The organism is Flavobacterium sp., from assembly GCF_044373165.1.
GTDB lineage: Bacteria > Bacteroidota > Bacteroidia > Flavobacteriales > Flavobacteriaceae > Flavobacterium.
This window is the reverse complement of record NZ_JBILQL010000009.1, coordinates 1-49,808: the sequence shown is the minus strand read 5'-3', so window position 1 is coordinate 49,808 and position 49,808 is coordinate 1. Positions and strand designations below refer to the sequence as shown.

General features: G+C 37.7%; 40 protein-coding genes, 1 pseudogene and 2 riboswitches. Of the genes and pseudogenes, 6 read left to right on the top strand and 35 right to left on the bottom strand.

Going from position 1 to position 49,808, the window contains the following annotated elements:
• Positions 1 to 288, top strand: a pseudogene (locus ACIQ32_RS02720) (cryptochrome/photolyase family protein); the annotation flags it as partial.
• On the opposite strand, the gene ACIQ32_RS02715 reads toward ACIQ32_RS02720, so the two are convergent.
• The 13 genes from ACIQ32_RS02715 to ACIQ32_RS02655 form a co-directional block, all read right to left on the bottom strand.
• Entirely contained in the window at positions 285 to 2,672 is a 2,388-nt protein-coding gene (locus tag ACIQ32_RS02715; protein ID WP_396194131.1) for a penicillin acylase family protein, read from the bottom strand. The pseudogene ACIQ32_RS02720 and the gene ACIQ32_RS02715 sit on opposite strands and share 4 nt — an antisense overlap.
• Before the next feature lie 132 nt (positions 2,673 to 2,804).
• The gene (locus ACIQ32_RS02710; RefSeq protein ID WP_396194130.1) at positions 2,805 to 3,893 is read right to left on the bottom strand and encodes an agmatinase family protein; all 1,089 of its coding nucleotides are present in this window, start codon (positions 3,891 to 3,893) and stop codon (positions 2,805 to 2,807) included.
• Positions 3,894 to 3,930: 37 nt separating this feature from the next.
• A complete protein-coding gene (gene kynU, locus ACIQ32_RS02705; protein WP_396194129.1) occupies positions 3,931 to 5,214 on the bottom strand; it encodes a kynureninase in 1,284 nt (427 codons plus the stop codon).
• Positions 5,215 to 5,451: 237 nt separating this feature from the next.
• Positions 5,452 to 6,501 carry a tRNA preQ1(34) S-adenosylmethionine ribosyltransferase-isomerase QueA gene (queA, locus tag ACIQ32_RS02700; RefSeq protein WP_396194128.1) on the bottom strand — a complete coding sequence of 350 codons (1,050 nt, stop codon included), beginning with the start codon at positions 6,499 to 6,501 and terminating at the stop codon, positions 5,452 to 5,454.
• A gap of 157 nt (positions 6,502 to 6,658) precedes the next feature.
• Positions 6,659 to 7,915 (bottom strand): 3-phosphoshikimate 1-carboxyvinyltransferase, encoded by a 1,257-nt coding sequence (gene aroA / locus ACIQ32_RS02695; protein WP_396194126.1) that lies wholly within the window; start codon positions 7,913 to 7,915, stop codon positions 6,659 to 6,661.
• On the bottom strand, positions 7,915 to 8,241 hold the full coding sequence (locus ACIQ32_RS02690) for a DMT family transporter (protein WP_396194125.1): 327 nt from the start codon (positions 8,239 to 8,241) through the stop codon (positions 7,915 to 7,917). Before ACIQ32_RS02690 ends, aroA begins: the two co-directional genes overlap by 1 nt.
• A 1-nt stretch (position 8,242) precedes the next feature.
• The gene (locus tag ACIQ32_RS02685) at positions 8,243 to 8,569 is read right to left on the bottom strand and encodes a nucleotide pyrophosphohydrolase (protein WP_396194124.1); all 327 of its coding nucleotides are present in this window, start codon (positions 8,567 to 8,569) and stop codon (positions 8,243 to 8,245) included.
• A complete protein-coding gene (dtd, locus tag ACIQ32_RS02680) occupies positions 8,570 to 9,022 on the bottom strand; it encodes a D-aminoacyl-tRNA deacylase (protein ID WP_396194122.1) in 453 nt (150 codons plus the stop codon).
• 42 nt (positions 9,023 to 9,064) lie between these two features.
• Positions 9,065 to 10,042 (bottom strand): ribosome small subunit-dependent GTPase A, encoded by a 978-nt coding sequence (gene rsgA / locus ACIQ32_RS02675; RefSeq protein WP_396194121.1) that lies wholly within the window; start codon positions 10,040 to 10,042, stop codon positions 9,065 to 9,067.
• Between the two features lie 88 nt (positions 10,043 to 10,130).
• Positions 10,131 to 11,786, bottom strand: a complete 1,656-nt coding sequence (locus tag ACIQ32_RS02670) for a hypothetical protein (RefSeq protein ID WP_396194119.1) — start codon at positions 11,784 to 11,786, stop codon at positions 10,131 to 10,133.
• Positions 11,787 to 11,888: 102 nt separating this feature from the next.
• Positions 11,889 to 12,971, bottom strand: a complete 1,083-nt coding sequence (locus ACIQ32_RS02665) for a chorismate mutase (RefSeq protein ID WP_396194118.1) — start codon at positions 12,969 to 12,971, stop codon at positions 11,889 to 11,891.
• A gap of 93 nt (positions 12,972 to 13,064) precedes the next feature.
• On the bottom strand, positions 13,065 to 14,213 hold the full coding sequence (locus tag ACIQ32_RS02660; protein ID WP_396194116.1) for a pyridoxal phosphate-dependent aminotransferase: 1,149 nt from the start codon (positions 14,211 to 14,213) through the stop codon (positions 13,065 to 13,067).
• Entirely contained in the window at positions 14,210 to 15,037 is an 828-nt protein-coding gene (locus ACIQ32_RS02655) for a prephenate dehydratase (protein ID WP_396194115.1), read from the bottom strand. Before ACIQ32_RS02655 ends, ACIQ32_RS02660 begins: the two co-directional genes overlap by 4 nt.
• Positions 15,038 to 15,337: 300 nt before the next feature.
• Here ACIQ32_RS02655 and gldA point away from each other — a divergent pair, with 300 nt between their 5' ends.
• The gene (gldA, locus tag ACIQ32_RS02650) at positions 15,338 to 16,243 is read left to right on the top strand and encodes a gliding motility-associated ABC transporter ATP-binding subunit GldA (protein WP_396194114.1); all 906 of its coding nucleotides are present in this window, start codon (positions 15,338 to 15,340) and stop codon (positions 16,241 to 16,243) included.
• Positions 16,244 to 16,632: 389 nt separating this feature from the next.
• Here gldA and ACIQ32_RS02645 read toward each other — a convergent pair whose 3' ends face one another.
• From ACIQ32_RS02645 to ACIQ32_RS02555, 19 genes are all read right to left on the bottom strand, one after another.
• Entirely contained in the window at positions 16,633 to 17,382 is a 750-nt protein-coding gene (locus tag ACIQ32_RS02645) for a head GIN domain-containing protein (RefSeq protein ID WP_396194113.1), read from the bottom strand.
• 9 nt (positions 17,383 to 17,391) lie between these two features.
• Positions 17,392 to 18,480, bottom strand: a complete 1,089-nt coding sequence (locus ACIQ32_RS02640) for an acyloxyacyl hydrolase (protein WP_396194112.1) — start codon at positions 18,478 to 18,480, stop codon at positions 17,392 to 17,394.
• A 239-nt stretch (positions 18,481 to 18,719) separates the two neighbouring features.
• On the bottom strand, positions 18,720 to 19,676 hold the full coding sequence (gene metF / locus ACIQ32_RS02635) for a methylenetetrahydrofolate reductase [NAD(P)H] (RefSeq protein WP_396194110.1): 957 nt from the start codon (positions 19,674 to 19,676) through the stop codon (positions 18,720 to 18,722).
• Positions 19,677 to 19,756: 80 nt separating this feature from the next.
• Positions 19,757 to 22,432 (bottom strand): methionine synthase, encoded by a 2,676-nt coding sequence (gene metH / locus ACIQ32_RS02630; RefSeq protein WP_396194109.1) that lies wholly within the window; start codon positions 22,430 to 22,432, stop codon positions 19,757 to 19,759.
• Positions 22,432 to 23,418, bottom strand: coding sequence for a homocysteine S-methyltransferase family protein (locus ACIQ32_RS02625; RefSeq protein WP_396194108.1), 987 nt, complete (start codon positions 23,416 to 23,418; stop codon positions 22,432 to 22,434). The genes metH and ACIQ32_RS02625 overlap by 1 nt, the downstream gene beginning before the upstream one ends.
• Before the next feature lie 185 nt (positions 23,419 to 23,603).
• Positions 23,604 to 23,712: riboswitch (SAM riboswitch) on the bottom strand.
• Positions 23,713 to 23,779: 67 nt separating this feature from the next.
• Positions 23,780 to 24,955 carry a trans-sulfuration enzyme family protein gene (locus ACIQ32_RS02620; protein WP_396194107.1) on the bottom strand — a complete coding sequence of 392 codons (1,176 nt, stop codon included), beginning with the start codon at positions 24,953 to 24,955 and terminating at the stop codon, positions 23,780 to 23,782.
• On the bottom strand, positions 24,952 to 25,377 hold the full coding sequence (locus ACIQ32_RS02615) for an OsmC family protein (protein ID WP_396194106.1): 426 nt from the start codon (positions 25,375 to 25,377) through the stop codon (positions 24,952 to 24,954). The genes ACIQ32_RS02620 and ACIQ32_RS02615 overlap by 4 nt, the downstream gene beginning before the upstream one ends.
• An 8-nt stretch (positions 25,378 to 25,385) precedes the next feature.
• Entirely contained in the window at positions 25,386 to 28,772 is a 3,387-nt protein-coding gene (gene thrA, locus ACIQ32_RS02610) for a bifunctional aspartate kinase/homoserine dehydrogenase I (RefSeq protein WP_396194105.1), read from the bottom strand.
• Positions 28,773 to 28,845: 73 nt separating this feature from the next.
• Positions 28,846 to 28,949, bottom strand: a riboswitch (SAM riboswitch).
• Between the two features lie 169 nt (positions 28,950 to 29,118).
• Entirely contained in the window at positions 29,119 to 30,576 is a 1,458-nt protein-coding gene (locus tag ACIQ32_RS02605) for a TSUP family transporter (RefSeq protein WP_396194104.1), read from the bottom strand.
• A gap of 3 nt (positions 30,577 to 30,579) precedes the next feature.
• Positions 30,580 to 31,317: a DUF2490 domain-containing protein gene (locus ACIQ32_RS02600; protein WP_396194103.1), complete on the bottom strand. Its 738-nt coding sequence runs from the start codon at positions 31,315 to 31,317 to the stop codon at positions 30,580 to 30,582.
• A 5-nt stretch (positions 31,318 to 31,322) separates the two neighbouring features.
• Positions 31,323 to 32,966, bottom strand: a complete 1,644-nt coding sequence (locus tag ACIQ32_RS02595) for an NADPH-dependent assimilatory sulfite reductase hemoprotein subunit (RefSeq protein WP_396194102.1) — start codon at positions 32,964 to 32,966, stop codon at positions 31,323 to 31,325.
• Between the two features lie 24 nt (positions 32,967 to 32,990).
• Complete coding sequence (locus ACIQ32_RS02590) at positions 32,991 to 34,643, bottom strand: sulfite reductase flavoprotein subunit alpha (protein ID WP_396194101.1); 1,653 nt, start codon at positions 34,641 to 34,643, stop codon at positions 32,991 to 32,993.
• On the bottom strand, positions 34,633 to 35,451 hold the full coding sequence (cobA, locus tag ACIQ32_RS02585; RefSeq protein WP_396194100.1) for a uroporphyrinogen-III C-methyltransferase: 819 nt from the start codon (positions 35,449 to 35,451) through the stop codon (positions 34,633 to 34,635). The genes ACIQ32_RS02590 and cobA overlap by 11 nt, the downstream gene beginning before the upstream one ends.
• Before the next feature lie 49 nt (positions 35,452 to 35,500).
• Positions 35,501 to 36,412: a cysteine synthase A gene (cysK, locus tag ACIQ32_RS02580; RefSeq protein ID WP_396194099.1), complete on the bottom strand. Its 912-nt coding sequence runs from the start codon at positions 36,410 to 36,412 to the stop codon at positions 35,501 to 35,503.
• An 18-nt stretch (positions 36,413 to 36,430) separates the two neighbouring features.
• On the bottom strand, positions 36,431 to 37,255 hold the full coding sequence (epsC, locus tag ACIQ32_RS02575) for a serine O-acetyltransferase EpsC (protein WP_396194098.1): 825 nt from the start codon (positions 37,253 to 37,255) through the stop codon (positions 36,431 to 36,433).
• A 4-nt stretch (positions 37,256 to 37,259) separates the two neighbouring features.
• On the bottom strand, positions 37,260 to 38,498 hold the full coding sequence (locus tag ACIQ32_RS02570; RefSeq protein ID WP_396194097.1) for a sulfate adenylyltransferase subunit 1: 1,239 nt from the start codon (positions 38,496 to 38,498) through the stop codon (positions 37,260 to 37,262).
• A 24-nt stretch (positions 38,499 to 38,522) separates the two neighbouring features.
• Positions 38,523 to 39,428, bottom strand: a complete 906-nt coding sequence (gene cysD / locus ACIQ32_RS02565; protein ID WP_396194133.1) for a sulfate adenylyltransferase subunit CysD — start codon at positions 39,426 to 39,428, stop codon at positions 38,523 to 38,525.
• A 25-nt stretch (positions 39,429 to 39,453) separates the two neighbouring features.
• Complete coding sequence (locus ACIQ32_RS02560; protein WP_396194096.1) at positions 39,454 to 40,149, bottom strand: phosphoadenylyl-sulfate reductase; 696 nt, start codon at positions 40,147 to 40,149, stop codon at positions 39,454 to 39,456.
• A 62-nt stretch (positions 40,150 to 40,211) separates the two neighbouring features.
• Positions 40,212 to 41,504, bottom strand: coding sequence for an O-acetylhomoserine aminocarboxypropyltransferase/cysteine synthase family protein (locus ACIQ32_RS02555; protein ID WP_396194095.1), 1,293 nt, complete (start codon positions 41,502 to 41,504; stop codon positions 40,212 to 40,214).
• Between the two features lie 73 nt (positions 41,505 to 41,577).
• On the opposite strand from ACIQ32_RS02555, the gene ACIQ32_RS02550 reads away from it, so the two are divergent.
• Positions 41,578 to 41,880: a hypothetical protein gene (locus ACIQ32_RS02550; protein ID WP_396194094.1), complete on the top strand. Its 303-nt coding sequence runs from the start codon at positions 41,578 to 41,580 to the stop codon at positions 41,878 to 41,880.
• A 332-nt stretch (positions 41,881 to 42,212) separates the two neighbouring features.
• On the top strand, positions 42,213 to 43,463 hold the full coding sequence (gene metK, locus ACIQ32_RS02545; RefSeq protein ID WP_396194093.1) for a methionine adenosyltransferase: 1,251 nt from the start codon (positions 42,213 to 42,215) through the stop codon (positions 43,461 to 43,463).
• A gap of 138 nt (positions 43,464 to 43,601) precedes the next feature.
• Here the strand turns inward: metK and ACIQ32_RS02540 are convergent, their stop codons facing one another.
• Positions 43,602 to 46,328 carry a carboxypeptidase-like regulatory domain-containing protein gene (locus ACIQ32_RS02540; RefSeq protein ID WP_396194092.1) on the bottom strand — a complete coding sequence of 909 codons (2,727 nt, stop codon included), beginning with the start codon at positions 46,326 to 46,328 and terminating at the stop codon, positions 43,602 to 43,604.
• A gap of 23 nt (positions 46,329 to 46,351) precedes the next feature.
• Complete coding sequence (locus ACIQ32_RS02535) at positions 46,352 to 47,245, bottom strand: GLPGLI family protein (protein WP_396194091.1); 894 nt, start codon at positions 47,243 to 47,245, stop codon at positions 46,352 to 46,354.
• A 130-nt stretch (positions 47,246 to 47,375) separates the two neighbouring features.
• Between ACIQ32_RS02535 and ACIQ32_RS02530 the strand changes: the two genes are divergently transcribed.
• Together ACIQ32_RS02530 and ACIQ32_RS02525 are read left to right on the top strand one after the other, a co-directional pair.
• Complete coding sequence (locus ACIQ32_RS02530; RefSeq protein ID WP_396194090.1) at positions 47,376 to 48,170, top strand: hypothetical protein; 795 nt, start codon at positions 47,376 to 47,378, stop codon at positions 48,168 to 48,170.
• Positions 48,170 to 48,784 (top strand): deoxynucleoside kinase, encoded by a 615-nt coding sequence (locus tag ACIQ32_RS02525; RefSeq protein WP_396194089.1) that lies wholly within the window; start codon positions 48,170 to 48,172, stop codon positions 48,782 to 48,784. Before ACIQ32_RS02530 ends, ACIQ32_RS02525 begins: the two co-directional genes overlap by 1 nt.
• A 122-nt stretch (positions 48,785 to 48,906) precedes the next feature.
• Here the strand turns inward: ACIQ32_RS02525 and ACIQ32_RS02520 are convergent.
• The coding region (locus tag ACIQ32_RS02520; protein WP_396194088.1) for a glycoside hydrolase family 2 protein at positions 48,907 to 49,808 on the bottom strand (902 nt) is incomplete at its 5' end.

The following is a 49,808-nucleotide window of genomic DNA, read 5'->3' as shown; positions in this document are numbered from 1 at the left end:
GATGGCGGTATTTTGGCCACAAAACCTTACGTTTCCTCCGGTAGTTACATCCAAAAAATGAGCAATTACTGTGAGTCGTGTCATTACAAGGTAAAAGACAAGTTTGGCGATAATGCCTGTCCCTTCAACAGTTTGTATTGGCACTTTTTAGACGATAAAAAAGCGCATTTCCAAAACAACCAACGCATGGCGATGATGTTGAGTTTGTTGCAAAAAATGAAGCCCGAAGAGTTATTCCAACACAAACAACGCGCGGCTCAAATCATCGAAAATCCCGATGCATTTTAGTTTTGAGGTTGAAATACTACTTTAGTTGAAGTTGATTCAATTTCTTTTTTATTGAGCTTCATCTTTCTGAATTTGCCGTTGATAAACAGTTCCGATTGGTCGCTGTAATGTTTACTCATCGGATTGCCGGATTGCCCGGTTGGCAATACACTAATGCTGTTTTCGATATCGGAAAAATCGATGATACGACGGGTTGACGGTCCGCCTTTTACCGGAAGTATCGCATCGTCGGTATAAATAAACAACTGGTTATTGATGACTTCATTAGTGCCGGAAATTGGAAACGGACCTACATTAAAAAAGCCGCTGAACAATTTGACCTTGCCAATCGGATGTTGGAAAGTGACTTGGTGCACTTTGCTCCATTGCCATTGAGAAACATCGCTGCCTAATTGACTTTCCAAAGAAGCCACAGCTTGTTTGAACGATTGGGTAAGTATTTCTGATTGGGTTTCTTTTTTGTCTTTGGTATTGATGTTGTCCCACCAAGGCGAAGCAGGATTGGCCGTTTGGTTTTCAATCATTTGTTTGACTATGTGCGTACTGAGTAACAACTTAAAGTTTTCTTCTCCGAACTCGTCTTCCAAAGTGGTTTTCAAATAATGATAAAACCATTTGTTGTAAATGGTTGGCGCAATGTCATTTAAGTCGTGACTGGCTTTCCAAGATTGTAAAACTGTCAGTGCTTCTTTTTCATTGGCTTTCAAATCTTTTATATTCAATGGTTTGGTCATATTACTTACTATAGTTTCAGCGGTTGCCGAAGTATTATCGACTATCATTTTCGACACGTCTTCTTTCGCCCAATCATTTTTAGCTTTCAACAAACCGTCGATTCTGACTGCTCGGTCTTTAGGCAAATAATAACCGGGATACAAATAGCCGTTGATGGGCGTAGGTTGGTTGTTGGAACTGTACACATAATGCCACGGCGGATTAATCGCTTGCGGATTTTGAGCAAACGGTAACCATTCTTTCTGGTCGTCAATACCATTGGCACCGTTCATAATAAAATTCGCATTGACACTTTTGGGCAATTTATAGAGTTTTCCTGAAGTAATCCAAGCGATATTATCTTTAGCATCGCCGTACATAATATTCAAACCCGGAGCATGAATCAATTCGATGCTCTTCTGAAACCCTTCCAAGTTCTTAGCATGGGACAAAGCATAAACAGCCTCTAAAATTCGGTTTTTTTGTTGGGTATAAATCCAATGCATCGCTACGGAATTCTCTGTATTCAGTCCGTCTAACAAACCGGTAATGATAGGTCCGTGTTGGCTTGTTTTTACATTGAGCTTCACCTCAGCGCTGTCTTTGACTTTGATTGTTTTTTGTTGGTAGGTATAATTTTTAAACCCTTCCGGCGTTTTGTATTGTTTTGGGTTATTAGGATTTTCTTCTTCAGCAAAGAAATCCACATCGTCGTTTTCAAACATGGTTAAACCATAAGCATAGTCTCGATTATGACCCAAAAGCGGAAACGGTGCTCCGGCGATATAATAACCATAAATTTCATAATCGGGACAAACGATATGGGCTTCGTACCAAGTTCCGGGTTGGGCGTACATGATGTGCGGGTCGTTGGCCAAAATTACTTTGCCGTTTTTGGTTTTTTCGGCACCAATTACCCAACTGTTACTGCCGATAAAAGCCGGAACCGGAGATCTTTCCAACAAAGCGGCAACCGATTTGGAAATTTCACTGTAACCTTTATATTTACCTTGATAGGACTGCAATTGTTGCGTTCCCAATTCGCCGTTGATTCCAAAATCTTTTAAATAATCCACACCGAAACGGTCGCGGATATCGGTCATCAAAGGATCGGTTTTTTGCGCCATGGCAAAGCTGAACGACATGAAACCGAAAATATTGTACACGTCTTTTAAGGTGAACTTTTCTTGTTTTATTCCTAATAATTGGATTTCTACCGGAGTCGTTCCGTTATCTATATATTGATTGATGCCGTCTAAATAGGCTTGCGCCAAAATATAGGTTGGAGATTTTTTGTCTAATTGGGCGACCGCTTTAGCTGAATTTTCATCAATACCAATACCCGCAAAAAACATATCTGTTTTTAAAGCGGCACCACCAAAAATTTCAGCCAATCTTCCCGGAGCGATCCGGCGCATGAGTTCCATTTGCCAAAGCCTGTCTTGCGCATGCACATAACCTAAAGTCGTCATCGCATCTTTTTGATTCTTGGCATAAATATGTGGTACGCCATACTCGTCATAGAAAACCGTGGTTTCTTGTTTTAAATTTTGGAGTTGGTATTCGCCTTCATAATCCGGCTTGGTGAACTGCAAATAGGCAGCGCCGATGATGACAACTAAAACAACGATGGCCAATAGTAGGAGAAGGATTTTCTTAATGCGTTTCATAGGAAATGGATTGAATACTCAAATATAAGGAATTGGGAAGTACGAAGTACGAAGTACGAGGTGGGAAGTACGAAGTTTGGAAAATTTGATTTAAAAAGAAACCCCTTCATCACTGAAAGGGTTGGTTAAATATTATTTTCTTTGGAAGTTGATTTTCTGTCCAACGTTGAGTCCGTTGTTTTTGGCTAAGACACCGCACATATGGAATAACATCCGGGCACCCACATTGCCGTCCCAATCGTCGGTTTCGCCGGGTGCGACTTCTACTAAATCAAAGCCGATGATTTCTTTACCGCTTTCGGCTAATTTATTGAACAAATAAGTGGCCTGTTCAAACGAAAATCCGCCCGGAACCGGTGTACCGGTATTCGGACAGTACCACGGATTCATGCCGTCAATATCAAAACTGATGCAAACTTTTTGCGGTAAGGAAGCGATAATGGCTTCGCATTGTTGTGCCCAAGTTTTTCCTTCGAAAGTTTCCTTTTTTAAGTCGGCGTCGGTATTCACTAACACACGACCGTTGGCTTTTTGCACTACCTCCACTTCTTGTTCACAGAAATCGCGAATCCCTACTTGCACCAATTTGCTGATTTGCGGAATTTGTAAGGCATTGTACATAATAGAAGCGTGCGAATAGGTAAATCCTTCGTAAGCGATTCTTAAATCCATGTGTGCATCCAAATGCAGGATTCCGAAATGGTCGTGAATTGATGCCAAAGCTTCGTAATAGCCAAGTGGCGTAGAATGATCTCCACCCAAAAGCACCACTTTTTTGCCTTGTTGCATCCAGTGTAACACGCGGTCTTTGACTTCGGTATGCAACTCGCGGCATACTTTATTGATTTTATCCAAATCGGCTTGGAGCGCAGGATAATTTTCTACGGCTTCACCACTTTCCAATAACTCGATAATCGGTTGTGCTAAGTCTTTGTATTTCTCAGAATTCTTTTTCCAATGCGCAGGCGCTTCGTCAAGATAAATCCCAAGTTTCCACAATTCGGGAAAGTCTTGGTGGTTTAAATCGACTTGAAAGGAAGCGTCTAATACCGCAGCCGGTCCTTCAGAAGCACCGGCTCCGTAGCTAACGGTTACTTCCCACGGCACCGGAATTACTATAATTTCACTTTGTTCGGCCGAAAACGGCAACCCAAATACGGTAGCATCCGCTAAACCGGGTTGTGAAGGATCGAAATTGGCTATAATTTGTTGTTTTGTCATATAGTTACTGAGTTGCTGAGGCGCTTAGTGCCTGAGTTTATTTTTGTATTGTGAGTATTCCTTGTTTTAAAATTTGTCCGAATTCATACATGTCTTCATACGAGCAATAGAATGGCGCCGGCGCTAAGCGAATTACATTGGGTTCGCGCCAATCGGTGATGACGCCGTTTTGCATTAAGTAATCGAATAAACTTCGGCCTTGTCCGTGCAGGAAAACCGAAAGTTGGCAAGCGCGTTCTTTTTGGTTACTTGGCGTAATGATTTCAAATTCGGCTCCGTCTAATTCCGCATCGATTTCGTGAAGGATAAATTCTAAATAAGCGGTCAATTGGTTGCGTTTTTGGATTAGTTTTTTCATACCAACTTCGGCAAACATTTCGGCTGAAGCCAAATACGGTGCTAAAGACAAAATAGGTAAATTACTCACTTGCCAACCATCAGCGCCGTGGACAGGATCAAATTGCGGTTCCATTTTGAAACGACGTTCCTTATTATGTCCCCACCAACCCGCAAAGCGCGGTAAATTGGTCGTGTGATGTTTTTCGTGAACGAAACAGCCTGAGGCATTTCCGGGTCCGGAGTTCATGTATTTGTAACTGCACCAAGCGGCAAAATCTACGTTCCAATCGTGCAAGTGTAACTCGATATTGCCGGCGGCGTGGGCCAAATCGAAACCGACCTTTGCGCCTACTTTATGACCGGCTTCCGTGATGGCTTTCATGTCGAAGACTTGTCCGGTGTAATAATTGACGCCACCGATTAAGACCAAAGCCAATTCATCGCCTACTTCATTGATTTTAGCAATAATATCTTCTAAACGAATATTGTGCTCGCCATCTCTGCGTTTGATTTCTATTATAGCGTCTTCTGTTGTATAGCTGTGAAAATTGACCTGACTTTGGAACATGTATTGGTCGGACGGAAAGGCTTTTTCTTCACAGATGATTTTATAGCGAGTGGCAGTAGGTTGGTAGAACGACACCATTAACAAATGCAAGTTGATGGTGAGCGTGTTCATTACGGTAATTTCCGAAGGTTTGGCGCCTACAATTTGACTTAAAGGTTGAGCGAAACGTTCATGGTAATCCCACCAAGGTTTTTCGGCATAGAAATGTCCTTCTACGGCAAGATTGGCCCAATCGCTCATTACTTCATCCACGTATTGCTTGGTGCGTTTGGGTTGTAAACCCAGGGAATTTCCGGTGAAGTAGACCACATTTTTACCGTTGTGTTGCGGAAAAATAAATTCGTCGCGGTAGTGATTGAGTTCGTCTTGGGCATCTAATTGCTTAGCGAACTCGCGGGTATTTTGAAACGTCATGGTTGTAGTTTAGTTTGGCGTAAAAGTATTGAAAAAAATTATTTCACGGAGATACACAGAGAAAGAAAGAGAGACACGGAGTCTAAAAACTAAATGTTATTTGCGTTGGCGTTTGTATCTAGCCCTGATCGTAATGGAAATAAAAAAATGCTTTCAGGGTTTGAAAGCATTTTTTTATTGTATTGGAGAGCAGGAAAATGGACGGCAAAAATGCCCGAACCTTTCCGCTCCTGAAAATTATATTATAAGCATCGCGTCGCCGTAAGAATAAAAACGGTAGTTTTCTTTGATGGCTTCTTCGTAGGCTTTTTTCATAAGGTCGTGACCACAGAAGGCGGAAATCATCATTAACAAGGTCGACTTTGGTGTATGGAAATTGGTAATCATACAATCGGCGATGCTGAAATCGTAAGGCGGAAAAATGAATTTGTTGGTCCAGCCCGTGTAAGGATTCAGCGTTCTGTTAGAGGAAACAGAACTTTCGATGGCGCGCATGGAAGTGGTTCCGACGCAACAAATTTTGCGTTTGTTTTCTTTAGCTCTGTTAACGGTATCACAAGCTTCTTGGTTGATGATAAGTTCTTCGGAATCCATTTTGTGTTTAGACAAGTCTTCCACTTCCACCGGATTGAACGTCCCCAAACCTACGTGAAGAGTGATTTCGGCAAAGTTCACGCCTTTGATTTCCAGACGTTTCAACAAGTGTTTAGAAAAGTGCAAACCGGCAGTTGGTGCCGCTACGGCGCCTTCTTCTTTGGCGTAGATGGTTTGGTAACGCTCGGCATCTTCTTCGGTTACTTCTCGGTTGATGTATTTTGGGATTGGGGTTTCACCCAATTCGGTTAATTTTCTTCTGAATTCGGTGTATGAACCGTCGTAAAGAAAGCGTAAAGTTCTACCTCTTGAAGTGGTATTATCAATTACCTCAGCTACTAAGGAATCGTCGTCGCCAAAATACAATTTGTTTCCGATACGGATTTTCCGAGCCGGATCTACCAATACGTCCCAAAGGCGTTGTTCAGCGTTTAATTCACGCAACAAAAACACTTCGATGCGAGCACCGGTTTTTTCTTTGTTACCGTACATACGTGCCGGGAATACCTTAGTGTTGTTTAAAATCATCACATCGCCGTCGTCGAAATAATCGATTACATCTTTGAAGAGTTTGTGTTCGATGGTTTTGGTTTTTCGATTTACGACCATTAATCTGGATTCGTCTCTGTTTTCTGTTGGAAATTCCGCAAGTAATTCGGCCGGAAGATTAAAGTTAAAATGAGATAATTTCATCTAAAAAGGTTTAAAAGTTTGAAGTAGTTCAAAAACTTATTTGAAACGGTTGCAAATATACTATCGTGAGATAGGCGTTGTCAAGTGTTTTGAGGTTTATTTTTGAAATTGACGTGCTAAGAAGCTGAGGCACTAAGGTTCTGAGGCTTTTAGAGGCTTATTCTTCAACCACTGAAAAGCCTACTGATTTTAAATCTTCCCAAAAAGTTGGGTATGATTTCGACACCACTTCGGCTTCTTCGATTACTATCGGCACTTTTAGCGCTAAAGGTGCAAAGGCCATGGCCATGCGATGGTCTTGGTAAGTTTTGATGCTGATGTTTGGATTGATGTTTTCGGATTGTGACAAAGTTAAACTATCATTGGTAACCGTAACATGAGCACCCAATTTTGTCAGTTCGGCTTTCAACGCTTCTAATCTATCGGTCTCCTTTATTTTAAGCGTATGCAAACCCGTTAAGTGGCAAGGTAATCCAAGTCCGAAACAAGTAACCGCTATGGTTTGGGCGATGTCGGGACAGCTATTGAGTTGGGCGTTGAGAGTTGGGAGTTGGGAGTTGTGAGCGCTTTTCTTGGTTATGGTGACCGAATGATTACCGTTAAAAATAGTTTCAACACCAAAGTATCTATAGATATCGATCAAAACAGCATCGCCTTGCAAACTGTTTTGTTTGTAGCTCGACAAAGTGATTTGCGTTCCGATTTCGGATAAAGCTATTATGGAATACCAATAGGATGCGGAAGACCAATCGGATTCTACTTTTAGGGATAAGGGATTTGGGATAAGAGATAAGGTTTTGACTGAAATTGTATCATTAAGAAAAGAGGTTTCTACTCCGATTGCGTTGAGTAAAGACAAAGTCATTTTGATGTAAGGAACTGAGGTGATTTCGCCTACTAATGTCAGTTCGATACCATTTTGCAATTTTGGAGCAATGAGCAAAAGTGCTGAGATGTATTGGCTACTCACATTGGCAGGAAGGGAAACTTTGGATTGCGACAGCTTTTTCCCTTTGATTCTTAGCGGTGGAAAACCTTCCTGACCTTCATAGCTGATTTCGGCTCCTAATTGTTGTAGGGCGTCGACTAAAATTTTAATCGGGCGTTCTTTCATTCGTGCAGAACCGGTTAGGACGACTTCATTTCCTTCTTGTATGGCGAAGTAGGCCGTTAGGAAACGCATGGCGGTGCCGGCGTGATGGACGTCGATAAGTTGGGGGTTGGAAGTTGGAAGTTGGGAGACAAGCAACGCTTTTGTCATAACGTCAGAATCATCTGAATTGGAGGTGTTTTCCAATTGGAGATTTGGATATAAGGCTTGTAACAATAACAAACGATTGGTTTCCGACTTGGAGCCGGTGATTGCGATTGTTGACTGTAGAGAAACTATAGAAGATTTTAGACTTAAATTCATTATTTGGAAACAATTTTCAATCCGACTATGGATAGAATTAAGGTTGAAATAAAAAATACGCGCCAAAAAGTGGCCGGTTCTTTGAAAATTAAAATCCCTACTAAGACACTGCCTAAGGCTCCAATGCCTGTCCATACTGCATAAGCTGTACCGATGGGGATTTCTTTAGTCGCTTTGACTAACAGTACCATGCTGATGGTTAGGCAAAGCATAAACCCTGCGTACCAAAACCACATTGTTGTTCCGGAAGTTTCTTTGGCTTTACCGAGACAGAAAGCGAAGGCAACTTCAAATAGTCCGGCGATGACTAGCAGTATCCAGTTCAAGTTATTTCAGTTTTTCGTTGTTGTGGTGGCGATCGTGGTCGCGTTGGGTTTTCAAATCCATTTTTTTGTCGAAAGCCGCTTGGAGGTCTACTCCGGTTTGGTTGGCTAAGCAAAGCACTACAAAAACCACATCGGCGAGTTCTTCGCCCAGGTCTTTGTTTTTATCACTTTCTTTCTCAGATTGTTCTCCGTAGCGTCGGGCGATGATTCGGGCTACTTCTCCGACTTCTTCGGTGAGTTGTGCCATGTTGGTTAATTCGTTAAAATAGCGAACGCCATGGTCTTTAATCCAAGTGTCTACTTCTTGTTGGGCGTTTTTGATATCCATTTATTCTTTATTTTTTGTATCGATTATTATAGTGACCGGACCATCGTTTAAGAGATTAACTTTCATATCGGCTCCAAATTTTCCGGTTTGGACTTTCTTGCCCAACTCGGTTTCCATTTGGGCTATAAAACTTTCGTATAGCGGAATCGAAACTTCGGGTTTTGCGGCTTTTATGTAAGACGGCCGATTGCCTTTTTTGGTCAAGGCGTGCAATGTAAACTGACTTACAATAATCATGTCGCCATTGGTGTCTTTTAAAGATAAATTCATGACATCGCCGGCATCAGCAAAAATTCGGAGATTGGCGATTTTAGCCGATAACCAAATAATGTCTTCTTGAGTATCGCTGTCTTCAAAACCAACCAATACCAATAATCCTTGTTGAATATCGGCTACTTTTTCACCCTCGATGGTTACAGAAGCTTGAGTTACCCTTTGAATTACTGTTTTCATCTCAATTAAAAATTACGGAACACTGCTACTGTTAACTGAACACTATTTTCTGGTTTCATCACTCGCGATTCGGTCATCATTGTATAAATCCGAACGGTAATGCTCGTCATCGCCTTCCAAGATTTTTAAGTAGCTGTTGTAACGCGACCAAGCGATTTTGTTTTCTTCCAACGCTTTTTTGACAGCGCAATGCGGCTCTTCTTTGTGCAGGCAATTGTTGAATTTACATTGGCTTTTCAACCGGAAGAATTCAGGAAAATAGTCGCTGATTTCTGTAGGTTCCATGTCTACAATTCCGAAACCTTTGATTCCCGGTGTATCAATAATTTTAGCGCCAAAAGTCAAATCGTACATTTCTGCAAAAGTGGTGGTGTGTTGGCCTTGCATGCTTTGTTCCGAAATGTGTTTGGTTCTCAAATTCAATTGCGGCTCTAAAGCATTAACCAAGGTTGATTTTCCCACTCCCGAATGTCCGGAAAACATACTGACTTTTCCTTTCATCCTGTCTTTCAAAGTTTCAATCCCTTTACCGTTAACTGCTGAAACGCGCAAACATTGGTAACCGATTTCGGTGTAAATGTGTTGGAGGTATAATTGTTCGTCTAACATTGCTGCATCAAAGGTATCAATCTTGTTAAAAACCAAAACGGCTTCGATACCGTAAGCCTCGGCGGTGACTAAGAATCGGTCGATAAAACTGGTGGTTGTTGGCGGATTATTGATGGTAACCAACAAAAAAACCACATCAATATTAGCCGCAATGATATGCGTTTGTTTAGAAAGATTTACTGATTTTCTGACAATGTAATTCTTTCGGTCGTGAATGTTATGTATCAAACCAATGGTTTCATCGGTAGAGTTATCCAGCTCAAAATCGACTACATCGCCCACCGCAATCGGGTTAGTACTTTTAATGCCTTTGAGGCGGAACTTTCCTTTAATACGACATTCAAAAACCTGTTGGTCTTCGGTTTTTACCGTATAAGAACTTCCGGTCGATTTGTATACAAGTCCTGTCATTTTTCACTTTAAGAAGTACAAAGGTAGAAAAATGAATCCTACTTTTATTTAAAAACAAAAGGCTGCGAAATTTTCACAGCCTTTTTTCTTATTCTTCTAAAATCATTCGTCCTAACTTATCTAATTTTCTTCTGGAAGAATACACGATAAATTCGTTTTGACTTTTGCGATAATATACGCCCGGACGAATAACCAATTCGTTTTTAATCACTTCTTCCGGATCTTTTCTGGTGATTTGCCCTTTGCCGTCAAAGACGAAAACCGAAGGCACAGCGTTGTTATAATTGCCCAACGATCTGATTTGCTCAATATCGGTTATGCCTTTGTTTTTGACATTATCATTAAAAAGCAAGTTCAAAACACCGTCTTTGTAAATTGGAATGGCTCCTAAATATTCCGGTCCTTTGCCCATTTGTGCCAATGGAATCGCCATCGACATGCCAACATTAAAATTCCCGTTACCGCCCATTGCGCCAAAAGCAAACGACATAGTGGTTACCGTAGCCGATTGTTCTTTCGGCAAAACATTGCTCCAATCTAAAGAACCATCGGGTTTTAAACAAGTGACAATGATTTCGTTTTTAGTATAAGTTACCGGTGTAAATGCCAACGGCCCGATTCCGGAACTTTGTCCGACAAAAACAAATTGCAACTCCGACAATACGATTATTCCGCCGTCGTTTTTCTCAATCAAGGTTGTAATACTGTAAAGCAGTTTTAAATCTTTGCCTTTTTTGGCTCTTCTTTCTCCCAACAACTTCACTTTAGTGGCATAATCAAATTCGTTGAATTTTAGGTTGTCGTTGACATTAGTGATCAAATTAACCGTAGCATTATAAACGCCTTTCAACTCTTTGTTGGCTTTTCCGTTTTCGCGAACGCTTGAGTAAAACCCAACCAATTGCAGCGTGTTTTTATTGGTTGACAACATCTTACAGTTGATGATTTCTTTGCCTTTGATGTTGATATCCACTACTTCTTTTACATAGTTGTTGGCTCTTTTGAAAGCGTGAATTTGAAACTTTTCGATTTGTTCTTTCTTTTTAGTATCTCGGTAACTTTCATTAATAACTAAAAAAACATCGTCTTGAAAATTCAATTCAAAATCAGAAATCGTGAATTCATAGTCTTTTTTGCTGTCATCGAATTTTACTTTTTCTTCGCTGCTGAAAAGGGTTGCCAATTTGTCATCGAACAATTTAACTTCATACTTGATCGCGTCTTCTTTCGGAAAACGAGAAGTATGCATGATTAACAAAGCGCCTTCATCGGGAGATTGTTTGAAGTAAAAACCGCCGCGTTCCGATTTTTTGGCCACTTCCGAATTGAATAAAGTGGTGGAAGTTTTGCTGATGATGCCTTTCTCTGAAATTTCAGCCCCAATCAAATTAAAAATCTTGTCTTTTTTATTGTACACACTGCCAATGGCGTACAATTTATTGTTGAGTAAAAAAACGTCTTCAAAATCCACCTCTTTGTCGCTAATTTGTGGAATTACTATAGCATTGGAAGTCAGTAATTTCATGGATTTAGAATCAAATATTTTAAGGAAATAATCATCCTTTTCTTTGAATCCGAGAGCGTAAATTTTATCACCAGTTTCCCCGATAATCTTTACAATTTTTTGTTTGTCCTCAGGCAATTCTTCGCCATAGGTCATGTTGATTTTATCAATTTTGTTTTGTGCATTCAAGCTTATGCCACTGCAAACAAAAAAGATAAAACCTAATAAGGCTTTTTTCATTTTGATTGTTTTAAATTAAATAGGTTGTTTTTATTGTGCGGCAATGATACAAAAAAAACCTGCCAAAATATTGGCAGGTTCTCTTTTTAATTTAATACAAACTTAATTATTGATGACTTTCTCTTGATGGCTGATACTTTCCTGGTGAATCGCCTTGAAGATTTTAAGGATAAACTCTTCGCTCAAGCCTTTTTCCTCTCCGTCTAAAATCATTTTTCCGAGGATTTCATTCCAGCGTTTGTTTTGCAAAACCGCTACGTTTTTCTCTTTTTTTAAGGCGCCGATTTTGTCGGCCACTTTCATTCTTTTACCTAAAATTTCCAACAATTTTCTATCATACTCATCAATATCTACGCGAAATCTCGACAAGCGATTGTTGTAATCGTCTGCATCGTCGGTTTCTTTTCTAATGGTTAAATCGAAAATAATTTGTTTTAATCTTGTTGGCGTGACTTGCTGGGCTGCATCGCTCCAGGCATTATCCGGATCGATATGGGTTTCGATGATCATCCCGTCGTAATTCAAGTCCAATGCTTCTTGGGTTACCTGAAAAATCATCTCGCGGTTACCGGTAATGTGCGACGGATCGATAATCAAAGGAATATCCGGGAATCTATTTTGAAAATCAATCGCAATCTGCCACTCGGGGATATTCCTGTATTTGGTTTTTTCATAAGTCGAAAACCCTCGGTGAATGACGCCCAGTTTTTTGATTCCGGCATTGTACAATCGTTCCAAACCGCCAATCCATAAAGACAAATCGGGATTCACCGGATTTTTAACCAAAACAATTTTATCGGTATTTTGCAAAGCATCCGCCAATTCCTGAACGGCAAACGGATTTACCGTAGTTCTGGCACCAATCCACAACACATCAATATCGTATTCCAAGGCCAATTTCACTTGGGCTGCCGTAGCGACTTCGGTTGCCATGAGCAAACCGGTTTCTGCTTTGGCCTTTTTGAGCCATTTTAAACCAATTTCTCCAACGCCTTCAAATCCGCCCGGACGCGTACGGGGTTTCCAAATTCCGGCTCGAAAAATCGACACTTTGGAATCTTTTAATTCATGGGCAATTTTTAAGACTTGATCTTCGGTTTCCGCGCTGCATGGTCCTGCTATTACTAAGGGATGATTCAAGTTGAAATCATCTAACCATTTTCTGTTTGCTGCTGTAATATTCATAGTTTTTTATCTGTTGTAAATTTATTAAATCCAATTCGTAATTCGTAATTCGTAATTCGTAATTCGTAATTCGTAATTCGTAATTCGTAATTTCTAATTCGTAATTCTTTTTATCGCTTCTTGTATTTTTTCTTCGGTGACACAAAGTGAAAAGCGAATGTATCCTTCACCATTGCTGCCGAAAATTATTCCGGGTGTGATGAAAATGTGTTTTTCAATTAGAACTTTATCAACAAAAGCTTCGGCTGAAATTCCCGGTGGTAATTTGGCCCAAACAAATAAACCAACGCTGTTTTTGTCAAAAGTACAACCCAACTTTTCAGCCAATTGAAATAATAGATTTCTGCGTTTGGTGTAAACTTTGTTTTGTTGGACAAACCAATCTTTGCCGAGTTTCAAAGCTTCGATTGCGCCTTTTTGAATCCCGTAAAACATGCCGCTGTCCATATTGCTCTTGACTTTCAAAACGGCATCAATTAAAGAGGCTTTACCTAAAACCATACCGACACGCCAACCGGCCATATTATAGGTTTTAGATAAAGAGTTCAATTCTAATGCGATGTCTTTCGCCCCTTCGATTTGCAAAATAGAAATCGGATGGTCATTCAACACAAAGCTATACGGATTGTCATTGACGATTAAAATGTGGTGTTTTTTACCAAAAGCAATCAGCTTTTCAAACAATTCAACTGTACCATTGGCTCCGGTTGGCATATGCGGATAGGAAACCCACATCAATTTAACTTTGGCCAAATCCATTTGTTCCAATTGTTCAAAATCGGGTTGCCAATTATTTTCAGCAACCAAATCATAAGACACTGCTTTGGCCTGAACCAATTCGGTTACCGAAGCATAAGTCGGATACCCCGGATTGGGAATCAATACTTCATCGCCTTCGTTTAAAAAAGCCAGTGAAATATGCATAACACCTTCTTTAGAACCCATTAAAGGTAAAATCTCGGTATTGAAATCCAAAGACACTCCAAACTGATTGGCATAAAAATCGGCCATGCCTTTGCGCAGTTCGGGTAAGCCTTGGTAGCTTTGGTATTCGTGGGCTTTATCGTCATACATGGCTTGGCCCATCGCTTCAATGACGGTTTTGTCGGGCGCCAAATCGGGACTTCCGATACCCATATTGATGACCGGCTTTCCTTCAGCTATGAGTTGGCGGACTTCTCTTAATTTTCTGGAGAAGTAATATTCTTGTACACTGTTTAATCGGTTGGCGGTTGTTATCATGGTGTTCCTTTTTTGTATTCACCCAATACTTTGAAATGAGTGGTCATTAGGGCTAAAATATTTTTGGCTTTTTCGTAATGCTTGTACTTCTCAAAAATCACATCCACAAAAAACGAATACTGAAATGGCGTTTCGATAATCGGCATCGATTGGATTTTGGTTAGGTTCAATTTGCAGTTGTTCATCACATTCAATATTGTGGCCAAACTCCCCGGTGTATCATCCAATTCAAATTTGATGGAGGCTTTGTTGATTTGTTCTTTCGGTAATTCTTTATTAGTCGTTTTGACAATCACAAATCTTGTTTTGTTACTCTGAATCGTGTGGATTCCCGCAGCGAGAATTTCCAAATCGTATAATGTAGCGGCTATCGGTGCGGCAACAGCGCCAATGCCTGTGAGTTTTTGCTCCTGAATTCGGCGCGCGGTTTCAGCCGTATCGCCACTTTCGACCAACTTGATGTGTGGAAATTGGTTAAAGAAAACCGCGCATTGCAACAGGGCAATCGGATGCGAATGCACTTCTTTGATGTCTTCTATTTTTTGGCCCTTCAAGACCATTAAGTTCATGTGAATATCGAGATAATGTTCCCCAATAATATGCAAATTGTTCCTATCGATTAAGGCATAATTCGGAATAATCGAACCGGCGATAGAATTCTCCAAAGCCATCACGCCTTTTTGGGAATGATTGTTCACCAAACTTTTGACTAAACCATCAAACGACATGCATTCGTCTAAATCATCGATTTGCTCAAAATACTCCTGTGCCACTTGATGGTGAAAAGATCCTTTGATGCCTTGAATCGCTATTTTTGTTTCCATAAGTCCAAAAAAAAATCCCAACTTTCGTTGGGATTCATATTATTGTTAGTTTTTTTACTTTTTCACATAACACAATACCAATCCCTTTTTCTGTCCGAAGAAGAAATAAAAGAAATAGGTAAAAAATGTGTTAAACTGTCTCATTGCTGATTTTGTATTTGGCTAATGTAAAAAATTAAAGTGTAAGTTTTACAAGACATGGCAAAAAAAATTACGGAAACGTTATAGTAAATATCATAAAAGCAGTAAATCTTCGTTATACTTTGATTAATTATTACCTTTGCCGCAAATAGTTCGTTTATGTCGATAGAAGTTCAAAATATTTCGAAAAGTTACGGAGCTCAAAAAGCGCTCGACAAGATTTCATTCTCCATTAAAAAAGGAGAAATTGTAGGTTTCTTGGGTCCGAACGGCGCCGGAAAATCTACCTTGATGAAAATTTTGACCACTTATATCAATGCCGATGAAGGAAAAGCGACTGTCAATGGAAATGATGTTAACGAAGCGCAAATATTAGTGCAAAAATCCGTTGGCTATTTGCCCGAACACAATCCGTTGTACTTGGATTTATACGTTCGCGAATATTTGGCTTTCAATGCCGATGTATACAAAGTGGCCCCATCACGTATAGAAGAAGTTATAGAATTAACCGGTTTAACTCCGGAAAGTCATAAAAAAATAGGACAACTGTCTAAAGGTTTTCGTCAGCGTGTTGGATTGGCGACAGCCTTATTGCACAATCCTGATGTGTTGATTTTAGACGAACCGACTACCGGTCTTGACCCGAATCAATTGGTCGAAATCAGAAACGTGATTAAAAATGTGGGGAAAGACAAAACTGTTTTTCTGTCCACACACATCATGCAAGAAGTAGAAGCCATTTGCGACCGCGTCATCATTATTGACCACGGCAAAATTGTAACTGATAAGAAATTGGACAAATTGGTTACGGAAGAAAAAGAGCAAATCATTGAAGTAGAATTTGACAAAGCCGTAGCGGAAACTATTTTGGCCGAACTACCCAACCTCAAAACTTACCAAAACACCCTTAATAATATTTGGTTGCTGACCTTTAATACTGATGAAGACATGCGCCCAAATCTATTCGACTTTGCTCAAGCTAACGGATTGAAAACACTTCAAATTAGTTTGAAAAGCAAAAATTTGGAGCAGATTTTTAGGGAGAAGACTAAGAAGAGTAATTAGTAATTAGTGATTAGTGACTAGTGATTGGTAATTAGTGACTAGTTTGAAAACTAGTTGATAATCATTATACATTATTCGTTTCCCATCGCTAAAACTTTCGTTTTTTACTTCACTTCTATTTACGTTTTCCGAAAAAAAATAATGGAAAGTTATCGTTGAAAATTTTCGATAACGTTCGCTTTGAAAAAAATTACACAAAATTAATTGTGCAGAAAAGTTTGTAAAGAAAAGTTTGTAAAGAAAAGTTTGTGCAGAAAGATTGTATGGAAATTGTACTTTGGAAAAGAAGCCGGAAAAGAACGGCATAAAGACCGAAGGCAATTCGCTGGCTTCGCAACAGTCTGTTTGAGGCGGAACTTTACTAATTACCAATCACTAATCACTTTCTATCAAGGATAAATCACATTCCCTTGATACAATTCTTCTACATCTACCACCGGCGGGACATTTTTTAATATGATGTTTCCGGTGCTGTTCATGGTACCAAAAATACTTTGGATTGGCCTTACAATCATATCGTTCGAACCGCGATGGTATACTTTAATATTTTGAGCTGTTAAATTCTCGGCCTCTATTCGGCCATCTCCAAAATAAAAATTGAAGTCTGCCGTAGTAGTTTCACCTGAAAAATAAAATCTCGAAACATTATTATTTCCAACATTTAAATAATCATTGTCAATATTGATGAAAAAATCTCCGGTACCGGCGCCACTTTCACCATCACCGTCTTTATCCATAGCGATAAAACTGATGTAAGGAAATGTCAAAACACCATTGGAACTGATATTCCTGTCGGTTTTCGAATATACTTCTTCCAAAGTAGGTGTCGTTACTAAAATCTTCGTCGTGCCGTAAGCGCGAACCCAATTGCAACTGGCTTCATCTTTAAAAATCAATCGGTCGCCATTTTGAATGACTTCTACATTATCAATAAAGTTCTCGCCGGCTACAATTTCCACCTTGTAATTTGTCCCTTGTGTGATGACAACTTCAATTCCTCGGTAGACTTTTATCCTTTTAAAAGGTTGCACTGTCACTTCTTTGGTAATAATTTCACCCGTACTTTCGATACAATCGCTCGGCTTTTCACAAGCCAACAACACCATAAATGCCACTAGCAACAAACTGATTTTTTTCATCTCTACTCTTTATAATCTGTACCCAATACCAAACTCTAAAGCTTCTGCCAAAAACAAATGGGTTTTAATGGTAAAGCCGCCGAATAATTTATCGGTGATATAATATTTAATCCCAACCCTATCGTATATAGGAATGTCTTTTTTAAAAGGTTGGTAAGCATAAAACCCAACTTGCGCTTCTAAGGAAATGCGATTGATGAGCAACTCATGTCCTACAAAAATTCCGATTCGCTTGTAATCAGTATCCGGACTAATGTTTTCATTAGGATAGGCTACCGAATAATACTTAATATATTCCTTTATAGATTGTGTCAAAAACAACTCGGTGCCCAATTGCAAAGCCGATTTACGGTTCAATCGCTTATCCACATAAAAACTAACATGATAAAACGGAAACTGCCCGCTATTGACAATCGGATTTTCATTAATCCCGCTACGCACCACAAAATTGTAATGTATGGGTTCTTTATAGGATTTTTTTACCGAAGTCGTGTCGGTTTTACGCTCAAAATCATTTGAAAAATCGTAATTAACACCCACATTCAGCACATATGTATTGATGCCGCTGTTGGGTGACTTCACTCTTCCATTAGAATAATGGGTGAATAAAATTCCGGCATGAAAACCAACATTCTTAAACAAATTTTGATTGTCGTAAGCCAAGCCAATATTGGTATTACCCATAAACTTACTGCCGAAAGCTTTGTTTTTGCTATTCTCCACTTTGTCATATGGATTGGTAGTATAAGCAATTCCTTGCGACAATTTGAGTTGCAAATGCCTTTTCCAAAAGTAAAAATTATACATCGCACCTACCGCATAATTTTGTCCCAGCGGTTGACTATTAAAGTCCTGATACAAAAAATAAGCTCCGTAATCGGGATAATTATAGGCTTGGTGCCATTCTTTGGAACCATCAGTTCTGTTGACTAATGTTAACAAAAAACCTTGCGGATGACCGTTAACCAAATGGTACATGTCCTCCGTATGCGGCAAAGCATTGCCTCGCAAAACAGAAGCTTCTAGGGATAATGCATTGGTGTTTTGTCCAAAACCAATAAAGGAACACAGCCAAAGCAACAGGTAAATTTTTCTCATCCTAAATTTTAAAACGCACAAATATAACGGATTTGATATTAAGAGGAGAATGTCCGGTGGACATTCGGTATTTTTAAATTTGAAAGCGAAAAGTTCGGGCTTTTTTGTTGGCCTTGTTCCCGCTTTTGGTGTTACACGGTAACACTGTCAAATGCGAAGCATTCACCGAACACCTATTGAAAATTAGTGTAAAGTGAGGTAATCGGGGCTAGTTAGGATTTGTCTTTTGTGAAATCTGTTTAAAAAACCTCTTTGGCAATTGCCTTGATGTTCTCTGCTTTCCCCATAGAATAGTAATGCAAAACCGGAATGCCGGCAGCTACGAGTTCCTTACTTTGCGCTGTACACCAGTCAATTCCAATTTGCTTGACCTCATCATTGTCTTTGGCTTTTACCACAGCCATAATTAAATCATCGGGCAACTCTAAACTAAAGCGGTGCGGAATCAAATTCAATTGCTTCTTAGTGGCAATCGGTTTCAATCCCGGAATAATCGGTACTGTGATTCCGGCAGCTCGACATTTGTCCACAAAATCAAAGAATTTTTTATTGTCAAAAAACATTTGCGTGATGATGTAATCGGCTCCGTTTTTGATTTTTTGTTTTAAGAAATGGATATCACTGTCCAAACTCGGCGCTTCCATATGTTTCTCAGGATAACCCGCAACACCTATGCAGAAATTGGTCTTGGCCGAATTTTTCAAATCTTCATCCAAGTAAATTCCATTGTTCAAGTTGCTGATTTGCGTTACCAATTCGGTCGCATATTCATTGCCTTCTTTCTCGGGATGGAAATAGGTTTCGGTTTTCAAAGCATCGCCTCGAAGTGCCACAACGTTATCAATACCCAAGAAATCCAAGTCAATCAACAAGTTCTCCGTATCTTCTTTGGTAAAACCACCACACAATATGTGCGGAATCGCATCGACATTGTATTTGTTCTGAATTCCGGCACAAATCCCAACCGTTCCCGGACGTTTTTTAACGACTTTCTTTTGCAACAAACCGCTTGGCAATTCTTTGTATTCGTATTCCTCACGGTGATACGTTACATCAATAAATGGCGGATTAAATTCCATCAACGGATCAATACTGTCAAAAATCGACTGGATGTTTTGCCCTTTCAAAGGCGGTAAAATCTCAAAAGAGAATAACGGTTTCCCGTTGGCGTTTTCGATATGTTGGGTTACTTTCATTTTTTTTATGTCTTAATATCTTAATGTCTTAATGTCGAAAGTCCATTACAGACTTTATGACTTTTGACTTTACGACTAAATTAATCTGCTATATTCGGTGACAGCCATTTCGTGGCTAGTTCGGTTGAAATTCCTCTTCTTTTGGCGTAATCAATGACTTGGTCTTCTTTTATTTTCCCTAACCCGAAATACTTACTTTCCGGATTCCCGAAATAATAACCCGAAACCGAAGCCGCCGGCCACATCGCCATGCTTTCCGTAAGTTTCACGCCAATTTCTTGTTCGACATTTAAAAGTTTCCAAATCGTTGGTTTCTCCAAATGATCCGGACACGCAGGATAACCCGGCGCCGGACGAATGCCTTTGTATTCTTCGTCAATCAAATCCTGGTTTGATAAAGATTCCTCCGAAGCGTAGCCCCAAATTTCTTTACGGACTTTTAAGTGTAAATATTCTGCAAAAGCTTCGGCCAATCGGTCGCCTAGCGCTTTCACTAAAATGGAGTTGTAATCGTCTAATTGCTTTTCGAATTCGGCGGCTTTTTCGTCTACACCGAAACCAGTGGTTACACAAAAACATCCTATATAATCTTGTTTTCCGCTGTCTTTTGGCGCCACGAAATCGGCTAAGGCGATGTTGGGTGCGCCGGCGGTTTTTTGGGATTGTTGTCTTAAAGTTAAAAAAGTTGTCGGTTGTCGGTTGTCGGTTGTCGGTTGTACCAAAATGTCATCATCGTTAATAGTATTCGCAGGGAATATTCCGAGAATTCCTTTGGCGGTTAACCATTTTTCGGAAACGATTTGGTGTAGCATTTTTTGGGCATCGGCAAATAAAGCTGTGGCTTGTTCACCTACAACGGCATCGGTCAAAATCGCAGGGTATTTTCCGAACAATTCCCACGAACTGAAAAACGGCGTCCAGTCGATAAAATCAACCAGTTCCGACAATTCCACTTCAATGGTTTTGGTTCCGATAAAATTGGGTTTTACCGGATTGAAATTATCCCAATCCAATTGCAATTTGTTCTTGCGAGCATCTTCAATCGAATGGTAATTTTTATCTCTACTTCTATTCAAATAACCTTCACGGAGTTTGTCATATTCGGCGCGAACCGTTTTGGCATATTCCACTTTGGTTTCCGCTTGCAATAAATTACTCGCAACGGTTACTGCACGCGATGCATCGTTTACGTGAACAACCGTTTCTTTGTATTCCGGGGCAATTTTCACAGCCGTATGCGCACGAGAAGTTGTGGCACCGCCAATCATCACCGGAATTTTGATATTGAGTTTGTCCATTTCTTTGGCCAAATACACCATTTCGTCTAACGATGGCGTAATCAATCCGCTCAACCCAATAATATCTACGTTATATTCAACCGCTGCCCGAATAATTTTTTCCGGTGGCACCATTACGCCTAAATCGATAATTTCAAAGTTGTTGCAACCTAAAACTACCGCTACTATATTTTTACCAATGTCGTGTACATCACCTTTTACCGTGGCCATTAAGACTTTTCCGGCTGAGGAAGATTTTCCGTCTTTGGAAGCTTCTATAAAAGGTAACAAATAAGCTACCGCTTTCTTCATCACGCGCGCTGATTTTACCACTTGAGGCAAAAACATTTTTCCGCTTCCGAATAAATCGCCTACAACATTCATTCCGGCCATCAAATTAACTTCGATCACTTCAATGGGTTTTTCGGCTAATTGTCGGGCTTCTTCGACATCAATTTCTATAAATTCGTCAATACCTTTTACTAACGAATGCGTTAATCTATCTTGAACTGAACCGTTTCGCCATTCCTGAACGGCTTTTTCGTTGGCTTTGAAATCGCCTTTGAAACTTTCGGCTAAATCGAGTAATCTTTCAGTCGCATCGTCTCTTCTGTTCAGCAACACATCTTCTACGTGCTCCAATAAAATCGGGTCGATTTCATCGTAAATCTCGAGCATTTCCGGATTTACTATTCCCATCGTCATGCCGTTTTTGATGGCGTGGTATAAAAACGCCGAATGCATGGCTTCTCGCACTTTATCATTGCCTCTAAACGAAAATGAAACGTTGCTCACTCCACCGGAAACGCCGGCATGGGGAAGATTTTCTCGAATCCATTTGGTTGCTCTGAAGAAGTCTAGAGCATTTAGTTTGTGTTCTTCCATGCCGGTTGCGACAGGGAAAATATTCGGGTCGAAGATGATGTCTTCTGCCGGGAAATGCACTTCGTTAACTAAAATGTCATACGAACGTTTGCAGATTTCGATACGTCTTTCATAGTTATCGGCTTGACCTTCTTCATCGAAAGCCATTACGATTACTGCTGCGCCGTATCTTTTAATCAATTTGGCGTGATGGATGAACGCTGCTGCACCTTCTTTTAGGGAAATGGAATTCACGACACCTTTCCCTTGAATGACTTTCAAACCCGCTTCAATGATTTCCCATTTGGAGCTGTCAATCATGACCGGAACACGAGCGATATCGGGTTCAGCCGCAATTAGGTTTAGGAATTTGGTCATGGCGTAAACCCCATCGAGCATGCCTTCATCCATATTGACGTCGATGATTTGGGCACCGCCTTCCACTTGGTTTCGGGCGATATCGAGTGCTTCTTCGTATTTTTCTTCTTTAATTAACCGAAGAAATTTACGCGAACCAGTTACATTAGTTCGTTCGCCTACGTTGATGAAATTACTTTCAGGCGTAACGATTAGCGGTTCTAAACCGGATAATTTTAAATATTTTGCTTCCGCCATTATATCGTTTCTAAAATTCGTGGTTGAAATTCTTTTGCTACCTCAGCAATGGCTTTGATGTGTTCCGGAGTGGTGCCACAACAGCCGCCAATAATATTCACTAAATTATCTTGTAAATATTCACGAATCAACGCTTGCATTTCGGTTGGTGTTTGGTCGTATTGCCCAAAAGCATTGGGTAAACCGGCATTTGGATGTGCTGAAATGTTTAGCGATGTGTTGTGTGCTAATCTTTTTAAATACGGTTTTAATTGGTCGGCACCTAAAGCACAATTAAATCCGATACTTAATAAAGGAATATGTGCGATGGAAATCAAAAACGCTTCAACGGTTTGCCCTGAAAGTGTTCTTCCTGACGCATCTGTAATTGTTCCTGAAACCATAACCGGAATATCTAAATTGCGCTCTTCTTTTACTTCTTCGATGGCGAATAATGCTGCTTTCGCGTTTAGAGTGTCGAAGATGGTTTCTACTAAAAGCACATCGCAACCACCATCAATTAGCGCTTCTACCTGTTGTTTATAGGCGATGCGCAAATCGTCAAAAGTTACGGCTCTAAATCCCGGATCATTTACATCCGGAGACATTGACGCTGTTCTGTTGGTTGGTCCGATAGAACCGGCTACGAAACGCGGTCTGTCGGTGAATTCGTCGGCGACTTCTCTGGCTATTTTGGCGGATTGGTAGTTGAGTTCGTAAACCAGATCTTCCAAGTGATAATCGGCCATCCCGATGGTGGTTCCTGAGAAGGTGTTGGTTTCTACGATATCGGCACCGGCTTGAAAGTACAGGCGATGAACCTGCTTTACCGCTTCAGGTTGCGTGATGGAAAGCAAATCGTTGTTGCCTTTTAGCGGATGTGGGAAATCTTTGAAACGCTCGCCTCGAAAGTCTTCTTCGGAGAAGTTGTTGCGTTGCAGCATGGTGCCCATGGCGCCGTCAAGGACAAGGATTCTTTCTTTGATGGCTTGTTGTATTTTTGACATATATTTTAAATTTCACAGAGATTCACAGAGAATCCAAGAGATACACAAAGATTATTAATTAGCCCCGATTGGCAGTCTCGTTTTTTGGAACGAGACAGAAAGCGGGAATATGGACTGCAAAAAAGCGCAAGCCTTTCGCTCCTAAAAAAAATTATATGTTATCGTGAAAGTGAGAAGAATTCTCGGGGTTATCTGCTCTCGTTGCTTGTAACGAGATAGAATGTAGCACCTTCTTTTGGCAAAGGGTTGCTAAGCTTTCAACGGGTCTATTCCCTCCAGCTTTCGTGATAACGAACAATAAGTTTATGAACGCTGCAAAAGTAAAGACTAAATTTTAATTTTTTATATTTTTTTTAATTTTTTATTTGGTTAGCGCTTGATCTAAATCATTTATTATATCCTGCACAGTTTCTAAACCAACTGAAACACGAACTAATCCATCTGTTATACTAACTGCCAGACGTTCTTCTACTGTCAATTTACTATGGGTAGTTGAAGCAGGATGCGTAACAATAGTTCTTGTATCACCGAGATTAGCAGAAAGTGAACATAATTTTATTTTGTTTAAAAAAGCCCTTCCGGCTTCAATTCCGCCTTTTACTTCAAAAGCAACTACATTACCTCCTAACTTCATTTGCTTTTTGGCTACTTCGTATTGTGGATGTGATTTCAAGAAAGGATATTTCACAGAAAGTACATTGGGGTTGTTTTGTAAAAATTCAGCAACTTTTAATGCATTTTCACAATGCTTTTCTACACGAACAGCCAATGTTTCAAGGCTTTTGGACAGCACCCAGGCATTAAATGGTGATAATGCCGGTCCGGTATTTCTGGAAAATAAATAAATTTCTCTTATTAAGTCGGCCTTTCCAACAGTTATTCCTCCTAAAACGCGTCCTTGACCATCGATTAATTTGGTTGCTGAGTGAATTACCAGATCGGCGCCAAAATGAATTGGTTTTTGAAGATAAGGAGTTGCGAAACAATTGTCAATAACCAAAATCAAATTGTGTTTTTTGGCAAGAGTTGACAAGACTTCGAGATCAATAATATCTACTGCCGGGTTGGTTGGAGATTCGGCATATAAAATTTTGGTGTTTGGCTGGATAAAACTTTCTATGGTTTCCGGTTTATTGACATCAAAATAAGAAGTTGTTATATTCCATTTGGGGAAGTATTTGGTAAAAAGAGTATGTGTCGAACCAAAAACGCTACCGGCAGAAACGATATGATCGCCTGAATTGAGTAATGCTGCAAAAGTTGAATAAACGGCTGCCATTCCCGTTGCAAATGCAAAACCATCATCTGCTCCTTCCATTTGACAAATTTTTTGCACCAACTCGCCAGTATTTGGATTAGAAAATCGACTGTAAATATTACGTTCTTTTTCTTCAGCAAAAGAAGCGCGCATATCTTCTGCATCTTCAAAAACAAAACTTGAAGTAAGATAGAGTGGTACGGAATGTTCAAGATATTGAGTTCTTTCCAGTTGGTTTCTAATGGCATTGGTTTCAAATCCGAATTCATATTCACTCATATGGCAATGTTATTTAGTATTACTTTATAATTAATTGTTGCGGTGGGCTCTATTGTTTTGGAAACGGAACAGTATTTATCGAAAGATAATTGAGCTGCCTTTAATGCTTTTTCGGGTAGAATATTCCCTTCCAAATGGATTATGAGATTAATTTCTTTAAACGGTTTTGCCTCCTCAATTTGAACCCTTATTCCTTCAACTTCTGTTTTATAAGAAGTAACTTCTTGTCTTTGTTTTTTGAGAATAGAAATGATATCTATAGCGTTGCATCCGGCCAAAGCCACCAATAATAATTCCATTGGGCTTGCTGCCAGATTACTCCCTCCAAATTCGGCGCGACTGTCTAATTCTACGCTATGTCCTCGTTCATTTTTAGCTTGAAAATGATAGGCATCGTTGATTCGATTTAAAGTTATTTTCATAAACTGATTTAATTTTTTTCTGACAATCGTAAAATATCTCCAAAAACACCTCTGGCCGTAACGGCAGAACCGGCACCTGCCCCTTGAATTACAATAGGTCTATCGCCATAAGATTCTGTGTAAATTTCAAAAAAAGAATCAGAGCCTTTGAGACCACCCAAAGTTGAATCGGCTGGTACAGAAACTAGTTTGACTTCTAAAACTCCTTTATCTTTTTGTAAATCTCCGGATAATTCACCAATATATCTCAAAACATGATTTGGCTTTTGGTCATTTTTTATAGCGGCATATACCGAATCTAACTCAGTAATTCTACTAATAAAACTTTCCTTATCGCCACCTCTTAAGTTTTCAGGAATTAAATTTTGAATGCTAATTTCCTCGAATTCATTCTGTAGATCTAACTCTCTAGCCAAGATCAGTAATTTTCTTGCTACGTCATTCCCGCATAAATCTTCTCTTGGATCCGGTTCGGTATATCCTTTTTCAATAGCTTCTTTTAAAACTTCACTAAAAAGTGCCTCTTTGGAAGAAAACGTATTAAACAGATAACTTAATGTTCCGGAAAAAACACCTTTTATTTTGGTGATATTTTCACCTGAATGATGTAATAATTTTATGGTGTCAATTAATGGCAATCCGGCACCGACATTGGTTTCATACAAATAATTTTTTTGATGCACAGCCAATGCAGCTCTTACTTCCTTATAAAAATCATAACTCAGTGTATTGGCGACTTTATTGGAAGAAATTAAATCAAAACTGTTTTCTATTAACGGAATATAATTTTCGACAAATGAGCTGCTAGCTGTGTTATCAATTGCTATTAAATTTTCTAGGTGATTTGCATTGGCAAAAGCAATAACATCATCAATGGTATATGAAATTCCTGTTTTTTGTATTTCATTTTTCCAATTTTGATTTAAGCCATTCTTATTAAAGAGTATTTTTTTAGAATTGGCAATAGCAAAAACATTTAGTTTGATATCTTTTCGTTTTTCGATAGAATCAGCGGAAGTTAATATCTGATTGATTAATGTTCCGCCAACCAATCCGTGTCCAAAAATAGCAATATTTATTTTCTTTGAAACACCAAAAATTTCTCCGTGAATTACGTTTAAAGCTTTGTGTAGGTCATTTTTTTTCACCACCAAACTCACGTTTTTTCCGGTAACCGTATTGTTGAAAAGAATCGGTATAATTTTGTTTTTGATTAAAACTGTGTAAGGTTTGTAAAATGTACTTAAATCTTGACCAATTATAGAAATTACAGCAACGTTATCATTGACAGAAATTTTATTAACATCCTTTGAATAAAAATCATTTTCAAATTCTTTTTCCAATTCGATCATCGCTTTTGTTGCTTTATCTGCGGCTACAACAAGACCAATACCTCTTTCTGAAGAACCTTGAGAAATTATACTCACACTTATATCATGATCGCCCATTACTTTAAAAATACGGGCGTCAACACCTGTTTTTCCTAACAATCCTCTTCCTTCAAGGTTAACCAATGCTACGTTTTCTAGTACCGAAAGTGTTTTTATTCCTACTGATTCAACAGTAGAAGTTATTAATGTTCCTTTATTTTCATGATTAAAAGTATTTAAAATACGCAGCGGAATATTTTTTTCCAATAATGGAATAATAGTCTTCGCATGAAGAATAGTTGCCCCAAAATTGGCTAATTCATTGGCTTCATTATAGGATAAGAAATCAATTTTTTTTGCGTCCGGAACTAAATCAGGATTTGCAGTATAAATTCCATCAACATGTGTGAAATTTTGAAGTTCGGCAGCATTAAGATAATTGGCCAACAAAGAAGCGGTATAATTGCTTCCGTTTCTTCCTAAAGTAGTAGCTTCATTTTTGATGTTAGAACCTATAAATCCAGTAACGATATTAACAGTCGAACCATTATTTTGTTTAAAATAGGCAATTACGTTTTTCTTGGAAAGTTGTTCTAATGGTTGCGCATCACCAAACTTGGAGTCTGTTTTTATCAATTCTCTTGTGTCTGTAAAACGAGCCTTTATACCTTTTTCAATTAAAACTGCTGAAAGTAATTTAGCCGAAAGCAATTCTCCCTGAGCCAGTATTTGATCTTTGATTTTTTCGCTATAATCTCCAATTAAACTAACGCCTTCAAAAAGCTTGTCTAATTTTTCAAATTCCTCCGACAAATCAACATTGGTATAATTACCTTGCTGATACAATTTAAAACTTTCTAATAATGGCTTATAATTTCCATTTTTGGCAGCAATAGTTAAAATATCTTCTAATTCATCTGTTGCATTTCCGCGGGCAGAAACCACCACTGCGATATTTTCTCCTTTGTTCTTTTTATCAATAATAATATCTAAAACTTTATTTATTCCTTCACCATTTGATAATGATTTACCCCCAAATTTCAATACTTTCATTTGTTTATCCTTTTTGTTTTTAAAAACGACTTCTAATAAATTTTCTAATTGTTCATATTCTATTAAAAAAGCATCGTGACCATGTTGTGATTCAATTTCGCTGTAGAATACATTATTTTTAAATTTTTTAATTTCTTCGTAGGTTTCTTTATTTTCACTTGCTGTAAAAAACAAATCAGAGTTGATTCCTATAATGTAAATATTAGCTTCTACTTCGGAAATTATAGCTTCAAAAGATTCTCTATTTCTAGTAATATCAATCGTTTTGAGTAACTGATTCATCATTTTGTAAGCTGAAAGCTGAAATCGTTGTTGTAATTTTACACCGTGATGGCTTAACCAACTTTCGACTTTAAAAGTATCTAAATGTTCATTGGTGTTACGCTGAAATTTTTCTTTAATAGATTCAGGAGTACGATAACACAGCATGGCATGAATTCTTGCGTCTTCTATGGGTTTTCGAGAATTATTAAGGATTTGTTCTTGTACATAACAGTTGGCTATTAACCAATCTGTTGATTTCCAATCGGTAGCAATAGGAATTAGATTCAGAGTTAATTTTGGTTCTAATGCTACCATTTCCCATGCAATTCCTCCGCCTACAGAACCTCCAATTAAAGCAAATAATTGTTTAATTTTTAAAGCTTTAATCCCTTCAATAAAAATCCTAGCGATATCTCTAGTAGTAAAATCTAGATAATTTTTTATTGTTCTGGTATCATAACCGTTTCCCGGCACATTAAAAGATATAACCGTGTATTTTAGAATATCAATAGTTTTATCTTCTCCAATTAAATCATTCCACCAACCATTTTCCCCAACAACATTTGAATTCCCCGTCAAAGCATGATTAACCATAACTATTGGTGCCGAATTTAATTCGAGACCAAAAAGTTGATAGCTTAAATAAATAACAGGATAATTTACACCACTTTCGGTAGTGAAATTTTGTAAAATGATTGTGTTTAACATATTTTCCAATTTAAATCTTAATGATTTGTGCCTGGAAATATCATATAGAAAGTTTTGAAAAAACTAGCTTTTTGTGTTATCTTCTCTCAATTCTGAGATAGAATTTAGCACCTTCTACGGGTTGTAGGGTTGCTAAGCTTTCATAGGGTCTATTCCCTCCAGCTTTCTTTATAACATTCCAAAAAAATTTATGAACTTAAAGGCGCAAAATAACTACTTGTTTATTAAAAACGCAAATTTTAAACCAATTGATTTTTATTAATAATTTCAAAAATCGCGTTTAAATCAGCTTTCAAATCCTTAATGTCTTCTAATTCAACAAACGAATTATCTCTTTTGTGACATTTTACAAAAGTTTTAATATCATTCGAAAACTAAAAACAATTACTAAGGCTGCAACCAGCAACAAAGCTGTTTTTTGAGGCAATTTCCCGACAAGTTTTGCCGCGATTGGAGCCGCTATACTTCCACCAATGATAAGGCCTAGAATAACATACCAATGGCTTACACCCAAAGAATAAAAAAACGTTATTGCTGCTGCCAGTGTTACGAAAAACTCTGCTAAGCTCACAGTGCCAATAACATATCTGGATTTTCTTCCTTTGGACAATAAGGTTGACGTTACAATTGGTCCCCAACCTCCGCCACCAAAGGCATCTAAAAAACCTCCTGAAAATCCAAGTACTCCGGTATGTTTAATTTTCTTTTTTTTGTTTACTTTTCTAAAAGCTAAAATGATTAATCGGATACCTATAATCATGGTATATATTGACAAAACCGTATAAGCTATAGACGCGTATTTGTTTCCTAAATAAATAAGTAAAACAGCACCACTAATAGCCCCAATTACACCAGGAATAGCCAACCAATACAATAATTTTTTATTTACGTTTCCAAACTTGTAATGGGAATAACCACTAATTCCACTCGAAAACATTTCAGCCGTATGAATACTTCCGCTAATGGCCGGCAAATTAATTCCCAGAAGCATCATGCTGGTAGCACATGTAACTCCGTAACCTAAACCTACAGCGCCATCTACTAATTGGGCCAAAAAACCTATGAGCAACATTCCGTAAAACTCATTTGGAATGGAACTTATACTAAACTTTAAATCAGCAATTGTTATAAATGTTGATAGCCCATAGCCTGTAAAAAGCATTAAAAAGGAAAGAGTTAAAACAAAGACTAATTGTTTAAATTTTTTGCTTTCTTTAATCTTTGGTTTTGCATTAAAGTTTTCTGTAATCTTATTTAAGTCGGCTAACTTTTCTGCGAAATTTCCTTTGTGATTATTTCTAAAATCATTTAACACGGTCAAATTATTTTCAATATTATCCGGAATAACTTCGGTAAAATATTCCCGCATACGCCTGGCTAAAATGGGTGATTTTCCATTGGTAGAAATCGCAATTTTTAAACTTCCCTTGTTTACAATGGAACCTAAATAAAAATCACACAAAGCCGGTTGATCGGCGGCATTAACTTTAATCCCTTTTGATTTTGCTAATTCACGAACAGCCAAATTCACTTCGGGTTTATCGGTAGCAATAATGACATAATCTTTACCAATTAAGTCTTCTTCATCAAATGCTCTTTCTATTGTTGTTACATTACTATATTGTTTAATAATTTCTTTTAGATTAGCATGAAAATACGTTGCGACAATTGTAATTCTAATTTGAGGATTTTGTTTAAGCAATGTTTCTGCTTTTTCCAAACCAACATTACCACCGCCAACAATTAGAAAGTGTGCCGTTTCTGTTTTTAAGAAAACCGGAAATAAGGTGTTTGTACTCTCCATTTATTAATCAATGTTTTGAAATATTGTTACTCTTAAAATGTTTCTGTTAAAAAATTCAACCCCAGATGGTTGTTGTTGAAAAGAATTTAAATAACCCGTCTCAACTGAAAATTTATTTGAAATTTTATAGTTTAAAGCAAAATAAATCCTGTTTTGGTCAAATGTGTTTTGAACAATTTTACTACCTGCATTTATCATAATTTCATCTTGAATTTTCACAAACACTAATTCTTTTGATGCATTCTTGTTTTTAATTATTGGAAAAGTCCATCCTAAAAGATATCTCAATCTGAAATTGTTAAAATAATAGCCATCCGAAAGCGCTCCGTCATTTGTGTTTTGATATAATCGTGCTTCAACTCTGTAACGACTATTCAAAATACCAAATCCTATCTTTTGCGTATTATTAAATTCTACATGTGGTCTTAATTCAGGTACAGTTAATGGATTTGTTTTACATGGGTCATTTAATTTTCTCATAAATAAACTTCCTCCAAATCCGAAATCCCAGTTATTATTAATAACTCTTTTAAAATTTGCTCTTATTGACCATAAATGTTGAGCTGTTGGGTTAATAAAATGTCTTTCACTAGCATCTGTAAATAATTGCCAATTGCTATTTAATTTCCAATTAATATTGTAGGTATACCATACTAATTGCTGATTTTTAACTTCTTTTTCACTTTGTGATAAAACAGTTGTTGCAACAACTAAAAAAAAAATTATATAAATTCTACTCACATTATTTAATTTACAATTGTTCTAAAAGCAAAATCTCCAAAAGTTTCATCAGCTATTTTATTGGTAACATAATTTGAAAACAAGCTATCTACTTCTTCTAAAATTTGCGCTTCGGTTTGTTTCTCTTTATAAAGTTTATTTAATCTTTCACCGTAACGGTCACCACCTAACATAAAATTGTATTGTCCCGGACCGGTACCAACAAAACCTAATTCAGACACATAAGGTCGACCGCAACCGTTTGGACAACCTGTCATTCGGATTGAAATTTCATCTTGAGTTAATCCGTATTTTTCTAATATCGGTTCTATTTTAGTCACCAATTCAGGCAAGTAGCGTTGGGCTTCTGCCAATGCCAAAGGACAGGTTGGTAATGCCACACAAGCCATAGAACTTTTGCGAAGCGCACTTACCTGTTTTTCAATATTGTGTAATTGCAATAAGGCTTCAATTTTGGGCTTATTCTCGTTGCTTATTTCACCCAAAATCAGGTTTTGATTCCCCGAAAAAATGAAATTGGAAATGTTGAGTTGGGCCACTTCATATAAGAATTGCTTTTGATAAGGCTTTACCACTCCGTGTTCTACAAACAAAGTATAAAACCAACTGCCTTGGTGGTTTTGTTCCCAACCAAATCGGTCATTTCTTTCGGTAAATTGAAAAGGTTGTTCAGGTAAAAATTTAAAACCTACTCTACTTTCCAATTCCTTTTTGAAACCTTCAACAGTTAGTTTATCAACCGTATATTTCAATCGAGATAATTTTCTGTCGACACGATTTCCAAAATCACGTTGCACGGTTAAAATTTCGTAAACTGCTTTTAAAGTTTTTTCTTCGGTATCGGTAAAACCAATAATGCTTCCCAATCGTGAGTATGTGTTTGCATTCCCGTGTGTCGTTGCTAATCCGCCACCTATGGCAATGTTGAAACCTTTTAATTCATTATTTTCAACAATGGCAATTAATCCTATATCATTGGTAAAAACATCAACATCGTTACTTGGTGGTATGGCAATCGCAATTTTGAACTTTCTTGGCAAATAACGATCTTCATACAAAGGATCGGCTTCGGCAGAGCGTTCGTATATTTTTTCACCATCAATAAAAACTTCATAATACGATTGTGTTTTTGGCAGTAATAAGGTTGAAATTTTATCCGCATATTCATGTATTTGTTGATGAAGCGGTGAAATTTGAGGATGAGAACTAACAATCACATTCCTATTAACATCACCACAAGCTGCAATGGAATCCAACTTGGCGGTATTAAATGCCTGAATAGTTGGGCGTAATTGGTGTTTTAACAAGCCATGCAATTGAACGGTTTGACGTGTAGTAATCTTTAACGTACCTGTTCCAAATTGTTCTGAAATTTCATGTGTTGCAATCCATTGATTGGCATTGATTACACCACCTGGAATTCGCAATCGAATCATGAATGAATATAACTTGTCTAGTTTTTTGGCAGCGCGTTCAGCTCTTCTGTCACGATCATCCTGCACATACATTCCGTGAAACTTCACTAGTGTTTCATCATCCGGACGCACATTTCCTGTATGATTATCAAGATCGATACTTTCTTTTAAAGTTCCTCTTAGCCCATCGCTTTTGGTCTTTATTGCTTCTATTGGAGATAATTTTTCGCTCATTTTTATAATTTTTATGCCACGTAATTAATACACGTCTTTTTGATATTTCCCTTTATTTTCTAATTCTTCTAAAACTAAACCAGCTGCCTCAATTGTGATGTTTCGTTCAGAGGCAATTACTTCTAGTATGGTTTGCTCTACATCTTGGCTCATTGGATTTTTTTGACCACAGACATATATACTTGCTCCGTTTTCTATCCAGGCATTGAATTCTTTTGCTTTTTCTCTAATTCTGTCCTGTACATAAATTTTACGTTCCTGATCTCTGGAAAAAGCCGTATCAAGTTTTGTCAGTACACCAGTGGTTATCCATTCCTGAATTTCGGTTTGATAATAAAAATCTAGGACAAAGTGTTGTTCCCCAAAGAACAACCAGTTTTTCCCTTCGGCACCTATTGCATCTCGCTGAGCTAGAAAACTTCTAAATGGGGCAATTCCGGTTCCCGGTCCGATCATTATTAAATCGGTATCCTCAGATGGTAATCGGAAATTTTGATTTTTATGGATGTAAAACTCCAATTCAGTATCTAAAGGAAAATCCGCTAAATATTGAGAAGCCAATCCTGATTTTAGTTCATCGCCTACTTTAAATCTATTGAGATTTACCGTTAAATGAACTTGACCATCATGTGCTTCTGACGAAGAAGAAATAGAATATAATCTTGGGGCAATAGGGTGAAGCAAAGCTACTATTGCTTCTAATTTTACTTTTTTAGGTTGGTATTTAGTAATAACATCTAATAAGTCCGTTTTATCTTCATCAATAGTAATGTCCAATACTTTGGATAACGCATCTAAAGACTTTTTAGATAATCCTTTAATATTTTTATCGCTAAGAATTGAATAATTATCCTCATCAAAAAAGTCAGCGATGGCTTTTATTTCGGATTCTTTATTTTTTGGAAAAACTCCCAAAGCATCACCTGGTTCATAGGCAATTACATCATCTGATTCTATTTCGATATGATAAGTTTCTTTGTTGGAACCTTTATCGTTCAGAACTACTTTATGGCTAATTCTTCCTGTGTAATTTTTTTTGGTTGAAGCTGTTGCGGTAGTTTTTGAAACCACTTCAGAACTTCCTTGGTTTTGAAATACTTTTTGCAAATCGGATTCCCAAAGTGATACCGTTTCTGCAAAATCAACATCAGCTTTTACTAAAGGAAGTAATCGTTGCGCTCCTTTTTCTGCTAATACTTCGTCTAACAAAACTCCGGCATTACAAAATAAAGGATAGGAAGTATCTCCTAAACCTAAAACAGCATAGGAAACCTTATTTAAGTTTACATCAGCTGCTTTTAAATTTTCATAAAAAGCAACGGCATTCTGAGGAAATTCGCCTTCACCCTGAGTACTCATTACGAATAATACAAGTGTTTCCTTCTCTAGTTTAGAAGCATCAAACTGAAAAACATCAACTGATTTTGCCTGAATTTTATTTTTCTTAAAATTGGCTAATAGTTGCGACGCTACTTTTTTAGAATTTCCCGTTTCCGTTCCATAAATGATTAACGGTTTTACAGAAACCGCTTGTGATTCTACAATTGTAGGGTTTGATGTTGCAATTAGATTTTGATCTAAAAAACCAGTCAAATAGCCTTTGGTCCAAATAATTTCTTCTTTGGATGCGTTTTGCACTAATTGTTGTAATAATGATAGTTTAGTTTCAGATAGCATCTTGGTAAATATTTTTATGATTATCGAAATAAGATTCAAAGTTGTTACTCTCGGTAAACCAAGAATAGTCATGGTGCAAATTCACCACTTTACCAATTATCAATAACGTTGGCACGTAATCAAAATTTGGTAATTGTGACGTTTTTAAATCCTCAAAAGAAAAAACTTGTGTCTTTTGATTTGGCGTTGTTGCTTGTTGGACTACTGCGATACCTTTACTGGTATCAATTCCATTATCTAGAAGTTTTTTTGTCAAAGTTTCTAATCGTTGACCGCTCATGTAAAAAACCAAAGTATCCTCTGTAGTTGACCAATCTAGCCATTGTTGATTCGTAATATTATTCAAATCATATAATGTCAAAAAACGAACACCTCTTGAATGGTCTCTGGCTGTTAAGGGAATACCTGTATAAGCGGCAGCACCAAACGCGGCGGAAATTCCGGGGATTATTTCATAAGGGATATTATTGCTTTTTACAGCATTCAATTCGTCTAAAATATTGGAAAACAAAGAAGCATCACCGCCTTTTAATCGAAGTACTAATTTTCCTTGCAAAGCAAATTCAACAATTAAATTATTTATTTCCTGTTGCGGCGTCCAAACTCCCTTACTACATTGTTTGCCTACATAAATTACCTCAGCATTTTTACGAGCATATTCTTCAATTAATACCGGCGAAACCAATCTGTCGGTTAAAACCACATCGGCTGTTTGTAAATATTTTAAAGCTTTTAAACTAATTAAATCCGGATCTCCCGGTCCGGCACCAGCTAAAATCACTTTCCCTTTTTTGACAATTTGTATCATTTATATTTTTTTAAATAAAGATGAATTTTATTCGATGGACGCCTTCTAATTAGAACAAACCTTCGATTGATAAATAACGTTCTCCTGTATCGTAATTGAATGTTAGAATAATTGCGTCATCCGGCAAGGAACTTACTTTTTTTGCCACCGCAGCAAGGGAAGCTCCAGTAGAAATTCCTACTAAAACACCTTCTTGTTTTGCGCTATTTCTAGTAAACTCAAAAGCTTCCTCTTTAGAGACTTGAATTACTTCATCAATAAGATTTCCGTGATAATTATCGGGTATAAATCCTGCTCCAATTCCTTGTATCGGATGTGGAGATGGAGAACCTCCGCTTAATACAGGAGATAATTCCGGTTCAACAGCAATTACTTTTACATTTGGAAATTTTGCTTTTACAACAGCCGCAACACCTGAAATATGACCACCAGTTCCAACACCTGTAATGATATAATCCAATCCATCCGGGAAATCAGCTAAGATTTCTAGCGCAGTTGTTTTTTGATGTATTGCTACATTAGCTGGGTTTGAAAATTGCGATGGTGACCAAGCATTTGGTGTTTGGCTAACCAATTCTGCAGCTCTTTCAATAGCCCCTTTCATCCCTTTTTCGCGAGGTGTTAAATCGAAAGTAGCGCCGTAAATTTCCATTAATTTTCTACGTTCAACACTCATGGATTCGGGCATTACCAAAATTACTTTGTATCCTTTTACGGCGGCAACTAATGCTAATCCAATGCCCGTATTTCCGGAAGTTGGTTCTATAATAACGCTATCTGGTTTTAATAATCCTTTTGCTTCTGCATCTTCTATCATTGCCAATGCAATTCTATCTTTTATGCTGTTTCCTGGATTGTTACGTTCTAACTTAATGAACACCTTTTTATTGGGTCCAAACAGTTTATTGATTTTTACAACTGGTGTATTACCAATAGTTTCTAAAATTGTATTTGCTTTCATCTTTTTACGGTTAAATGTTTATATGCTGAAATCTAAAATTTCGTTATTTTCTATTTTGGTTTTAACAATGATTTCACTTTTATGATACACTAGTGATTGAGCGGGAATTGTTTCAGTAATCCATACATTTCCACCAATAATTGCTCCTTTACCAATGGTTGTATTTCCTCCTAAAATGGTAGCATTGGCATAAATGATTACGTCATCTTCAATGGTTGGATGTCTTTTTTCATTTGCTTTGTCTTTGCTCACACTTAAAGCACCTAAGGTTACACCTTGATAGATTTTTACATTTTTCCCAATTTTTGCAGTTTCACCAATAACAACTCCGGTACCATGATCAATAAAAAATTGTTTGCCTATAGTTGCCGCCGGATGGATATCGATACCTGTTTTACTATGTGCATATTCAGAAAGGATTCTGGGTAAAACTGGGATTTTGAACTCCCATAGTTTATTAGCTATTCGGTAAACGAAAATGGCAAAAAAACCCGGATACGATAAAAGTATCTCGCTTCTTGATTTTGCAGCAGGGTCGAAATTCAATATGGCTTGCAAGTCGGAAGCTAAATCAGTATGGATTTCTAACAAACTATTAAAAAAATCATTAACTAAACCTTTTTCACCAACTTGTGCTTGAGACAAAATCAATTCGAAATCAGTTTTCAATTGGGTTTCTTTTTGAAGAAATAAATCAAAATCTACACATTCTTCTTTAGTGCAAAACAACCATGCAAATAATTGTTCTAACCAATTTTCGGCTTTTATTTTGTCAACAAAATTCCTTTCTTCTAAAAGATTTTTTTGAAACAAAATGATGCTATTGTTATTGGTTTGGCTCATACTACTAATTATTTAAAAACATTAATGCTCCAACGGTATTGAATGTAGTTTCATCTATCAAAATGGCATTTCCTGATTTTGGATTTTTATCGAAAGAATCGTAAAACAAGGGTTGATTGGTTTTTAACGTAATTTGAGCGATGTCGTTTAAGTTTATTTCGTTGGCCTCTGTGAATTGCCATTCGTTGATATTCCATTTTTGGTTAACAGATTGCACTTTTACACGGACATTTTTGAAACGATGTTGTAGTAAATAGGTTTTTCCTAATTGAAGTTGTGATGTGTCTAACCAAGATATCCAACTGTTAATCTGATTAGATTGTATTGGTAATTGATTGGATAAATACACCGAATCTCCGCGACTAATATCTATATTGTTTTCAAAATGCAATACAACATTATCTCCCGCTTTTGCTATTTCAATAGCTTCTAAATTGCGCTCAATTTTTACAATAGTCGTTGTAATTTTGGCCGGTAATATGGTAACCACATCGCCAACTTTATAGCTTCCGCTAAGAACCAATCCGGCATAACCTCGATAATCATGATTTTCTTCATCTTTTGGACGAATTACCCATTGTACTTGAAAACGGGAATCTAAATTGATTGTAGTGTCGGTTTCAATAGATTCTAAAGTTTCTAATAATGCTTTACCATTATACCAAGAAGTATTTTCGGAAAGGGTAACAATATTGTCGCCAACTAAAGCACTAAGCGGAATGTATTTTATCTCGTTATAGTTCAACTCTGATTTTAATTTTTCAAAGTCATTTTGAATTTGATTGAAAATAGCTTCAGAATAGTTAACCAAATCAATTTTATTAATAGCAATAATTGCTTTTTTGATTCCCATTAGTGAACCAATACTGGCATGACGTTTTGTTTGCTCGGTAATTCCTTTTCGAGCATCGACAAGAATAATAATCAAATCAGAATTGGAAGCTCCTGTAATCATGTTTCGGGTATATTGCTCATGACCCGGTGCGTCTGCAATGATGAATTTTCTTTTTTTGGTAGAAAAATATTTATAGGCTACATCAATCGTAATTCCCTGTTCTCGTTCAGCCCGAAGTCCGTCTGTAATTAAAGACAAATCAATATCAACCCCTTCCTGTTTGGTTTGTTTTTGTAAAACTCCTAATTGATCGGTGTGAATACTATCAGAATCATATAAAAGTCTTCCGATTAAGGTGCTTTTTCCGTCGTCAACATTTCCTGCTGTTATAAATCGTAATGTGTTCATTTTACTTTATTGTTTATGAAAAAATTAAAAGTATCCTTGTTTTTTTCGGTCTTCCATTGCAGCCTCTGACAACTGATCATCTAAACGCGTTTGTCCTCTTTCGCTAATTCTGGTTTGAATAATATCATCAATAATATCTTGAATAGAATTTGCGTTTGATGGAACCGCTGCTGTACAGGTCATATCACCAACCGTTCTGTATCGAACGCGTTCAACAACAACTTTATCGCCTTGAAGCGGTTGGATAAATTGAGACGTAGCTACCAATTTATCCTGGTGAACGATGCATTCCCGGTCATGAGCGAAATACAAATTAGGCAGTTCGATGTCATACTTTTGAATGTAATTCCAAACATCAAGTTCAGTCCAATTACTAATTGGAAACACACGTACATTATGCCCTTTTTGTACTTTTCCATTTAAGATATCCCATAATTCAGGGCGTTGTAACTTTGGATCCCATTGCCCAAAATCATCTCTAACAGAAAAAATACGCTCTTTGGCTCTTGCTTTTTCTTCGTCTCTTCTGGCGCCACCAATACAAGCATCAAATTCATTTTCTTCAATGGCATCTAAAAGTGCATAGGTTTGTAATGCATTTCTGGAAGGAAAACGACCAGCGGTTTCTTTAAGATTGTATTTTTTGATACTATCTTCTACTGAAGCAACAATTAATTTTTCGCCAATTTTATTTGCCAAATAATCTCTAAATTCAATGGCTTCAGGAAAATTATGACCCGTATCAATATGTACTAATGGGAAAGGGAACTTCCCAGGTCGAAATGCTTTTAAAGCTAAATGCACCAAGACAATTGAATCTTTTCCTCCGGAGAACAACAAAGCTGGTTTTTCAAATTGAGCCGCTGTTTCTCTAAGAATATAGATTGCTTCGTTTTCCAGTTGTTCTAAATAATGATTTGAATTTGACATTTCTTCTTCTTTTTCTATTTCTAAATTATCTGTGTAAACCACATTCTTTTTTTGATTGATCTTCCCACCACCATCTACCGGCTCTGAAATCTTCTCCTTCTTTTAAAGCTCTTGTGCAGGGTGCGCAACCTATACTCACAAAATTGCTGTCATGTAGCGTGTTATAAGGAACTCCATGTTTTTTTAAATAGTCTACAACCTCAGCTGTTGTCCAATTTAATAACGGATTGTATTTATACAGTTGCCGCTCTTCATCCCATTCGATTTTTTGAATTGAATTTCTGTTTTCAGATTGCTCTGCTCTTAAACCCGTAATCCATATTTTTGCCCCTTGAAGGGCGCGATTTAATGGTTCTACTTTTCTAATAAAGCAACATTCTTTTCTTAATGCAACCGAATTGTAAAATGCATTGATACTGTTGCTATTAACATATTCTTCAACTTTGTTATTATTTGGATAATAAGCTTTAATTGTTGCCTTATACTGTAATAATGTTTTGTCCCAAACAGCATATGTTTCCGGAAATAATCTCCCCGTATCTAAAGTAAAAACAGCTATGTTAGTAATGTTTTGAGAAAAAATGGCATGTGAAATTACTTGATCTTCAATCCCGAAACTGGTAGAAAAAACGATGCCTTCAGGAAAATTTTTACTGATTTCAAGTATGCTATCATTAATGTTCTCTGATTTGTTTACTATTTCCTTTATTCTGTTTTCCATTTTTTTGTATGTACTACTTTTTACTAAACTAGTTGGTCAAATTTGCCAGTTCAAATGTTGGATTATACTAATTTTGATACTGAAAGTGCTACGAAGGCTTCTTTTAAATCCGCTTTCAAGTCGTCGATATTTTCTAAACCAACGGACAAACGGATCAAGTCTTTAGTCACTCCGGTTGCTTCTTGTTCTCTGTCTGACAATTGTTGGTGTGTGGTGCTGGCCGGATGGATGATTAACGATTTAGTATCACCTATGTTGGCTAACAAAGAGAACAATTTAGTCTCATCGGCTACTTTTTTCGCTGCTTCGAATCCACCTTTTAGACCGAAGGTTATGATGCCGCTTTTGCCTTCCGGTAAATATTCATCGGCTAAAGCTTTGTATTTTGAAGTTTCTAATCCCGGATAGTTTACCCAAGCTACTTCATCTTGTGTTTGCAGCCATTGGGCTAAAGCCAAAGCATTTTCGCTGTGTTTTTTAATTCTGATTTCTAAAGTTTCTAAGCCTTGAATCGTTTGGAAGGCGTTGAACGGACTTAATGCTGCCCCAAAATCGCGTAATCCTTCGATTCTCACTTTGGCGATAAATGACGCTGCACCTAAGGCTTCGTAATATTTCAATCCGTGATATCCTGCTGATGGTTCAGTGAATTCAGGGAATTTGCCATTGCTCCAGTCGAAATTTCCGGCGTCGATGATTACACCGCCGAGTGACGTTCCGTTTCCGGTGATGTATTTGGTTAACGAGTGAATTACGATATCTGCGCCGTGTTGAATTGGGTTTAACAAATAAGGTGTTGCGACAGTATTGTCTACGATGAAAGGCACTTTGAAGGCTTTGGCTTCTTTGGAAATGGCTTTCAAATCGAGCACGTCAAGTTTTGGGTTACCTAAGCTTTCTGCGAAAAACGCTCTGGTGTTTTCTTGGGCCGCTTTGGTAAAGTTTTCAGGATTTGACGGGTCAACAAAAGTCGTTGTGATGCCTAGTCTTGGTAAGGTTACGCTCAACAAGTTGTAAGTGCCGCCGTAAAGACTGTTGGAAGCTACGATGTGGTCACCGGCTTTCAGCAAAACCAACAAACTGGTCGCGATAGCAGAAGTTCCGGAAGCAGTAACTACAGCTCCAATGCCACCTTCCAATGCGGCTAAGCGTTGTTCCAAAATATCATTGGTTGGATTGTTCAAACGGGTGTAGATGAATCCGGCTTCAGCTAAGCCAAACAAGTTGGCGGCGTGGTCTGAATTGTTGAAAACATACGAAGTCGTTTGGTAAATCGGAACGGCTCTGGTTCCTGCGTTTTTAGTAACGTCGTGTCCTGCGTGTAAGGCGTTGGTTGCGAATTTTTGTGTGCTCATGATTTAGAAATTTAATTGTTAGATATATTAATTTTTAGTGTTTACGAATAATTGAGAAATAAAAAAAGTCCTTTTGGATGGCTTACCAAAAGGACTTCAAGAGTATAAATATAAACTTCGATTAAGTCTTCCGCTTTTGGTAACAGGGTATGTTGATACAACAACACATCATCATGTGCATCATACGGTTGGTCATCATCATATTTTTTGCTGTTACTTTCATTGTTTTTCTTTGTTGTGTTCTGATTTTAGTTTAAATAAAAAAACCCCTGCGGTTGTGCAGAGGTTTGATGGATATATTTTAACTTTAAAATTATGCCATAAGCGTCCTCTGCGGAGTTTTCCACATCATGCGACACATATTGCAAATCATTAAATTCATTTTTCGTTGTTATTTGATGAGGCAAACTTCTGAATGTTTTTTTAAACTACCAAACAAAATTTTAAAATTTAACATTTGAAGTTTGCTGATATATATTTAAATACTACGTATTTAGATTTTTGACAGTATCATAAAAAAAATAAAAAAAGACAAATTGTTTTTTGTTTTCGAATTAGTCTTTATACATTTGCAACCGAAAAATGAGAGGAAAAATTTGAACTGATTGCAACCTCGTTAAAAAATGCTAAAGCAGAAACTCTCCTTTAGCTTTTGCAGCAATCCTTTCTTTTTTCAATTGAAATATAATATTAAACTAAAACATAGTTATGGCTTATTTATTTACATCGGAGTCGGTTAGTGAAGGACATCCGGATAAGGTAGCTGACCAAATCAGTGATGCGTTAATTGACAACTTTTTAGCCTTTGATGCAGATTCAAAAGTAGCTTGTGAAACATTGGTTACAACTGGTCAAGTAATCTTGGCGGGTGAAGTAAAATCGACTACTTATTTGGACGTACAACAAATTGCAAGAGAAGTAATTCGCAAAATCGGTTACACGAAAAGCGAATATATGTTTGAAGCTGATTCGTGTGGTGTTTTATCCGCTATACACGAGCAATCTGCCGATATCAATCAAGGGGTTGACAGAGCCAGTAAAGAAGAGCAAGGCGCCGGTGACCAAGGAATGATGTTTGGATATGCGACTAATGAAACCGAGAACTTCATGCCTTTGGCTTTGGATTTGTCTCACGCTTTGTTAATCGAATTGGCTAACATAAGAAGAGAAAATAAAGAAATCACTTATTTACGTCCGGACGCTAAATCGCAAGTAACATTAGAGTATTCTGACGACAACAAGCCGGTAAGAATTGATGCGATAGTAATTTCTACTCAACACGATGATTTCGCGGCTGAAGCAGAAATGTTAGCCAAAATTAAAAGTGATTTGATTTCGATTTTGATTCCGAGAATTAAAGCCAAATACCCTCAATACGCTCATTTGTTCAATGACAATATAACTTACCACATCAACCCTACCGGAAAATTCGTTATTGGCGGACCACACGGAGATACCGGTTTGACAGGTAGAAAAATCATTGTAGATACTTATGGTGGAAAAGGAGCTCACGGTGGTGGTGCATTCTCAGGAAAAGACCCATCAAAAGTAGATCGTTCAGCGGCTTATGCTACGCGTCACATTGCTAAAAACTTAGTAGCAGCAGGATTATGTGATGAAGTTTTAGTACAAGTTTCTTATGCGATTGGAGTGGCTAAACCAACTTCTATCAACGTAGTAACTTATGGTACTTCAAAAGTGAATATGACCGATGGAGAAATCAGTAAAGTAGTTGAAAATGTTTTTGACATGAGACCTTACTTTATTGAGCAACGTTTGAAATTGAGAAACCCAATTTACAGCGAAACTGCTGCTTACGGACATATGGGAAGAACACCTGAAACGGTTACTAAAACTTTCCAATTGCCAAATGGCGCTCCAAAAACAGTAACGGTAGAATTGTTTACTTGGGAGAAATTAGATTTTGTAGACAAGGTAAAAGCGGCTTTCGGATTGTAATATTTGAAATCAACTATCATAAAAAAACCCTAACGCTCTTGATGAAAGTTAGGGTTTTTTATTTTTTAGCCCCGATTGGAACGGCATCCTTTTTATACCTGTAAAGGGATAAAAAGATATAGTGTAAAGCGGGAATAGCTACAAATTATACCTCAAACTGAAAATGATATACCTTGGCTGCACTCTGTACTGGGAATTTCGGGTAGAGAACTGCGAGAAACTATCGTCATTTAACGAAGTGGTGTTTAATATATTCGTAGCGGCAACTTTGTATTCCCATTTGCTGTCTTTGGTTTTTTGATAAGTTAAACTGGCTGAGAGAAAGTCGTATTCCTGATCTACTGTTTTGGCTTTGTTGTAATAGTGGAAAAATTCATATTCGCTCACAAAGGAGAAACTTTTGAGGAAGAAGTAATCCAGTTTTACCGATGGACTATCGGTGTAAAAAGTATCGTTGGGATACTCGTTCAAGGCATAAGAATAGCCCAATTCGATATTAGGAAACTTTTTGAAATTGGTAGACGCACTCAAGCGATAATTCTGGGTAAAACTTTCGGTATCTACTACATTTTCGACAGCATTAATCGGGTTAACTTGGATATTATAGAATTTACTCCAATTGATCGTAGCGCTAAAATTGGCTTTATAATACTTAAGAAACGATCGACCATACCTGGCACTAGCGGATAAAATTTCATCCCCAAAAGGAGAATTGAACGGTGATCCGATTTGATTTACTCCTTGAAATAAAGCCCTTGTTTTAATGGCTTCAGTGGTTCGGGTATAATTCAATGCACCTCCAAAGTTCTCAAAATTGAACATATTAAACTTTTGATAGACCAATGAATGACTTTGAACCACAGAATTTTCTAAGTCGCGGTTTCCGGAAAACAAACTGCTGTAGCTGTTAAAAATAGTACCAACTGCATAGTTATTGATGTTGGTAAAATTGTTGGTGATGCCGAAGTTATACGTTAGCGTTTCCGACTTTTTAATTTGGTAAATCATTTGAAAATCGGGCAACAAACGGTACAGCTCTTGGTTGACTGTTGTGCCTAATTGCTCGTTGGTTAAGTTGAAACGATGCATCGTAACGCCGGGTGTAAAAGTAAATTTACCCGTTAACCATTTGAAATGAAACCCTAAATAAGTGTCGTTGTAGCGGTAGCTGACATCGTTATTGTTTTCGGGTGCGTTTAATTCGTTGACCGTTCCGTTGTCTAAACGTTGGTCGATGGAAGAATTTAAACTTTGGTAAACATGAGAGTTGGCCAAAGTGAAATTCAGATTGGTTTTGGGCGTGAGCACATAGTAATAATCCAAACGGCTGTCGAGTTTATTGGTTTTGATAAAACGACTTTGGGTGATGTCGTTGCGGTTTTGGGTAGTATTGTAACCTATAAATTCAAACGGTTGGAACTCTAAATTGGCGTTGTAAAGCGGATCTTCGTTTTGGTACAAATGTTGGGTTTCGAAAGCAAAAATATGCTTTTCCGTTGGCGTGTAATAGAAACTCAAATTCTGATTGATGTTTACCGGATCTTGTCTTTTAGAAGTAAAAACACTTTCATTGCTATTGGCTCCGGACAAGAAATTCAGCACCTGACGGTTGAGTTCGTTATTTTCCCTTTGGGCTGAAATTCGGTTTAAAATATCGTAATCCAATTGGAAATTAGCATTGGGTTTATAAGTGGCGCTGAACTTGAACAATCCCAAATTATTTTTCTGACTACCAATGTCGTCTCTGATTTCCGAAGAGGCAACATCGGTGGAATTGGGTTGTAAAAAATTGACTGTAGAAGCCGTTTCCGTGTCGACTAAGGTAGAAGTAGCAATAACAAATCCGCTTAAACTCCAGCTTTTCGAAGGATTAAAGGAAAAATTCGTAGCGCCGAAATGCGATTCGATTTCTCTGACGCGATTGTCTTGGAAAAAACTAATCCCAAGGGAATTACTCCCTACATTAATACTGCCGCCGCCTTTGCCCATGATGTTTCGGAAACCGCCGCTGAATCGGAAATAATCCTGAATGGTGAAGGCTTGCTGCCCAACATTATTGCTGTTACCCATAATGTTGATACTGTATTTCGGACTGTAGTAAAAGGCTTTTGGGGCTACTACATATCGATTGTCATCGTGTCCAACACCTATCCCAGCGGTCATGTCGCCAAACCAAAAGTTTTTCTTGCCTTCTTTCAGTTTGATGTTCATGGCGAGGTTGTCTTGGTTGTTTTCGACGCCTTTCATGATTGAATTATCATTGTAGTTGCGCAAGACTTGTACTTTATCAATCGCATCGGCAGGAATATTTTTGACACCCAATTTGGTATCGCCGTCAAAAAAGTCTTTGCCTTCTACCATCAATTTGGTCACCGATTTTCCTTCAACTTTCACTTGACCATCGGCATCTACTTCAACACCGGGTAATTTTTTCAGTACGTCTTCGAGTTTTCTTTCGGTTCCGGATTTGAAGGAATCCGCGTTATACACTATAGTATCGCCTTTGATGGAAACCGGCATTTCGCGAACAATTTCTACGCCTTCTAATTCAATACCACCACTTTCCATTGTGATATTTTGGGTAATGTTTTCGGCTTGAGTGGTTACAACAATTTCTTTATTCTGCATGCCTAAATAACTGAACTTGATGGTGTAAGTTGTATTCGTTTTCAGGTTGAGCAAAAACTTCCCTTTATCGTTGGTAATGGCGTAGGCGTCCATGGCTTTAGTGGCTTGGTTCATGGCCATAACATTAGCCATTTCTAAAGGTGCTTTGGTATTGTCTTGAACGGTGCCTTCGTAGCGAACGGTTTGGGCGAAAGTGTTGGCACTGATTAACAAAAACAGTGCTAATAGCTGTTTCATGAAGTTGGTTTGAAGTAATTGCATTATCTACTCATTCTCATTTGGAATCCACCACGACCATTATTCATTTCGCTCATTTCTTCCATTTTCTTCATGACAATTTCATCATATTCTTTTTGCGATACTTCTTTACCGTTGGTTGGCGCTTTAATTTCGGCTTTTTCTTTAGGATTTAATACCACTTTAGAACACAAAATGGTTGTTTTACCGTCGTTTACTTCTAAGATTAATCCTGGTAATCCCCAATAGCCTTCCGGCCCTTGACTTACAGGGATTTCCGGAGTGTACCAAGCAGTAATGGTAATTTCCTTTGGCAATTCTATTTGATCCATAAAGCTGGTTTTAGTTCCTTCCTTAGCTTCTTCTTTAGCTTTATCATCTTTTTTTTCTTCTTCTTTTTTTGGTCTGAAGTTTCTAAAATCAGTTTTACTTGCCGGAATTACAGCTGTCGCTTTGAAACAATTGTAACCTCCAATTACTCGGGTTTCACCAGTCATTTGCCATTTGTAGGTATTCAAAGAATCTTTAACCAAAAATTCTTTACTCATGAACTCTTTGTCGACTTTATATATTTTCTCTTTAATGTTTTTGTAATAGGTTCCACCGCCGCCCATCATAGAACTCATCATTCTGAAACCGCCGCCGCCTTGACCTGGCGCTTCCAATTTTTCTTCTTCTTTGTAAATGGAAGCCGACTTATCGAAGTTTAAAAAAAAGGTCTTTTCAAACATCTTTTTCATACGCTCTTCTATCATTTTTTGCATCTCGGGAGTGATTTCACGATTGCCTTCAAAACGGGATTTGAAATCGGCTGTGCTGGTTTTAGATTCATAAACCGCCATACCCTGAAAATCTTTTTGGGCATGAGTTGACAAGTATGACAATAGAAAATACGAAGCGAATACTATTTTTTTCATTGGTTATTGTTATTTGATTAATGATTGTGAAAACAAATATGACGAATGAATTTGAAAACTGTTACCAATATTATGTTAAAAAATCAGTTTTATCTTGGGTAAATTAGGCTCAATAAATTATCTTAGCTAGATGATAAAGAAGTTTTTTTTATTGTTTTCAATATTACTGTTTTGCGACAGCTTGGCACAAAACGCAATCTTGAAAACCCAATTACTCCAAACCGAAACTTTGAATGATAAAGTTTTTAAAGGCTTTGACGGCTTGGGTAATCAGTATTTTGTGAAGACCAATGTTTTTATCAAACAAAGCGAAACCGAAGCTTGGGAATATAAAAATGTAGCTTTGGGAAAAATCAGTTCGGTAGATTTTATCAATCCGCTTAAAATTATTTTATTCTACGAAGACTTTAATACTATAATTCTTCTGGACAATCAATTAAATGAAATTCAGAAATTAAATCTCTTTGACATCGACAACACTATTTTTGCCTCTAAAATTGGTATGGCTTCACAAAACCAATTTTGGATTTACAATGCCTTAACCCAACAAATCATGTTGTTCGATTATCTGAAAAACACTTCTAAAAACATCGGAAATCCAATCCAAGAAAACATTAAGTTCACGCAATCCGACTTCAATTATTTTTATTGGGTAGACGAAATCAACAACTGGTATAGTATTGATATTTTTGGAAAAATCACTTTATTAGCCAACATTCCGCCCTTTGAAACCATGCAAATTGTTGACAATCAAACCTTGTTATTCGTGAAAGACAATACACTTTACTGTTTGAGTACTAAAACCCAATCGGTTTTCGAAATTCAAATTGTTGAGAAATCGTTCCCGAATTTTTACTTCAAAGACCAAATTTTAGCTATTTTTACCGACCAACAAATTAAGAAGTATAAAATAAAATTACCATAATGCACATAGCGGTAGCCGGAAACATAGGAGCAGGAAAAACAACATTAACCCGATTTTTAGCCAAACATTATAAATGGGAACCTCATTTTGAAGATGTGGTTGACAATCCGTATTTAGACGATTTTTACCACCAAATGGAGCGCTGGTCGTTCAACCTGCAAATCTATTTCTTGAATTCGCGCTTCCGTCAAGTATTGCAAATTCGTGAAAGCGGCAAAAACATCATTCAGGATCGCACGATTTATGAAGATGCGCACATTTTCGCGCCCAACTTGCACGCCATGGGCTTAATGACCAACCGTGATTTTCAAAATTACTCTGATTTATTTGAATTGATGGAAGGTTTGGTTGGCTCACCTGATTTGTTGATTTATTTGAGAAGCTCGATTCCCAATTTGGTATCGCAAATTCACAAACGCGGTCGCGATTATGAAAACACAATTTCCATTGACTACTTAAGTCGTTTGAACGAGCGCTATGAAGCTTGGATTACCACTTACGACAAAGGAAAACTACTAATCATTGATGTTGACAACGTTGATTTCGTGAACAATCCGGAAGATTTAGGAATGATTATCAATAGAATTGACGCGGAGATCAACGGTTTGTTTTAAAAATAAGAAGCGAATGGCTTGGGCATTTTTGCCATCCATTTTCCCGCCATACGTTATATCTCGTTCCAAAAAACGAGATGCCACTCCTGTCGGGGCTAGTTGGGTTTAGTCTTTTGTAAAGTTTAGCGTTTTTGCACGTCAAACAAGCTTTTAAGCTGAATGGCTTTTACCGGCTGGGTTACTTTGATCACCATTTTCTCCTGGGGTAACAAATCAAAAAAATTATCACTAAAAAAAACTTCTTCCTCCGCGGATAAATAGACATTTTTAGCCAACACATCCGTACTGATTTCATAAGTCAGCTCGTCTATTTTAACCACTTGAATATTGGGCTTGGTTAATTGCAGTTCATTGGGTTTGACAAAATAAAACAAACTTTTTGAGGTTTTACCGCTAGTTGTTTGACAAGTCACCGAAATAACCATTTGATGGCGATTTTTTGCGCTGTAATTCTCTTTAGGAGTTGCCGAAAGTGCCTGATTGGAATTAGCTTCAATATCGAACTCCACTTCGTATCCATCAATATGATTCCCGTTAAAATCCATTACTTCTTCCACCAAAGTAATGTGATGCGGTATCGGTTCGTCGTTGATTACCCTAACTTCATAATTGACCTCATTTTCTACTATATCTACCAATATAGGATTGAAACTCTGCTTTAACTGATACTGTAGCGCTTTCCATCGTCCGTAATAATCTACCGAACTCCAAGAAGTCACAGGCCAGCAATCGTTCAATTGCCAAATCAAGGTTCCCATACAATTGGGTTTTGCCCTGCGATGCGCTTCAATAGCGGTTTTCATGCCTTTGGCTTGGAGTAATTGAGACACATAAATATAGTCTTCAAAATTCTTTGGTACTTGATAATCTCTCGCCATGTACTCGTTGATGGTTTGGTAACCCGTTGGATGTTTTTGGTGGTTTTTTATCGCATCCGAATCAAAGTGAAGTTCGTCACTTTTGGCGAAAGCCTGAAACGTTTTGACATTCGGCAGGCCCTGAAAACCGTATTCGCTCATAAAGC

Excerpts from the sequence above, each read along its gene's own strand:
- ACIQ32_RS02715 (WP_396194131.1), bottom strand. The coding sequence starts at position 2,672 with ATGAAACGCATTAAGAAAATCCTTCTCCTACTATTGGCCATCGTTGTT.
- ACIQ32_RS02710 (WP_396194130.1), bottom strand. The coding sequence starts at position 3,893 with ATGACAAAACAACAAATTATAGCCAATTTCGATCCTTCACAACCCGGT.
- kynU (WP_396194129.1), bottom strand. The coding sequence starts at position 5,214 with ATGACGTTTCAAAATACCCGCGAGTTCGCTAAGCAATTAGATGCCCAA.
- queA (WP_396194128.1), bottom strand. The coding sequence starts at position 6,501 with ATGAAATTATCTCATTTTAACTTTAATCTTCCGGCCGAATTACTTGCG.
- aroA (WP_396194126.1), bottom strand. The coding sequence starts at position 7,915 with ATGAATTTAAGTCTAAAATCTTCTATAGTTTCTCTACAGTCAACAATC.
- ACIQ32_RS02685 (WP_396194124.1), bottom strand. The coding sequence starts at position 8,569 with ATGGATATCAAAAACGCCCAACAAGAAGTAGACACTTGGATTAAAGAC.
- dtd (WP_396194122.1), bottom strand. The coding sequence starts at position 9,022 with ATGAAAACAGTAATTCAAAGGGTAACTCAAGCTTCTGTAACCATCGAG.
- rsgA (WP_396194121.1), bottom strand. The coding sequence starts at position 10,042 with ATGACAGGACTTGTATACAAATCGACCGGAAGTTCTTATACGGTAAAA.
- ACIQ32_RS02670 (WP_396194119.1), bottom strand. The coding sequence starts at position 11,786 with ATGAAAAAAGCCTTATTAGGTTTTATCTTTTTTGTTTGCAGTGGCATA.
- ACIQ32_RS02665 (WP_396194118.1), bottom strand. The coding sequence starts at position 12,971 with ATGAATATTACAGCAGCAAACAGAAAATGGTTAGATGATTTCAACTTG.
- ACIQ32_RS02660 (WP_396194116.1), bottom strand. The coding sequence starts at position 14,213 with ATGATAACAACCGCCAACCGATTAAACAGTGTACAAGAATATTACTTC.
- ACIQ32_RS02655 (WP_396194115.1), bottom strand. The coding sequence starts at position 15,037 with ATGGAAACAAAAATAGCGATTCAAGGCATCAAAGGATCTTTTCACCAT.
- gldA (WP_396194114.1), top strand. The coding sequence starts at position 15,338 with ATGTCGATAGAAGTTCAAAATATTTCGAAAAGTTACGGAGCTCAAAAA.
- ACIQ32_RS02645 (WP_396194113.1), bottom strand. The coding sequence starts at position 17,382 with ATGAAAAAAATCAGTTTGTTGCTAGTGGCATTTATGGTGTTGTTGGCT.
- ACIQ32_RS02640 (WP_396194112.1), bottom strand. The coding sequence starts at position 18,480 with ATGAGAAAAATTTACCTGTTGCTTTGGCTGTGTTCCTTTATTGGTTTT.
- metF (WP_396194110.1), bottom strand. The coding sequence starts at position 19,676 with ATGAAAGTAACCCAACATATCGAAAACGCCAACGGGAAACCGTTATTC.
- metH (WP_396194109.1), bottom strand. The coding sequence starts at position 22,432 with ATGGCGGAAGCAAAATATTTAAAATTATCCGGTTTAGAACCGCTAATC.
- ACIQ32_RS02625 (WP_396194108.1), bottom strand. The coding sequence starts at position 23,418 with ATGTCAAAAATACAACAAGCCATCAAAGAAAGAATCCTTGTCCTTGAC.
- ACIQ32_RS02620 (WP_396194107.1), bottom strand. The coding sequence starts at position 24,955 with ATGAGTGAATATGAATTCGGATTTGAAACCAATGCCATTAGAAACCAA.
- ACIQ32_RS02615 (WP_396194106.1), bottom strand. The coding sequence starts at position 25,377 with ATGAAAATAACTTTAAATCGAATCAACGATGCCTATCATTTTCAAGCT.
- thrA (WP_396194105.1), bottom strand. The coding sequence starts at position 28,772 with ATGTTAAACACAATCATTTTACAAAATTTCACTACCGAAAGTGGTGTA.
- ACIQ32_RS02605 (WP_396194104.1), bottom strand. The coding sequence starts at position 30,576 with ATGGAGAGTACAAACACCTTATTTCCGGTTTTCTTAAAAACAGAAACG.
- ACIQ32_RS02595 (WP_396194102.1), bottom strand. The coding sequence starts at position 32,966 with ATGAGCGAAAAATTATCTCCAATAGAAGCAATAAAGACCAAAAGCGAT.
- ACIQ32_RS02590 (WP_396194101.1), bottom strand. The coding sequence starts at position 34,643 with ATGCTATCTGAAACTAAACTATCATTATTACAACAATTAGTGCAAAAC.
- cobA (WP_396194100.1), bottom strand. The coding sequence starts at position 35,451 with ATGATACAAATTGTCAAAAAAGGGAAAGTGATTTTAGCTGGTGCCGGA.
- cysK (WP_396194099.1), bottom strand. The coding sequence starts at position 36,412 with ATGAAAGCAAATACAATTTTAGAAACTATTGGTAATACACCAGTTGTA.
- epsC (WP_396194098.1), bottom strand. The coding sequence starts at position 37,255 with ATGAGCCAAACCAATAACAATAGCATCATTTTGTTTCAAAAAAATCTT.
- ACIQ32_RS02570 (WP_396194097.1), bottom strand. The coding sequence starts at position 38,498 with ATGAACACATTACGATTTATAACAGCAGGAAATGTTGACGACGGAAAA.
- cysD (WP_396194133.1), bottom strand. The coding sequence starts at position 39,428 with ATGTCAAATTCAAATCATTATTTAGAACAACTGGAAAACGAAGCAATC.
- ACIQ32_RS02560 (WP_396194096.1), bottom strand. The coding sequence starts at position 40,149 with ATGGAAAACAGAATAAAGGAAATAGTAAACAAATCAGAGAACATTAAT.
- ACIQ32_RS02555 (WP_396194095.1), bottom strand. The coding sequence starts at position 41,504 with ATGAGCACACAAAAATTCGCAACCAACGCCTTACACGCAGGACACGAC.
- metK (WP_396194093.1), top strand. The coding sequence starts at position 42,213 with ATGGCTTATTTATTTACATCGGAGTCGGTTAGTGAAGGACATCCGGAT.
- ACIQ32_RS02540 (WP_396194092.1), bottom strand. The coding sequence starts at position 46,328 with ATGAAACAGCTATTAGCACTGTTTTTGTTAATCAGTGCCAACACTTTC.
- ACIQ32_RS02535 (WP_396194091.1), bottom strand. The coding sequence starts at position 47,245 with ATGAAAAAAATAGTATTCGCTTCGTATTTTCTATTGTCATACTTGTCA.
- ACIQ32_RS02530 (WP_396194090.1), top strand. The coding sequence starts at position 47,376 with ATGATAAAGAAGTTTTTTTTATTGTTTTCAATATTACTGTTTTGCGAC.
- ACIQ32_RS02525 (WP_396194089.1), top strand. The coding sequence starts at position 48,170 with ATGCACATAGCGGTAGCCGGAAACATAGGAGCAGGAAAAACAACATTA.